Genomic DNA, 57,671 nt, shown 5'->3' with positions numbered 1-57,671 from the left:
TCCGAAGAAGTTTTCCTGCAGCCTCGAATTTTTTCTCGAATTCCACAAAGTCAGCTTCTACCAGATCAGGATGGAAGAATAATCTATCCTCAGCGAATACGACTGCTTCCGGGTTCCCTAATATTTTACGAAGACGGAAAAGTAATGCATGTAAGCTATTTAGAGCATTTTTCTCGGACATCCCTGGCCAGAGATTCTCTAATAATTCTTCTTTATGAACACCTTTCCCAAAACGAACTAATAATAGTTTAATGAGTTTAAGTAGTTTTTTCTTACTGGAATATTCGGCTGCAGGGATCTTCTTTCCGTCCAAATCCAATTCTAATGGACCTAAAGCCCTAACACTTAACTTTTTAGGATTACGACCCTTCTCTTTATTAACTGCAGATTCGGAACCTTCTACACTTCTGCCCTTTGTTTGTAGTCCAAAAGAAGAAGCTTCCGGCTTAGTGAGCCATTTGGAAACTGATTCCTTGAATTCCATTCTGACTTCCCTTTCTGACTTATTCACCGTTAGGAAGCTATCCACACAGAACATAAGGATCAAAAAGCTAAAATGAGAAGTATAAGGAATACCGATTATATCGCTCGCTACCAGGATATCCGCTATCAAACTCGCAAAGAATAATACCAATCCGTAAAATAGGAAATGATTCCTGAATCTATTCTTACGGACCTGACCCATTACTTTCATAACGGTCCATATAATCATCAGAATACTAGAAAGGAAGATAAACTGCATGATCGTAGGCTGGTCTGTTTCGTAGATGATAATGCCTAAAGAAGGAAAATGTTTAGGATGAGAAACGCTCATTGTATAAGCGTTTGGATCCTGCAATAGTATCCCTACCAGGATCAAGTTCATGAATACGTATAGAAGAATGAAATCTCTGCTAAAAAGTTTTTTATAATTATTCACGAACAATGCGATAAAGGTGGCAAATACTACCGCTGTCGCATTCTCCACTCTTTCCCAGATCAAGGCCCTTTCCGGATTTTCTGCATTGATTGTTTGGATAAAACAGAATAAATAAGCACCATACGCTACTTGCAATAATGCAAAATAAAGAAGGTATGATTGTTTCCGATTTCTAAAATATAAAACTAAATTATGAATCGTACGGTAGACTAGTACAGTCACCACCAAGTAACATGAAAGCTGGTAATACGTCATATCCACTTTTCGTTTCCTATCTTATCCGGATTCCTGCAACCCATTTATGAAAACGGGACAAAAATTGTGACTAAATGCTCACTATTTTTAAATGCAAGTATTTGAATGGGTTTCCTTTTCATTTTTATAAAATTATATAGCACGTTCTAACGATCGTTATGAAATAATGAATGCCGTTCGATAAAAATCGAACAAAAACTTTTGCGAAACTGTAGCAAAAGAAAATCAAAATTACACAATCTTAATTGAGTGAAGACTCACTCATAAGCTTTTTCTAATTTAGTAATCCGAGAAGCTCCTTAAAAAAAAACCGAAAGGGGAAAACCCTTTCGGTCATTTCGACATCTAGTTTTTCGAAATAGCTAGGAGTATTTAAGGGCAGACAATCAGAGATGCAGGATCTGTTACAGCCTGTCCTACAAATCTCATTCCTCCTAACAGATACGGATCCGCAACTTGAGGAGTATTCAAGGTGAAGAATTGTACCTTATCACTCTTCGCACTGATCGCACAGGATTGAGTTCCTGCAGGGTTGATCAATTTAGGGAATGTGATATCCGGAGGCATAGGTATCTCTTTCATAATACTGTTTACCATTGGAATTACCAGAGTGGTGACTAACGGAGCGATCACCGACTTAATACCTTCAGGATCCAAACCGAATGGATTGTAAGTTTGCCCTTCCAAAACTTCTACTGCATAATCCAAGTTATTCACCGGATCTAAGATCACCTGAAGTGCATTCAAGTTAGCAAACGCAGGGTTATTGGTCGGGTTAGAGAACATTTTGAAACGGAAGTCTGCATCTGCAGCAAAACTGATCCTAACTGTTCCAAGAGTTTGTTGGTAACCGTTCGCTCTTGTATCCGCTTGGCATTCGGTAAGTTCGGTATCCACAAGCCCTGTGCAAGAAGTCGGTTTTTTAGCAACGATCTGTAATTGCATTTCAGTGAAATACAATCTCATCTTAGGTACTCCAGCGGAAGTCATAGGTTTGAACTTCACGTTAGGAGCATGGATCGGAGACATCACCATATCGATATCATCATAAGATTTTACCGGAGGCGCAATTGCGTTAGAACCATTTAGACCTTGTAATTTGTTTCTTCCTGGCACGAGGATCGTAACCAAAGGAGAAGCTTTTAAGAAAGAAGTGGTTAACGCAAATAGTGGGTCCGCACCTGCAAAAGCGTTCATTCCATCGATGAATGCCTTATTCAAAACGATATCCAATCCCCTTCTCTGCCATAAATGGAATGCAGCCTGAGAAATTGTATCAGTGTGCATGGATATCAAGAATCCAGGGTTCGCAGCGGATTGGCTGAACTGATATGTAGAAGGAGGTGGATTCGCAGCAGTCCAAGTCCTGGTCGTAACCATTCCGGTTTTTCCGGACTGGGTCCTTAGTCCGGCTGGTGGGTTATAACCACTTGTAAACGCGAAGTCCAAAGAAGTCACAAGACCTTTATTAGTTCCATCATGTTTGATAGAAGCATCCGTATTCAGTTTAAACTTCACTGTTAACGGGAAGTTTCCAAGAGGTGGAGGAAGATAACTTGGTAAAGTAATCGTAACCCCAGTATCTCTTAAATCCGCAATTACAGAGTTCAGAACGTTTGGTGCAATCCTTTGTACGATATCCCTAAGCATATACTGAGTGATGATCTGTTTTACTTGGTCTACAGTTAGGTTCGCCATATTACTCAACTCTTCTCTACCTACGAGAGCTTCGATGATAGTGTTGAAACCTTCACTACCATGAATGTAAGTCATTGGAGCTGTATACATGAAGTCAGAAGTATCTTCTCCAGGATATAAACCTGCTAAAGACATATGCAAAGGGTTTGCCCATGGGCGAATGAAGAAGTTATTCGTATTCGAAAGTATCTGTGCAATACTAGGATTATCAGGGAAGAAATCGTCATTCACAGTGAATGGAGTCCTAACGGTCATATTGATCAAACCGTCCGAAGTCACTGTCATATTATTACGAGTACGAGCTAAAGCCAAACGGGGTTTAGAAAGTTTTACGTCGTTCCAATCATAACCTGCTGGGTTCAAAACTCCTTCTACTGCTGGATCCCAGTTCAACTTAGCAGTTGTTCTGAATACAAGCAATGCTCCTGGTCCGTTAAATGCTCCATACCAGTCCTCAAAACGAGACACGACTAAAAGATCCACTTCTGTATATCTGGATTTTAGATCCAAACCTAAGCCAGGATTTACTCCTCCAGAACCGGGGTTCACTTTTAAGTCTGCAACAACGTTTCCTAATTGGGTCCCAGTCCCTGCGGCACAACCATGAGTTGCGTTATTCGATCCACAACGAACCATCTTAGGAAGTCTCATGTCCGTTACGTATACGTCTAATGTGATCGCTGCACTTCCGTCCGCAATTCCACCGGATGCTACGTTTAAGATAGCGCTATATTTAGAGAATGGTCCCGGAGCTATTTTTTCGATATGATATGAATCGAAGAAACATGCAGGGAACGCACAATCTAATAAGTCTTCTCCGGCTGATGTAATATCTCCTTCCGGTCTACCGAATGTAGAGAATACTGTAGAAGTATATCCGCCGTTTTTATAGGTTTTTACGTCGGTAGGATAATGACAAAGACTCCAAGCAGCCTCACCCCAATGGAATAAATTCTTACAAGCTTGAGGGTAATTCGCGTTATTCTGGTTTTGGCCACAATTATTACTATTGTATATATTCCACCATTGGTCTCTATCGATCCCATTTCGTTTTTTAGGGTGATAAGGAGGTCCGTTATCCGTAACACAATCAGGGTGTCTTACCCAACAATATCCCCTTCCTGCACCGCCTGATTTAGCTCCGAATACAGGAATATATTCGAAATCTTTAAAGGCAGCTTCGTTCGCATTACCGGACATCTTACCGTCTTGTCTCATACAAGCTTCACCGATAGTCCAAGCATTGTTCTCGAAGAATTTTTTCTTAGGAAAATCGGGCATTCCTAATAAGAATTCCTGGAAGGTACGAGGTATTCCGGTTGAATCTTTTACTTTGAAAGCGCCTGTGGTATATTTCTGGATGGCTTTTCCTAAGAATGGGAGCATCTGAGCCTCATCCATCACACCGTTTGCTACGTAAGGAAGAACGCCGTTCGCATTCTCTAATTTACCGTAGTTAAAGCTGAAATACTTACGGAAAGTTTTTCCGTTGGCAGTAATGATCTCGTAGTAGTAGGTATTCCCACCGACAGTAGGAGGGACCTGAGAAGTATTTAAGTTCAAGGAAATTGTAGCACTCATTGAGCAAGGAGGAGTGGTACAAATATCCTGAGAATTAGTAGAACCAATCTTTTTTAAAGAAACTGATTGGATATAATTCTCACCTACTACCGGATTTACATAATTTGAAGCCAATTGTAATGCAGCAGACTGATCGAATGTCATATCATTCGATCCATTGAGAGTATATTGACTTCCTTGAGTAATTTTATTAGTCAAACTATAATCCGCAGTCGTTCTAAAACTAATATTATAATTTTCTAAAGAAACTCCAGCAATGGTAGCTGCATTCGGATTAATAGTAAGAGTATAGGTCTCTGTAGGTTTTAATTCACGATATGGGTTAAAAAATAGCCTTTGAGGACTTTTCCAGTAAAATTCTCCACCAGGATTAGGTCCGATCAGATTCCCTGAATTCCCAGTAATCGCAAAATTTTGCTCTACTGTGGTTTTATTCATTGGGTGAGAAAAGCGGATCTCTAATTCCTTGTATCTATCCACGTTCTCAACAGAATTAATGAATAAGGTAGCCTGAGGACTGCTAGAGCCGAAATCTACCGGAAGAACAGCGGTATCATTGTCCACACTGTTATACGGAGGTTGAAGATTAGGATTAGCATCAAATATCCTTCCCCCTGAAAAGAATCCCAAGTCGAAAACATCCGACATTGCAAATCCTTTCATTTTCTCCGGGCTACATCCTAAAACTACAGCCCACAAAATAGAAAGGATTACGAGTTTGATTCCCTTATCGACATTAGAAATTTTTATATTTTTCAGATTCATTTCCAGCCCTCGACTCATTTTTCCCAAAAAAATTCTCTTCATTATTCTCACCGGGTGAATACCGTAACGAACCTATCCCAATAGGTGTCAGAGTTTTCATCTTCGTTAAATCTGTCGTAGAATACGAACCCATCCGGGAATTGTTTTTTACCCGTTGAAGCAAGATCCGCAAAAATACCCATCAACACTCCTGCCGTATAGATCAGTGAGCTTTCGTCTTCTCTTTGTGTTTGTATCATGTCCGACACCAAAAGTCTTTTGGCATCTTTGAATATGGATTTGAGTGAATACGGACTTCTCATATCCGTTTCTAAGTAAGTATAGAATTCTCCAGTCTTAACGATTCCCATCAACACTCCCACGGTGCTTCTTCCGTAAGGTGCGGAAACTTGTGCCAAGTCGGCCGTATCTACGCTTAATAAATTCGTAATTAAATAATCCTGGGTGTTGGTATTATCACGAACAAGTCCTCCCAAAAGATCAACGACAGAGGTCAATTGAGCGTTTGTAGGAACATTGTCTATGATCATATCCATAGAAAAATCCAAGGTTGAGATAAGACTATAAACAGAATCCGGATCAAAATAATCTCGGATACGGACTGCCCATACCCCCAACCTATCCCATTCAGGATCATAAATATTGGTAACTCTCGAATCAGGGAAAGCAGCTACCATATCTCGGATCTCACCCAGATATCCTTGCAGATTAAATTGAATAGCAGTAGGACTTTCGTTCGAAAGTTTTATCTCACCCATCAAATCTGCGATCGCCTGGAAAGTAATTTGAGCTCCGCTTGCTCTTTCCGGTTTTCCCATTTCAGCCAGCATTTGTACGAAAGTGCTTAAAAGATCCGTTCTTGAAATTAGATTCAAAAGACCGTCTTGGTATCTTCTTTCATTTTCTGCGAGGATAGAAAGAGGAGAACGTACTGGTTTACTCGAGATTGGATCCAAATAACGGAAGAAATACTCTCCTTCAGTGGAGGAGTTACTTCTGATATCAGAATCAACATTGACTGTTTTTACAACATCGATCGTAGTACCCGGGGTACTTGATGAAGGATCTTGGATACGAGCAAGTAAAGGTCTAGTTAAAGCCGCACTCAATCCGGTTAAAATTTGGAACGGGTTTTTATTTAAGCTTGGACTTGCTTGATCATCTAGAGTCCATGCAAGGGAAAGTATCAAAGGTAGAAGTCTATTCCTTTGCTCCCAAGATTCATCTACCGATTTTCCATATAGAGCAACGTTTGGTCCGGAAGGTAAAATTTTGTCCGGAGTCAAAAAGGATAATCTTTCCATAACAGCAAAGTTTGCTGCAATTACCTGAGGTAGAACACCGTACCCGTCCGGATCCGGATAGAAGATACTATATACGGAAGCATCTCCTAAGCTATTGAATGTAAGAGGCCCAGTTCCGCTGGTGCCATAATCCCAAGCCTCTAAGTAGAATAGACTATCACCGGGAACATCTGAAAAATTTTCTTGAAGAATTGGCACCCCAGGAGTCTTAAAGTCAGGCTTACTTGCTGGAGTTGCACATCCAGGTTTTAAGAATGCATTTTTAATTTTCCAAATCGCATTCAGATTGTCTGAACAATTTGTTCCGCTAGCTAAAACCGGTCTTGCATTCATCAAACCAGTCAACCCGTTTGCAATCACAGTCACAAAAGCAGCCATTTTGTAAGGAACTCCATTGCCCAAGGAGGCACGAAGAGGGATCACAGCTACCATACGTTTTTCATGAAGTAGCCACTGGAAGTTCTTATAGATGGCTTCTTCGTCGGTATTTACAGCTCTTTCAGTAGCGTTATCTTTTGCAATTTCCCAAACTGGGATGCTCCATCCTTTCGCGCCGGAAGCATTTACTCCTGAGGCAACCGGAGTGAAAGAGTTATTTGCAACAACCGCATTTGTTTCTCTTCCTCCAGGACCTACCCATTTACAAATTGTTCCACCACTACAAGAACCGCTTGCAGTATTGGATACTTTGATCCTATATTCAGAAGAATTCCAAGATTCTTTATAAATCTGATCTATTCCGTTCGAATCTTTATAAAGTTTTCCATCGATGGTATATACGTTTCCATTCGAGTCTGTGCGGTTTTTATTATAATATGGCCCGCCTCCGGAAATCAAAATTGTCCGGATCAATTTCATGATAAATGGAATTGTTTTAGTATAAACTGCATCGTTCGCAGCAGGGATGATGTTTGGGTCCGGAGCCTCTAACAAAGTTAAAGTGGGGGTATTCAACCCGATCGTCAAAGCGGTAGGAGTACTTGCGTCCCCGTTTTTAAAAACGGCTCCGTCATTCGCACTTTGCTTCATGAATTCCTTAATCCCGATCGATCCGGTCATTGCAGAATTCATAGAATGAATACTATCACCTACAGTAAGCACTCCTCCGGTCATCGGGCCGCCATTCGAACCGTTCGTTTCTAATGCTTTCGTAGTGTTATCACTAAGATTTGCCCAACGATATCCGTAAACATCCGACAAAGTCAGAATGAACATCAAAGATTCAAGAGCGGTAATTGGACTGCTAGTGATGTTCGCTGGATTGGATCTGTCCAAACCGTTTGCGTCTAATCTGATTAATTCTCTTAAAGAGTGATCCACACCAGTAATGCTTGTTGCGAAATCAAACTTTGCGAAATTTTTCGCCATTTCTAAGGAGAGAAGAACATTCGGATCTGCAGTAAAGTTTCCACCCTTCCCAAGCATTGGTCTCAGATAGCGAAAAGACTCAGATAAAATGGAAGAAAGCTCCGCAGGATATGTAGCATCCCGATAATCAGCAAAACTAGGATCAGAATATAAAGTATAATCGTCATCGCTCGGGTCATTATCCCCAGGCAAAACGGGAGTAGCCGCAGTATAATAATTCTCTAAATTAACTACTAGATTTTTCAGAACTGTTTCGGATGATTTAGCATCACTAAAACCTGCTCTTTGGCGAAACGACTTTCCTACCGCAGATATCATCTGAATCAACTTTTCTTTCATTACTCTGTCAGCAATGAGAGAAGGATCCACCATCCCTTGGAGTAATCCTTTAATCGCCGCTTTCGCATTCGCGTTTTGATTGATTGCCTTGTCTAGTACATCTTCCAATTCCACAAAAAGGATCTTAATTTCAGGATCTTTTAATATTGTAGAAACCTCTTTAAATTTGGTTTCCATAGTTTCTTTGGAATAAGTAGTATACATGTATTTCAACGCAGTCTGGCTAAGCGGTGCCATATTACGAAGTACAGGTTTACGATAATTGCGTAATGCTTCCAACCAAGGTTGAAGTGTATCGAATGCGTTATTCGGCGCGTTCTCTATACGATCTAAAAGAGAATGAACTCTAATGAGAGACTGACGCACATGAGCTTCCGGCTTAAGAAGTAGATCTCCGGAAACCCTTAAGAATCCTACGATATCCTCTCTGTAAGGAATAGTCATAGAAGATTCTAATTTAAGATTAAAACTGATAGGTTCTAAACTTTGGAAACCTGATTTGATGGAAGGATAATCATCAAACAAATTGAAAAGGCGAATTCCCTTATAATCGATATTATCGTAAAAAGTATCCGCGCTTGTTTTCTCTCCACCTGCCTGACAGCCCATCCCCAGAGCCAAACAAAGCGAGAAAAGAATGTGTGCTTTCTTTATATTCATATCTATTAGCTTATCCTAACAGTTTCTTTCCAAGTGTGGACAGCATAGCGATCGCTACATAAAGCGGGCTTATATCAGGCTTATATTTCCGGCGCATTTGGAAAAAAATAAGCGAGGCTCTATAAAAAGTTTCCGGCTGATTTTGGGTTCTTTTTAAAATAACAATCGTTATTCAATATAGCATTTTTCGAATGAAGGTCTCAATCTATCTTTTGAGACTTCGATTTTGTCTATTCGAATTAAAACTATATTACGAAAAACGAAACTACCCTTCCATCCCTTGGGAGATGGGTTAAACAAAACGATCGTTTTATAAAATTTATTCTAGATTTTGTTCTAAATTGTAGAAGGTACTACAAAATTCATCTCAGCCTGAACGACTCCAAACCACGAAGGGAATCCTTGACAACTTGCTCAGATTTTTTCATTCTCCCTGCCATGCCTCCAGATGCAACGGGAAGTCTTAGTTACTACAATCCAGGGATTTGGTTCCAAATCCTTTGGGCGATCACCCAATTCGGAACTGCACTTGGAATTCTAATGTCTTTTGGGCAGCTTGTGATGGAGAATAAATCAGCTCTAAACAGGCTTTTGGCCCTGATTTTCCTGATATTAGGCTTAATACAAGGAAGCTTCCTTCTATTAGTTTCCGGTTTATATGTAGAATTTCCCAGGATTTCTCTTATCCAATTCCCGCTTATCGCATCCGTAGGCCCTATCCTATTCGGGATCCATAGTGTAAGCCAGGACAGAGACTCGGAAGGAGTCTCCTATTTAGGATTAGAAAAGAAACATCTAGTTCTGCCGGGTCTTGTTTGGGTTGTATATTTTCTGGCAGTGTTCCTTCTTCCTCAAGAATGGATCCTTGAAAAGATATCGGTTTTTTTGAAAGAAACCGGCTGGAATGAGGGGGAAATCCTACTTTCTTCTCCTATTCTAATCCTGGTCTTCTATATTTTGCTCATCCTAAAAGGGAGTTCCGACCTACTTAGGTGGGAGGTACTACAAGAGGAATGGACCGCCAGGATCTTGGCATTCATGGTAATTTCTACATTCGTGAATCTTGGGTTCGGTGCAGTCTATTTATCCAGTAAGTCGCCTATCTTCCTTCTGGCTTGCTCCTCAATGATGGGGATAAGTCTTTGTCTCGCCTACCTGATCGGACACAAGCGGCCAGCCTTCTTCCAAGTGCTCCAAGAAGTGAGCCAGGCCACCAGGCAAAAATACGCACGCTCCCTTCTCTCTGGAGTGAATAGACACGCACTCAGAGACAGCCTTACCCAACTTATGGAAAAAGAAAAATTATACAGGGATGAGAACTTGGGGCTCGCAGATCTTGCTGACGAACTTGCACTTTCTACTCATCAGGTTTCAGAACTGATCAACCAAGAACTCGGTAAAAATTTCTCCGCGTTTGTGAATGATTATAGGATCAAGGAAGCTTGTGAACTTCTACAAAAAGAACCGGACAGATCCATCTTGGACATAGCATTCGAAGTTGGATTCGCCACCAAATCCTCATTTCATAGAGCATTCCAAAAACATACAGGCAAAACTCCTTCCGAATTTAGAGGGAGTTAATTAGTTTGTTGCCAAACTAATCACGGGGAGTCGCGAAAGAACCAGTAAAAATTTATAGATTGGGACCAAATACCCAGTTGCATTCGATCAATTGAGACGACTGTTTTCAAAAATTTCCGTAAGATATGGACAACCGAAAACAAAAACGGAGGAAACCGATGATCGCCATTGCAGAAAGAAAGACGTATCAGGTTCCAACCAAACTTTATACTAGATTGTCCCAAAAAGAAAAAAGTAAGAAGATCATGAAATGGATCCGATTCAGGGACAGAAAGTTACGTGGTAAATTCGAATTCTTAAAACACCAAGACCAACTAGGCCTTGCTATCACTTTAGGTTCCGCAGCAGGTATGATCCTGTTCGCTGGATTATATATTGCAGGGATCATTCCTGCTTGGGCTTGTATTGTTGCGAACGGGGTTCTTGCCTCCATTCTTCATGAAGTTGAGCACGACTTAATTCACAATTTATATTATAAGGATAATCTAAAGATCCAAAACTTCATGTTCTGGACGGTTTGGATCTTTCGCGGAAACACCGTAAGTCCTTGGTATAGAAGAATGATCCATACTCTTCATCATAAAGTATCCGGTCATAAGGAAGACATAGAGGAACGTTTGATCGGGAATGGGATGAAATTCGGATTAAAACGTTTTATCACTATGATGGACGGGAATATGTCCTTCTTATTCCAATCTCATGTTCTTCGCAGAGAGGCTCCTAAGTTCAAAAGAAGTGAGATCACTCGATCCAGTTGGCCTTATCTTGTGATCTATTTTCATCTTTGGTATAATTTCCTATTCATTAATCTTTTCTATATTGGAAATGAATTATTAGGAAAACCTGTAGAAGTTCCTGCTTGGTTGGATACTATCCGTCATTTTTTGAATATTTCAGCAGTTGTTTATACAATCCCGAACTGGATTAGACAAACAAGCATTCAGATTGTTTCTTCTAATATGCATTATTACGGAGATGTAAAAGGACTTCATGATCAAACCCAGGTTTTGAATCGTTGGTTCTTATTCCCTCTTCATCTATTCTGTTTTAATTTTGGAAGCACTCATGGAATACATCACTTCGTAGTGAACCAGCCTTTTTATCTCAGACAAGCGGTGGCACCTTTTGTTCACCCTGCTATGAAACGTTACGGGATCAGATTTAATGATTTCGGAAGTATTTTCAGGGGAAATCGTTTGGGGAAAGAGGAAACCTTAGCGGCGGCTTAATGTAGAATCTTCTTTGGTATGGGATTCAGGTGGAAAGCCTGGATCCCCTTCTTCTTTTTAGATTATTACAAATTATAGAAATCATTTACAGAGCAAAAGTAATTCCTTTCCGTTCCAAATAGGCATCTGAAATTAGTCCTGCCAGATGCAGGAAAATAGACTTAGAACATATCTTGAATTTCAAGTTTCCCAAATTTTGATCAGTGGGAACGTATTATTCGCCCAGGTACTTTCCTATTCCCCTTCCCTAATCACTTGGGGAAGAACATTATTCGCAGCAAGTCTATTAGGCTCCATTCTTTGGTTTAGAAAAAGACCATTTTTCTTCCCCACCAAAAAAGAAAATTGGATCTCATTTTCTTTAGGTGTCTTACTCGCTTTTCATTGGGTTACTTTTTTTGCATCAGCACAAGAAACGACTATAGCAGTGGCAGTTCTTACTCTATTCACTCATCCAGTCTGGACAGTATTACTCGAACCCTTATTCTTTCCTTCTAAGATCAGAAGTTTGGATCTTGGACTCGCAGTTTTAGTTCTTTTTGGAATGTGGATACTCGTCCCAAGTTTCGATTTAGAGAACAAATATCTTTTGGGAGTAGGACTAGGACTTGCTTCTTCTTGGGCAATGGCATTTAGAAATATTCTCACTAAAAAATACCTCTCGGGACATGGATCCACACAAGTAATGTTCCACCAAACAGCGATTACTTGTTTTGTTTTAAGCCCTGTCCTATTCTTTGAAGATCTATTCACCACTCCTAAGGATTGGGGACTCATCATTCTTTTAGGAGTATTCTTTACTGCAGTAGGACATACATTCTATATCAAATCCGTATTTAAGATGAAGGTAAAAACCGCAGGACTATTATCCACTGTACAGCCTGTATATTCCGCAATCCTTGCCTGGGTAATCTTACAAGAAATTCCCAGAAAGGAAGAATTTATAGGAGGAGCGCTCATCCTATTTGCAGCTGCCTTAGAATCATTTAGATACAGAAAAAAAACGGAATAGAAGAATGTTTGCTCTTGTAGACGGATCTGCCCCTTTCTTTCTGGAATCCAAAGAAAAACATCAAAATTGGTCCAAGGCACCTTTAGCACATTTAGAGAAGTCTTCCCTTCCTTCCAAGAAAAAACATAAAAGAGTCAGAGAGTCCTTTTATAGATATACTAAAAGAATTTCTAAATTAGGATTTAATGCAATCAGTCTGGATGAGTTATGTTATCTTTCCGAAAGAGATTTTTATCCGGAAGATCTAAAACGTAAAATTTCTTCTTACCGCAAAAAGTATAAAAAACTATTTAAGATAGCTTCCTCCCAAGATCTGAATGTATTTATCACATCGGATTTTTTCTCCGTCAACGATTCAATTTTAGAACATACGGGCGGAAACTTAAACAAGATCATACAACTTTTTAAAGAATCTTTAGAAGATCTATTTTCTAGTTTTGCGGAAATTTCAGGAATAGTCCTTCGTATCGGTGAATCGGACGGCGTGGATGTTACCGGAGATTTTAGAAGTAAACTTCTTCTTAAAAACCCTAAACAGGCCAACTCATTCTTGAAAGAAATTCTACCTATTTTCGAAAAACATAATAAAACATTAATATTCAGGACATGGACATTGGGGGCCTACGAAATAGGAGATCTGATCTGGAATCCCAAAACATATCATAAGGTATTCCAAGATATACAAAGCAAATCTCTAATCATCTCGCTAAAATACGGAGAAGGTGATTTTTTCAGATATCTTCCCATCAATCCATTATTCTTCGCAGATGATAAACCTAAACTTTTAGAATTACAGGCCAGAAGAGAATATGAAGGTTTTGGAGAATATCCTAGCTTCGTAGGATGGATGTATGAAAAATATAGATCCGAACTTTTAGGAAAAGCGAATATTGCCGGGATCAGCGTTTGGACACAAACCGGAGGTTGGTCCTCTTTCAAAAATATCACATTTTTAAAACGTTCATCTTATTGGAATGAATTGAATACGTTCGTTTCTGTTCAGTTATTTACAAAACCGGAAAGAAGTTTAGAAGAAATACTTCTTAAATTTTACGGTAAAAAGAATGCCGATCTATTTTTAGAATTTTTAAAACTAAGCGAAGGATTGATCTTAAACCTATTGTATGATCCTGGATTTGCCAGACAAAGTTTTTATATGCATCGTGTTCGGATCCCTCCCATTCTTCATATCACCTGGGACAAGATCACGGTTTCGGATCCTTTCCGCACCTTATATTCTTTCCTAAATCCTTACCCGAAAGAATCTTTGCAATTAGGAGAAGAAGCATTCTCCCAACTTTCCAGAATGAAAAAAATTTCTGAAAAATTGGATCTTCCTTATGATTCCCAATTCCAAAAAAAGACATTCAGGCTCATCCTAAACGCAAGAAAACTACTCTACACGGAAAACTCAGGCCTATTAGCCGAATCCAAAAGACTCGCAAAAGAATATCATAAAAAATACCCTAAAACTTTCCGATTCCAGTTCCAGGCGTCCAAGTCCAAACCTTCCCCGTTTTTAGGATTTATACTAAAACTATTTTTGAGAAATAGAAGCCGCTATAGGATACGTGACAAAATCTTATTTCATCCGGTTTTGCGTAAAATCTACTACCTGCTATTTTTAGGGATCAAGAACAAACTCCCCGACTTTATCAACCGCCAGGGAATGCCTGTTAGAGAATTATTACAATGAAATCGGATTGACGAATCTAAGTTTAGGGTCAAAAATTTTACTATGGCTCGAATTTTCACAGGTTCCCTGATTTCCATTTTTGCATTTTTTATAATATTCAACTGTTCATCCGCGGAAACAAAGGATTCTTCCGAATCTTCCAGCAATACTAGTGCAAGCTCATCCAGATCAGAAGGTTCGAATTCAGCTTCTAATAGATCTTTCAGTCCTGACCAAAACACCGAAGATGGCCGTTGCGAATCAGGCGACTGTGAAAACGGCACAGGCACCTACGTATATTCTACAGGAGATATTTATACGGGTGGATTCAGCAGCGGGATGAGAGAAGGTAAAGGCAAATTCGTTTACAAAAACGGAGACAAGTTCGAAGGGATTTATGTAAACGATCTGAAAGAAGGAGATGGAATGTATTTCTACTCCAACGGAACTGTGATCCGAGGAAATTTCGCAAAAGGTATCATCAAAGGTTCCGGAAAGGTTACATTCACTGACGGGAGCGTTTTAGTGACTGAGTTTACTGACTCCAGCAATTCTAATCCTGGCCCTTATACCAAAAAAGATGGAACAGAAACTGAATGTTATCTGGAAAATAAGGTATTAGTCTGTATAAAATCGAACCCTGCTGCCGCTCCTAATACTCAACAATAGAATATTCTCATTCGTCGGAATGAGAATGTGTTCCTGAATTACTCCATTCTTTCGCCTGGCTTGGATCGACCCTCACCAAAGTATGAGTGATCTGAAATGGATCACTCGCCCAGTTTGGCATTGTGCGAATTTCTACAATTCTATACCAAACAGAGCCAGGTTCTACTTGGAATAAATGGTTCACACAAAGACATTTGAATTTAAAACCAAAACCGAACTCAGGTGGATTCACAGAATGTGGTGCCGCAAAGAAGTACAATTTCTCCTTTGTTTCATTCTTATATACTAAAGCAAACTTGCGGGTTTCTCCTGGACCCAAAACTAGTTTTGAATCTTCTATTAAACTAGAAATAGGAGCCAGATCTAAATTCGAAACGGTATTTGTATCCCAGAGTTGAACCGGCCTCTGAGAAGCCAGTTCATAAATTTTCATTTCTCCAGGGAAACCTTTATAGATCCAATCTATACGGACTGGAACTCCTCCCTTTTTCCCTGATAGATTCAAGGAAAAAGAAGGATCAGAACTTTTTTCCTTTTCGCAAGAGAACAAACTCAAAACGAAAAAAAGAAGGTAAACTTTTCTAAACAAATAATTATTCCTGGATCAATTCCAAAGTGGTAAACTGGAAAACTTTTCCAGGATTTTCATTCTTTATGAAAAGTTTATTTCCCGATTTGCGAAGAAGTAACTGTTCTTGGAAAATTTTTTCTCCGTTTTCTGAATCCTGGCTATTATTACAGTCTCTTCCACAACCATTACAGTCTCCGCCGTAATAATCTTCGTTATATTCTTTTTGGGTCATTTTACGAACAAGACCGAATATGCGAAGTTTCAAACCGTCAGGTTTGGCCTCTTTCACTTCATAATTTCCTAATGCAAAGAAACTTTTATTAATCTGCGTATCTCCATCTGCTTCGGTCGTATTTCCTTCAAAAAAAAGACTTCCGTCCGATCTCAATCGTAATGTCCAGTTAGAGGATATAAGACCGGATTCAGGTGCTTGTTCTTCTCCAGTGTTTCCTTCTGTGGCAGCTTCGGTAGTTCCAGCAGGTTGTTCCACATTTGTATTTGTTGAAGTAGGAGCATCTCCGGTATATTCCCCGCCCACATAACTCCAGTTCAGAACATTGTCTATATTAGCTGCAGAGAATTGGAAAAAGTTATTTTTTGCGATCTTCTTCACTTGTTCCATTGGATTCGGTAAGATCCAATCATCTCCGTCTGAAAAACGGATCTCGCTAATAACTAATCCTTTATAATCTTTTCCAGTATAAATAGAATCTACTTTAAGTTTTAATTTTTTACCTTCGAAAGTTTTGGAAAACTGAATGGTTTGAGGTCCCATGATATCCGCTACTTCTATCTTCTCTTCGAAACCGTTATCACCGGTGAGAGTTGCCACCTTTAGTCTTCCGTTTGTCTGGCAATGTCTGTCTGATCTTTGGTAGCCGTTCCAGATCTTGATAGATTTTATCTTTTGTGTTTCCTTAAAGTCGAAATCTAAAGTCACTCCCGGCCCTTTTTTGTCGGAAGCCCAGGCATATTCATATCTAGAATCGAATAAGTTCATAACGTCATAAGAAAGATTCGGTTTAGCTGTTTCGGATGCGGTCACAGAAGCTTCTACAACTTTTGGTCCCTTCCATTTCATTTTGGAACCTTTATCATCGTAAAAGTTCACCTTTTGGACACATAGATTCGCATTTTTATGAAAATTAAAAGTCACAGAACGAGTACTTTTAGGCGCATCGAAGGAAACTGCAGCGGTCGATCCTGTGGATAAATCCTGGCTATATTCATCAAAATTAATATAGGCCGTGATAGGATCCGAAAAATCCCCGTTACAGGATTCAACTTCTATCTTAGATAATAAGAAAGTCTCATCCGGATAAAAGTGAAGTTTAACGAATTTGGCACCTTCTTCCGGTTTCCATTTTTTTCCGTCCAGGATCTCAAATGGAAGCCCACTATCCATGGAAGTGGCAGTGATCATGGAAACCGGCAATTTTTTACCGCAGTGAAAAAAGAACAATGCCCCCAATAATAGAGTCGAATATTTAGCGAACATAAGATTGCCTCCGAGAAATTGCAGAAATCAGAAATATATTTCTTAAACCAGGGGAAAACGAAAAAATAGACTCAAATCTGTTTTTTATTCCCTGTCAGGAGGAGTTCCCGGTTATTTCAGTCGTCTGAAAATATGATTGGCGAATCCGATCATATCATCCAGGATCAACTAAGGGGGAAAGATGTCGATTCCGAGCAGATATTCCATTGCGATCCATATTCTTTCCTTGATTGACCGGGATGGAGAAGAAGCCAGTTCTTCTCAAATTATGGCGGATAGCATCGGGACCAATCCGGTTGTAGTCCGAAATCTATTGGGAAAATTAAAAAAGGCGGGCCTTGTGGTTTCCAAACAAGGTGTAGCGGGAGCAAAACTCGCTAAATCTCCGGAGGAGATCCAACTTTTACAGATCTACAAGGCTGTGGAAACGGAGGCTCCTCTATTCTCCATCCATGACAAACCAAACCCTAAATGCCCTGTGGGTAAAAAGATACAAACCACTTTGACTGGAATTTTCCAAGAGGCTCAATCCGCTCTCGAAGCCAAACTAGGTGAGTTCCATCTTTCAGATGTACTTTTTCAATTGGACTCTGAAAAGAAAAAAAGAGCATAAGCACCGTTTATTAAAGAAGAACTCGGTCTAAATCCTCATATTCCTTCCAACAAAAGTCCTTGCCTCAAAATAAAGGGTTCCTAATATCCTTTTCGTCGCTCATTTCAATCCGCAAAATAATTGGAGAGAAGGATGAAAAAAATATTCAAACGGGTTTCGATTGGCCTTGGTGCTGTGCTTATCGCCTATTTGGGGATCTATTACGCTACATTTCCCAAATATGAATTCCAACCAAAGGCGGACTTAACTCAAAGTTTCGATTCGTTTTATAAAACTAAATTAGAAGAGACCAAATCACTTCACGGTAGACCAGGCTCAGAAGAAAAACTGATTCGTTATTCTCCAGGTAAAACGGAATATGCCATTCTTTATATACATGGTTTCGGCGCTTCCCGCGCAGAAGGAGAAGAGACCGTAGACAAAATTTCTGCCTCTCTAAAGGCGAATACATACTACTTAAGGCTACCTGGTCATGGCACTAATAATGAAGATCATAGAGACACTCCCTTTACCGAATACCTACGTGTAGCGGAAGAAAGTCTATTAATGATGGATAAATTAGGAAATCAAACTATACTTATGGGAACAAGTATGGGCGGTTTGATCTCTGTTTATCTTGCGGGGAAATATCCCGATAAGATCAAGGATCTTGTATTATTTTCTCCATTCTTCGATTTTGCAGTGCCTTTGGCTAAAATTTTCTTTTATCCGGGTGGAATGACTTTCGGAGAAACAGTCCAAGGAAAGATTAGAAAATCCCCTCCTAAAACTTCAGAGGATGGAATCGGAGAACATTATTACGAGCATTGGTATAAGGATCAATATTTAGCCGCTATCCAACACGTAAGTAATGCTACTAAGTTTGTCCTCAGTCAACATAGTTTTGAGAAGATCAAGGTACCTACTCTATTAGTATATTATTATAAGGACAAGGACCATCAAGACAAAACGGCAAGTGTGGATGCAATGCTGAAAGGTTTTGATAAAATCGGTGGGGATACTCCTAATCCACTCAATACTAAGGCTCAAATCGAAAATGGAAGCCATGTTCTAACTTCTAAACATGTATTTTCCGACAAGGAAAAGGTTCAAAAAGAAGTTTTGGATTTTTTACATAAAACCGGAGTAAAATAAGATTATCACCTTCTTCCTATCAAACGGAAGAAGGTCCTCTCTCCGATTCCCAACGTTTCGCTGATCTCAAAATTTCCTCAGCAAGTAAAGCAAGTCCAGGTCCTGATTTTTTACGATAACAAAGATAGAATTTCCTTTCCGTATTCCATTCTTCGAATTTTATTTTTTTAAGTTTCGGACTAATAGAATATTCGGATAAAAATCCGATCCCGAGTCCTGCTTCTAATGATTTGATAACTGATTCCACACTTCTAAGCTCCATTGCGATCTTAGGACCGAATTCTTTAGAGAATGATTTTATCTTCTTCTCCACTGCTTTTCTGAGAGCGGAACCTGGATGGAATAATACAAAAGATTGTTTTTTCAGATCCTCTATTCGTATTTTCTTTTTTAGAAAAAGTAGATGATCCTTGGACGCTACCGGAAAGATCCGATCCGAAAGAAATTCCAGAACATTCAGACTAGGTTCCGAGATTGGACCCGTCAAAATCCCCAGGTCAACTTCTCCCTTTAATACTGCGTCCTTAGTTTCTTGTGCGTCTCCTTCTCTCACAGAAAGCGAAAGCCCTGGTCTTTTTTTCAGGATCTCCTTTAAGATCTGAGGTAGTATCCAAGCAGAAACAGTTCCTCCTGCTGAAATGGAATAATTTCCTTTTAGTTCATTATCCTTGGAGAAACCATCTTGTATCTCTTCCCATAATTCTTTCATCCGGATAGAATACTGGTAGAATCTTTCTCCTTCATGAGTGAGTCGGACAGACCTTCCTCCTCTTTCCAGAACACTAACACCTAATTCTTTTTCTAAAAGATAGATCTGTTTGGACAAAGCAGGTTGTGTTAATCCCAAACGAGAAGCTGCCTTTTGGAATGTGCCGGATTCCGAAATTTCCAGAAAATAAACGATCTGCCTGAATTCCATAAGTACATATAACTTTTAGTTATATATTTTATAAAACCAATTTATTTGCATTATATCAGTAAATTTGATACCTTCTTTAACAAGAGGGAAATATGGGACAAACTTTATACGACAAAATTTGGCAAAGCCATCGCATCTCAGAGAATTCTGACTCAGAATCCGTTTTATATGTGGACCGTCATATTCTTCATGAAGTGACTTCTGCCCAAGCATTTGAAGGTTTAAGGACTAAAAATAGAAATGTAAGAAGGACTGATCTTACCTTCGGAGTTGTGGATCATAATGTTTCCACAAGGGATCGTAAGAACAGAGACGCAGCGGGTCCGGTCTCCAGATTGCAGATAGACACAATGGAAAAAAATTGTAAGGACTTTGGAGTTCGTTTATTTGGACCGGAAGATCCTGAACAAGGGATTGTACATGTATTGGGACCGGAATTGGGATTTACCATTCCAGGTTCGGTTATCGTTTGCGGAGATTCTCATACAGCAACCCATGGAGCATTCGGTGCATTGGCTTTTGGTATTGGAACAAGCGAGGTGGAACATGTACTTGCCACTCAAACTTTAAAACAGGCTAAAACAAAATCAATGTTAGTACGCTTTATCGGTAAACCTGGCTTCGGGATCACTGCAAAAGATATAGTCTTAGAACTGATTGCAAAGATAGGTACCTCAGGAGGGAGAGGTTTCACCATGGAATATAAAGGAGAATGGATAAATTCTCTTTCTATGGAAGGAAGAATGACTATTTGCAATATGAGTATCGAGGCTGGGGCAAGAGCAAGCCTGATCGCTCCAGATCAAATCACTTTCGATTATTTGAAAGATAGAAAATTAATTCCCAAAGGTAAAAGTTTCGATCAGGCAGTCGAATATTGGAAAACGTTTTTCACGGATAAAGACGCTGTATATGATGAGATTATAGAATTAGATATTTCTAAAATAGAACCTCAGGTCACCTGGGGTACAAATCCTTCTCAATCTTTGTCTATCGGAGGAGTTGTACCTAATCCAGAAGAATTCCAGGATGTTCGAGCAAAAGAAACTGCCTGGAATGCATTGGAGTATATGGGTTTAAAACCTGGAACGCCAATCTCTGAGATCAAAATTGATAAGGTATTCATCGGTTCCTGTACAAACTCCAGGATAGAAGACCTAAGATCGGCTGCAGAAGTTGCTAAAGGGAAAAAAGTCCATCCAGGTGTTCAAGCATTGGTTGTTCCAGGTTCCGGCTCCGTAAAACGTCAGGCGGAATCGGAAGGTTTGGATAAAATTTTCAAGGAAGCGGGATTCGAATGGAGAGAACCGGGTTGTTCTCTTTGTCTCGCTATGAACGACGACGTACTAAAACCGGGAGAAAGATGTGCTTCTACTTCTAATCGTAATTTTGAAGGGAGACAAGGAAGAGGCGGAAGAACTCATTTAGTCAGTCCTTCTATGGCAGCGGCTGCGGCGGTAACCGGAAAATTTTCAGATGTGAGGAAATTAGCATGAGCTCAAAAATTTGGACAATACATACTGGAGTTCCGATCTCTATCCCAAGAGAGGATATTGATACGGACCAAATCCTTCCTAAACAATTTATGAAATTGATAGATAAGAAAGGTTTCGGGAAGCATCTATTTCATGATTGGAGGTATTCAGACTTAGAAGGGAATATTCCAAATCCTGAATTCATTTTGAACCAAGAAGGATTTAAAAATGCAAGTGTGCTTATAGCCGGAAAAAATTTCGGCTGTGGCTCCAGTAGGGAACATGCTCCTTGGGCGCTTTCGGATTTCGGATTCAGAGCCATTTTAGCACCTTCTTTCGCCGATATATTCTCCATCAATTCCGCAAAAAACGGGATCGCATTAATTCGTTTAAGAGAAGAAGAGATCTATTATCTAAATGAATGGGTCGCCAAAAACCCAGGATCTCAAATCGAGATCGATCTGGAAAATTTGGAAGTGCAAGCGGGAGATAAAACATTCTTCTTTCATTTGGATTCAGCTTCCGTAAATCGGATCAGAGAAGGCTTAGACGATATTGATATCACCCTTAAAAATGCAAAAGAGATCCTGGATTTCGAACAGGAACGTAGAGAAGAAAAGCCGTTTTTAGAAGTACAATGGTGACCTTCTCCCGAAAATTTTCTCGACGGTGCTCTGCACAATAGATCTTAAAAAACCTTTTATTAGCTGGAAAAGAATTCGGGGAAAATTAATATGTTCGTCATTCTTTCGCTTCTAAAAGGAACCTAGAGTGAGTTTAACAGAATCCATTCATGATAAGATCACAACGCCTATAGTTAAGATCCCTGATTCGGCCCTGAAAACAGGGATCTACGATTTAACCAAGGAAGAATTGGGACAAAGGATTGAACTAAGAGAAGGAGTGAGCCTGAGATATATCACTCCTCAAAATCGCAGAAGATGGCTTTTAGATAGAATCCTATTCGGCTCAGATCTTACATTTTTATATGGATACTTCCGACAGATCATAATCGCAAGGCAGAATGCTCTAAAAGGAAAGTTTTTTGATCCTCGTTGGATTGAATTATCCGGTGGGATCTTAGACTTGATCGAAGGCTGCCAAGGAAAATTCCAAATAGAAAATTTAGAGAACGTTGTATCTCCTAAAGGCCCTGTGGTTTTTGCGGGAAACCATATGAGCGTTTTGGAAACTTTCGTATTTTCCTACTTTTTAGTACCTCATAGAAGACTCACTTACGTAGTTAAAGAAAGTTTAATAAAAGGTTATTTCGGCCCAATTATGAGAAGTAGGGATCCGATCGCTGTAGGACGTGACAATCCAAGAGAAGATCTAGTCAAGGTATTGGAAGAAGGCGCAAATCTTCTGAAAAAAGGGGTTTCTATTGTAGTATTTCCTCAAAGTACAAGGACTAGAACTTTTAATCCTGCAGAATTCAATTCGATCGCCGTTAAACTTGCCTCCAGAGCGGGAGTTCCGGTAGTTCCATTTGCGATTAAGACTGATTTTTGGGAAAACGGTAGGATCTGGAAGGATCTAGGAAGCCTTTACAGGGACAGAAAGATCCATATGAAGTTCGGACCAGAGATAGATACTAAAGATTCCAAGAAGGCTCAGCAAACACTTTTGAATTATGTATTAACTAATTTAAAAGAATGGAATGTAGAAATTCTTTCCGAACAAAAATAGAATAAAAGCGCGGATCAAACAATCGCTGATCCGCTTTTTGAATATGGGGAGAAGATTTAGTAACCTCCCCCTCCTCCTCCGCTTCCCCCACCGTAACCACAAGCTGCAGCAGCTAATAAATATTGAGAAGAACATGCAGTGTTCGCATATCCTGGGTTTTCATTAGAGCAGGCTAAGTACAATGCGGCAGCGGCATTACAATTTTTTTTATCACTCTTATCATTTCCCCCGGTCCCGTATAAATCGTTATACGCATCGCAATTTATAAAACCAAGCGAAGATAGAACCAATAGTAAGATCAAAATCCGTTTTTTAGTTCGCATAAACATTCTCCATATTATGGCGGATAATTTTTTCAAACAATACCCGATCGATAAGGAACCGCAATGGTTTTAGGATTAGATCACTATTTTCCGGAATCAACAATACAATTTCCGAAATAAATGGGAACCTAGTCAGGGTCATACGGTTTTATTAGGATCGTTAAGTTATGATTTCAAAGAATAAAAACTTACTCTTACTAAAACTCGTCTTTGGAATTTGTTTTTGCACTTTTACCAATTGTATGGGGCCTCAATACCAAACGAGAGAATACGAACTCGTTTGTTATGATTCTTATTACGAATGTAATCGGATCAATTCAACCAGTGGAACCGGAAATTATTACAGATCCTCAAGAGGTTATTATCCTTATCGAAATTATCAGAATAATTATTATACGCCGGCAGGATCCGGAAGGACCGGGCGTAACCCTTTTCACATCCCTGCAGGAAGATTCCATAATGTAGGAAGGCCTTCCAAATGGAAATTATAGGATTATAATATAGATCCTATCTAAACCAGAATCTATCCCCATCCAAAAATCTTTGCACCCCTTGTTTGGTGCTCTCACTTTCCATCACCGGAAATGTGTTCTTCGCTTCCAAAACTAATGCGTCTGAAACTGATAAATTCCAACCTTCTATAACGGAATCCAAGTCTGCAAACATTGCATCTTTAGGTTGCCTACAAAGTTGAGTCGCATAAGAAAATGCTCTCTCTAAACCTTTTCCTTTTTTTACAAGTTCCCATACTAAACCTAACTGATAGGCTCTTTCCGCTCGTATCCTTTGTCCTGTTAAAATCAATGGCAATGCGGATCCCCATCCAAGCAATCTGGGAAGATACACAGTTCCTCCATCTATTAAAGGAACTCCCCATCTTCTACAAGCAACCGAGAAGATGGCCTGAGGTTCCGCAATACGGATATGTCCATGACAAAATAATTCAAAACCGCCTGCATACGTATAACCATGAGACACGGTAATTACAGGTTTTTTTTGAACGATCCTTGATCCACCTAAGGGGCCAGGATCTTTCTTAGCATATTCTTCTCTTTCTTCCTGATTTAAATACATGTTGGCCATTTTATCTAAACCGGAAAGATCTGCTCCGGAACAAAATGCCTTATCCCCTGCTCCATGTAATACTGCTACAGTAAGTTCCGGATCCTTTTGGAAAGTTTTCCAAGCTTCTACAAATAGATCCGCCATCTCCTTATTCACTGCATTGTGAACATCAGGGCGATTCATTGTGATCTGGAAAATTTTACCTCCCGCAACTTCATGAACATTCGCAATTAATGGAAGATCTGGCATGCCAAAATAAAGAACCAGATCTATATTTCTGAAAGAACTTTTTTGATAATACGAAAACTTACGTTTTTGCAGGAATTCCAACCTTATAGTAAGTTCTTAATTCCATTTAAGGATTAAATATTCTTTTTCATTCAATTTCATTAAATTCAGTCGTATTTCAATTTTCGGACATTTTATTTATTTTTAAAAGTAGCCGAATCAGGTTGCTCCTTTGTTCAAAAAGATCTACACTTAAGGAATGGATAACAGAAGCGAGAAGTCGGACCAAAAGTACCGAATGAGAACCCAACCGGGCGGCGCCGTGATTCATTCAAGAGCCCAGCCCCAGAAACCAATCAAGTACAGAACAGGAAAACCGGAAGAGGAAGAAATAGCCTCCTTTTGGGTATTTTATCTTTTCCTATTTATAGGATCGTTAATCCCTATCGTAGGAGTATTCCCTGCGTTCATCCTGTTCTCGTTCTCGAAAAATAAGTTTTTTAAATTTCTACCACTTGTTTTGAGTATATTAACTAGCAGTTACGCACTTTATATAAGAGCACACTCTGGTTCCGTATTCCAACAGCTTAGAAATCTCGTCTACTAAGTCGAAAAAAGGACAAGGACTTAAATTCTTCTTTAGAAAGGATCGATAAGTCCTAAAAAACTTTATCCTTCTTTTAAAAGCCGGTAAAAACCGGCTCCTATCGGCTTATCATATCAATCGAAAGTTTTTACTGCTCCGATGCTGAAGGATGGAATCGCTGCTCTTGCGTTATAAGAATAACCTGTCAAGTTCGCGTTACCCACACTTCCCACAGCATGGGAAAGATCCCAATCCGTGCCTTTTCCACCTTCTATCGTTTTTCTAGGAATATTATAACTTACCGCCAAATCCAAACTCCAGCTGTCGAATAAATAACTAAAACCTGCGGAAACAATATCCGTAAGAGAGAAAAATCCTCCGGTAGTCCCTCCAAGAGCATTACTTTTTACTAATGGAGAATTATAAGAATATCCCCCTCTCAGTATCCAGGAAGGAGAAGCCTTATACTCCACTCCTAAAATGACCGCCCATTGGTCCCTGAAATTCAAATGTGCATCCGCAGATCCCGTCTTTCCCAGAGGAGTAGGAAGCCATGGATCCTCCAAAGTCTGGTTGGCTTTTCTTAAATAAGAACCATAATTCGTATATACGAAATCCAATGCGAATTTTAGATTTTCAGGTCCAAATGCGAGACCCAAAACATGTTTTTCCGGGAGATCAAAAGTATAAGAAACTCCGGTCTTACGATAATAATTCGGATCGTTTGTTCCAATCGAATACCCACCATTCAGTGGAATTCCTACATGGGATTGGTATGCATAAGCGATCCGGAAAGAATCCGAAAAAGAATAATTGGCTCCTAAAATCCCACCAACAGCGAAAGCGTTTTTGGAACTTTCGTAATAATAACCTTGGCCAGGGATCTCAATATTACCTGTGATATCATAATATTTTTGATTTAATTTCTGGGTTCCGTAAGCGAGCTCGACACTACCTCCTAAAGATAAATTCCCAAACTTAACAGAGAGACCGTTCACTAATTTAAAAACTGCAAATGTATTCGAATTAGATTCTTTGATCTGTTTTGAATTTCCGAGAGGCCCAGGCAAATTTACGTTCGCCCATTGGTTTACCGATTCTCCAGTCGGAGTATTTCTTGTGATCTTATCCACTCCGCCCGAGGCTCCTCCCGGAACATAGAATGTTACTCCATAATTGATACTTTCAGTAACTGGAAGTTTAAAAGCTATATAAGGACCAGGACCTACCACATTAGTAGACTTATCATTCTCGTAGACAAGCTCTGGGTTCGGATCTTGGAAACGGTCCCTGTATCTATTTTGAATGAGAGAAGCACCCAAGCCGAATTCCAATTTTTTACCTTTAACCAAGGAGAGGTTAGCAGGATTTAACGCAACGTCCACAGGCGATCCACCGAGTGCATAACCGGCACCGGCAAGACCTAAATATCTGGAATTGATCGCATTAAAATATAATCCATCGACCGCCAAAACTTCTCCGCTTCCAAAAACGAATAGTAAGAATATTATAAAAACCGAATACTTATTTCGGACAAAACCTCTCTGCATTTCTGTTTCCTCCCAGGACCCTGAATAAACAAAAGTCTTAGGAGCATTTCTGCCATAGCACTCAAAAATTCTAATAAAACGAATTCAAATGGTGGAAAGAGCCGAATATATTAGGCAACTATCATAGTTTATTAAATAGAACTGGGACAATCTTACAATTAAAACGGAATTATATTTAATATATTAAAATAATTCTGGATTTTATAGAAATAAGGCCCAATTGTATCTATTATAACAGATTTTATTCTATAAATGAATCTATTGGGAGAATCTTATGGGAATCCAAGAAACTAATGGAACATCCAAAATTGATCCAAACTTGGAAGATACTTATCGCAATTTTCTGGATTCTATATTCAAAAAACAGAATGAAGATCCTCATCGTTATGGAGGAAGGCAGGTCGCAGGACAATTCATCCAAGAATTGTTTGATATTCTTTTTGCAGGCTTTTTCTCAGATCTAAATTTCAGGGACCAAACTCAGGTAGAAGATAGTATCTCCCGTTTTCTTTTGGACGCAAAGAAGAAATTACAACCTTATTTAGTAGGAACTAACGGTCCCGAGATCAATTGGGTATTATCAGAATTCAAAAAAGAATTACCCTTACTGTATGATCTAATCTGGAAAGATGCAATCGCTGCTTATGAAGGTGATCCCGCTGCAGAAAGCGTAAAAGAAGTTATACTCGCCTACTCAGGTTTTTATGCAATAGCGGTTCATAGGGTTGCCCATGTATTACATCGTTTGAGAATTCCTATCTTTCCTAGAATGTTGAGTGAATATGCTCACGAAAAAACAGGGATTGATATTCACCCCGGAGCGAAGATAGGAAAATCATTCTTTATGGATCATGGGACCGGGATTGTGATCGGAGGGACTTCTGAGATAGCGGATAATGTCAAAATTTACCAAGGTGTAACCTTAGGAGCGCTATCCGTTAGTAAGGATCTAGCAAGTGTCAAAAGACATCCTACGATAGAGGAAAATACGATTATCTATGCGGGAGCCACAATACTAGGAGGAGATACTGTGATCGGAAGAAATAGTATCATAGGGGGAAACACCTGGGTTACCCAAAGTGTTCCTCCTTATTCAGTAGTGTATCAGAAAAATGAGATCCGGGTCAGGAATTCCAAAGAACTGGACAATGTGATCGATTTTTCTATCTGAAGAATATTGATCGGAAACTATCCCAGGATCCAACCCTCAAAGAGGGCCGGAAGTCCTTCCCCCAATTAGATCATACAAAGCTCGGATCAAAGCGTCGATATCTTCGCAAGTATTATAAAATGCTAAAGAAGGTCTAACAGTACTTTCTAATCCGAATCTTCTCAATATAGGTTGAGCACAATGGTGCCCCGATCTGACAGCAATTCCTTCCTGCGCTAAATATCTTCCTACGTCTTCCGTTTTAAAACCTTCCAACACAAAGGATAATACTCCTGCCTTATCTGGTGCAGTTCCGATCAGCTTTAGGCCAGGAATTTTTTTCAGTTCCTTGGTCCCATATTCCAAAAGAGAATGTTCATATTCTGCAATACGTATCATTCCGAATTTGTTTAGATAATCGATAGCCGCACCTAAACCTACTGCATCTGCGATATTACCAGTCCCCGCCTCGAAACGGAAAGGAGCAGGTTGATACACAGTTCTTTCGAAAGTAACATCTTGGATCATGTTACCTCCGCCTTGCCAAGGAGTCATTTGGTCCAAAACTTCTTTCTTACCGAATAAAACCCCTATTCCAGTTGGAGCGAAAACCTTATGGCCGGAGAACACATAAAAATCACAATCCAAAGCCTGCACATCTACAGGCATATGTGACACTGCTTGGGCTCCGTCCAATAATACTTTGGCTCCTTGCTTATGTGCCAGTTCGATCATTGTTCCAGCAGGTGTAACAGTTCCTAATGCATTAGAAACTTGAGTGAATGCAACGATACGAGTCTTAGGTGTAAGCAATCTTTGGTATTCGCTTAGGATGATTTGTCCTGTTTCGTCTACCGGAATTACTTTTAATTTAGCACCTTTCTCTGAACATAACATCTGCCAAGGAACAATATTAGCGTGATGTTCCAACCAAGAGATGAGTATTTCGTCGTCTTTTCCGACATTCTGTCTTCCCCAGGTTTGAGCGACTAGGTTAATCGCTTCCGTAGCACCTCTAACGAATACAATCTCCTCGGTAGAAGAAGAATTTAGGAAACCCTTTACCTTCTCCCTTGCAGCCTCGTATGCATCAGTTGCCCTTGCTGCTAAAGTATGAGCCCCCCTATGAATATTGGAATTCTCATGTTTGTAAAAATGAGAGAGTCTATCGATTACGGCCTGAGGTTTATGAGTAGTGGCTGCATTATCCAACCAAACTAAATTTTTTCCGTTCACCTTCTCTTCTAAGATAGGGAAATCTTTTCTGGCGTAACTTAGATCAAAATTTCCGGAAGAAATTTCTGCAAAAGGAACTAGACTTGGACTGAAACTGAATGGGTCTCCAATCTGAATATTCTGGGCTTTTGAATCGAAAGATCTGAATTCATCTAAAAAAGAAAATGGAGAATTCTGACCAGGCAAACCCTGCCCGGAGCCAGGAATATTCAATCCTCCCGGATACGTAGGAACTCCGACACCTGATAATCCCAAATCCGGAACTCTTGTATATCCGGTTCCAGAATTAGAAGTCCAAGAATTTCCTCCAGAAGCAGATTCTGCCTGAGCGATAACTCCCTGGCTATTCGCCGGGATCTCGTTCGGGATTTTCGAAGAGGAAATTACCAATTCATCCACGTTAGATCCGCTTGAAAGAGGTCCAAAAAATTTCTTGGACCATTCTGCGATCAAGTTGGGATCTACAGGAGGAGAAACAATATCCTTTCTGGAAAATTCTCCGGGCAATTCCGGAGAAAAATCACTTGTACTCATAATAATTGCCTACATCCACGTTTTCTAAAACGCCGATTGCATCGTCCGTAAGAACAGCTGCAGAGCAATAAAGAGAAATCAAATAGGAACCGATTGCGGAACGATTGATCCCCATAAAACGAACGGAAAGTCCAGGAGTTTGTTCTCCAGGCAAACCAGGTTGGTATAATCCGATCACGCCCTGTTTCTTTTCCCCAACTCTTAAAAGTAGAATATTTGTCGTCCCACCAGGAGCTTTAGGGGAAGTTTCTCCTCCTACTAAAAGTTTATCCGTAGGAATGATAGGAAGTCCTCTCCAGGTTAAGAACTGTGCTCCAAAAAGGGATACTGTTGCCGGTGGAACTCCTCTGCGTGTACATTCTCTACCGAAAGCGGCAACCGCTAATGGGTGAGCTAAGAAAAAAGAAGGTTCTTTCCAAACTTTAGAAATGAGTTCGTCCAGATCATCCGGTGTAGGAGCTCCTTTTCTAGTTTGGATCCTTTGTTTTTTAGGAACATTCTTGAGAAGACCGTAATCTTCGTTATTGATGAGCTCGTTCTCTTGGCGTTCCTTTACACTTTCGATTGTAAGTCTAAGTTGTTCCTGGATCTGATCGTGAGGATTGCTGAATAGATCGGACACTCTAGTATGGACATCTAACACAGTAGATATCGCGCTTAATGTATATTCTCTCGGTTTTTCTTCGTAGTCTACGAAGGTTTCAGGAAGAGGTTGCTCATCCTTCTGCCCACATAGAACTTCTACCGATGTGTTATCCTTTACTCGGTTCACTCTTAAGGTTCCGGACTCTAAAGGTTTCCAATCCAATAAACGAACTAACCAACGGGGAGTGATTAAATCATACTGTGCATTTGTTTTAGTTGTATTTGCAAGCTTACGAGCTGCGTTATCTCCCAAAGAATGTTGCGGAATGCTGTTTTCAGCCATATTAAAACTCCTGATTCGCGGAATGTCCAATCCCTTGTATTTATTTATCGTTTAGAAACGAATAAAAGGATCCAGATATCGAAATAGCCTTGTTTAATATAATTTAATCAATTATAAGTATATTAAACAAATCAAATATACTAAAGATAGATCGAAACATTCGTTCCTGTTGGTATTCGAGAAGTTACGAAATTGGGAAATACTTTTTTATTCTTTCGGGAAATTAATAAAAACAGAAGAAGTGTGATGAATTCAACAAGGGCAAAGTACAATAAAACGAAAAGAAATTTCCATACGATAAATTGAATCCATTTAGATGGATATTTCTGACAGTTTATTCTATAAAATGTGTCTTATTTCCGCGAAAGAAATCGTGAAAATAAAAGTTTTCCATATGTTTTTTAGTTCCCATCTAATATTACTTACTTATAACTCCTAACTACCCTATGAAACGTTCTATCATATCTAGAGAGGGGGTCGGACTCTCGGCCACAGTGATCCAAAGAAGGGAATTATACCTTTCCAGAGTGGTCTCCGATCTACCCACACTTGTATTCGTGAAAAAAGGGATCAAAAGCTTAAAACAGAATGATCTGGAATTGGATATCAAATCAGGAGAGGCAGTAGCGATTGCCGGAGGCCAAGCATTCGACGTGATCAATCGACCCGATAATGGAGAATTTGAGGCGGCATGGATCGCATTCCATCCGAACGTGATCAGAAATTATAAACCCAATCTCCAGAACTTAAAAGATATTGAACCAGCATTCATTTTTTCTAATATAACTTCCGGATTTTCGGATGCATTTCGACTCGCAAGAGAATCTATTATCACGGACAAATTGATCTCTGACCAGGTTGCGATCCATAGAGCGACTGAAATATTGATCTGGTTAGGGGAATATGGTAGAAAATTTAAACTACCTTCTACTGATAATATCTCCCAAAAGGTCCGATCCTTCTTAAGCGCAAATCCTGCAAAGGATTGGTCTGCTATTGAAATTGCGGAACGCCTGGAAATGAGCGAAGCCACTTTAAGAAGAAGATTATCTTCTGAACTTTCTTCATTTTCGGAAATACTGATCGATGTCAGAATGTCATTTGCACTTTCCCTATTACAGGCAACGGACCGAAGTATTGGAGAGATCGCAAGGGAAGCTGGATATGATTCTGCTTCCAGATTTGCAGTCCGATTCCGGGACAGATTCGGTTATTCTCCCACAATGTTAAGAAGAGAAACAAGCCGTGATCGGAACGGCACAATCCTTGATCGGGTCCGGACATAAGACCTAATTTTTCATAAATTAGGAATGCATACTTAAACTTCCGGTGTTATTCTGCAACGCGTAGAACTCGGAGGTTTTATGAAGAGATTCCTATCGTTTCAAAACGGTATATTACTTTGTGCTTTATTCTTTGCCGGATCCGCGTTTGCCGGGGACCTAAAAGTCACTAGCTCCGCCCTCAAAGAAGGAGGAACAATTACGAACACTCATGTGTTTTCGGGATTCGGATGTTCCGGTGAAAATAACTCTCCAGACTTACAATGGTCAGGCGCTCCTAAAGAAACTAAGTTTTTTGCTGTAACTGCCTACGATCCGGATGCTCCAACTGGAAGCGGATGGTGGCATTGGACTGTGATCAATATTCCTGCTACCGTTACAAGCCTTCCTGCAAAGGCAGGAAATGATAAAGGACCTCTTCCTGCAGGTGCGGTCCAAGGTAGAACCGATTTCGGTAAACCAGGATACGGTGGACCTTGCCCTCCTAAAGGAGACAAACCTCATCGTTATATTTTCAAAGTATTTGCGTTAAAGGATAAGATAGACTTAGATGGCGAGGCTTCCGGCGCGTTAGTCGGGTTTTACATCAATTCCTTAAAACTTGCAGAAGGGAAATTGACTGCGAAATACGGAAGATAATTTTTTCTCCGAAGTCGGGTAAACCCGGCTTCGGTTCTTATATACTATTCGCAATTATTACAAAAACAAAAAGTGAACTAAAACAAATTATTCCGCATTCAATAAAGTAAGCGCGATCTCTTTAGAACAATCGTATGCTTCTATATCCAATACGAAATCATCTCCTGAAGTAATATTGGTAAGGATCTCAGTCCCGCTACTTCTCAATTCACCGGTGATTAAATTATCTAATTGCATGTATTCTACATTACCAATCCCGAATGTATAACCATGTTCGGTAAGTATGATCATTTTGTTCGACTTCTCATTGATGCCGGCAATCCTTCCTTTCATTATTCCTCCCCAATGAAACTAGATAAAAGTGATTACAAATATAGACGTATCTTATAAAAAATCCCTACACTATGTCTTACGATTTCAAAAAAAATTGCAAAAAATATTAAGTTAAATGTTGAGAAGCCGACCTAAGCCCATGAAGTCCTTAAGTGATGGATCCGTTTTTTATCCTAAGATAGAATATCATAACGCGACCCAAAAATGAAACGTTATGCGTGCTTAACATAGATACATTAGCCCTAATTCCTTTCGACTATAATTGCTTACTTTCCCTCCTTCTTCTTTATTCGTTGGTTGAATAAAAAAAGTTTGACTCATTCCTTCCTTTGAACACCTTCTGTTATATTATAATATAATTTAATATGTTAGATATATTGCTAAATATATTAGCCGACCCTTCTGATAAGGGAAATTTGCTCTGGAACCAGGAAAAACGAGTAGCACATAATCCTCGTTTGGGCTTGGACTACCCTTTCCAGAATGGTTTCCTCCATTTGACCAGACAAGACGCCGTCCAGAGCGACGATATCGGATCAGAAGCGCGTTATGAAGGTTTGGCGGAATGGTATGATTCTATTATGCAAGACCAAAACAATCGAGGGGACCTGGCAAATTCTGCGTATTCAATTTTGAAATCTTTGTTAGGTAACGGAGAAGGGATCGTTTTGGATATAGGATGTGGCACGGGACTTGCCGCGGAAATTACCAAAGAGTTGGGATATACTCCGATCGGGGTGGATCTTTCTCAAGACCAATTGAGGATCGCAGCAAAAAGACTTCCTGTATTTTTAGGCGATTCCGCAGAGCTTCCTGTCTCGAATCAGTCCATTCATCTCGCATATAGCACCTTTACTACTACCGATTGGGAAAATCTGGAAAGATCCGCGAAGGAAATTTTCAGAGTTTTGACCCCAGGAGGAAGATACATCGACATTGGAGTTCATCCTTGCTTTTACGGAGCTTACTCAGAACCTCTTTCTCAAGGTGAAATTTTGCAAAAACCTGGATATAATAAATCTCAGTTCATTGAACCGAATCTTTTGAAAGGGACAGTAAGAAGTAAGGTAGGTGCTTGGCATAGACCTGTTTCAGATGTGATCAATACTTTCTTAGCTGCAGGTTTTAAATTAGTAAAAGTGGTAGAAGGTGGACAAGGAGATCTTCCCCAACTTCTCGCATTAAGCCTATTAAAAGAATAGTTCGAAATAATTTTAAGTTTTTATTATATTAGGAGAATAAAATATGACAACCGCTTCTTTGACCCAAAAAACATGGCCCTCTCCCGACGTGGTCTCCGACCTGGCGGAAGTCCGTAAACATGCGCCACTTACTCATGTGCTCACCAATATCGTGGTCACGAATTGGACCGCGAACGTTCTTCTGGCTGCCGGGGCTTCCCCCGCAATGGTCATCGCGGAGGAGGAAGTTTCCGATTTCGCAACAATTGCAGGTGGAGTATTGATTAACGTAGGTACAATCAATAGTTTTGATGCAAAGGCCATTAAGGCCGCCGCGATTGCGGCCCAAAAAGCGGGAACTCCATGGGTTTTAGATCCTGTTGCAGTTGGCGCCCTTCGATACAGAACTGAAATTGCAAAAGATCTTTTACAACATAAACCGACTGTCATACGTGGAAACGCTTCAGAGATCTTAGCACTTGCAGGTGCTGTGGGCGGAGGGAAAGGTGTGGATTCTACTGCTGCTTCTTCAGATGCGCTTCCTCTTGCTAAAGAATTAGCGATTAACACGGGGGCCGTTGTTGCGATTAGCGGAGAAGTAGATTATATCACAGACGGAAAGGAGACAATCGCAGTTCCTGGAGGTCATATTCTGATGACTAAGGTTACAGGAGTTGGATGTTCCTTAGGAGCGTTGATCGCTTCCTTCTTAGGTATCCAAAAAGATCCGTTACGCGCTGCTGTTTCCGCATCCGCTGTATTTGCAATTGCAGGTTCCAGAGCTGCAGAAAGATCCTCCGGCACTGGAAGTTTTGCCGTGGCATTTTTAGACGAATTAAGCACACTTTCTGTATGAGTATTACTGTCGCAGTTCCTACAGGAAATATTGCTAAATTCCTTCTGCCAAAACTTTTAGAAGAAGGAAAAGATATTACCGTCCTAACAAGAAGCCCCCAGAAATTGGACACAACGATTAGAGAAAGAGTGATAATCCGACAAGGTGCCTTGGAAGACGAAAATTTTATCTTAGAAGCCACCAAAGGAACGGAAGCCCTCTACTGGTTGAACCCAGGCAACAAAAAGGCGGAAGATGTCCATGCTTGGTATCGTCTTTACGGAAAGAGCGTGTCTAATGCAGTTAAAAAGAACGGGATAGAATATGTGGTAAATATCTCCACAATCATTCCGGAAGTGGTAGAAGCCGGGGTAGCAGATGGGATCGTCCATGTGGAAGAATATCTTAATGAAACGGATGCAAATGTGGTACATCTTCGTCCAGGTTTCTTTTTGGAAAATCTTCTTCCTCAAATTTCGGAACTCAAATCCAGAGGAACGATCACATTCCCTATTCCCCCGAATAGAGAAGTTGCATTCATCGCCACTTCGGATATCGCGGATGTGGCTGCAGATTATCTTTTAAATAGGAATTGGAAAGGAAAGAAGATCCATGTTTTGCACGGAGGAGAGGATTTAACCTTTGAGGTTGCGGCAAAGGTCCTTAGTGAGGCAATCGGAACCACATTAAAATATAATTATATAAGTTTAGAAAATTTTTACGAAGACCTGGTGGCAAAAGGTGTGACAAACGCTGCAGCAGAGGGTTATACTGATATCTACCGTTCCATGCATCTTCCTAGAGAAGTGGAAGGAATACGCAGTTCTGAGACGACTACCCCTACTACTGTAGGACTCTGGGGGAAACGGGTCTTAAAACCTAAATTGGATTCTTTATGATCGTTGCTTCGGATTGGCTTTTTGAGCATTTAGATAATCCTAATATCAGAATTGTAGATATACGCGGAAGAGTGGAACATACTGAGCCAAGATATCATTCTGAGCCGGAACTTTATGCAAAAAGCCATATCCCGGGTGCAGTTTTTATAGATTGGACCAAAGATATAGTAGATCTGGAAGATACTATTCCTGTCAATATTGCTTCTCCCGAAAAATTCTCAGAACTAATGAGTAAATTAGGGATTTCTAATGATACGATCGTGGTTGCATACGACGACCATAATCGAATGTTTTCCAGCCGTTTGGCTTGGGCCCTTAGATATTACGGCCATACTGGAGGAAAAATTCTGGATGGAGGTTTTGCAGGTTGGGTAAAAGAAGGAAAACCTATTGATTCGGTGATTCCTGAATACCAAAGAAAGGAATTTATCGCCATCCCCCACCCTGACTTAAAACGAAATGCAGATGAAGTAGAATTCAGATCTACGGATACTCTTTTATTGGACGGAAGGCGTCCCGAAGTATATGCAAAAGGTTTTATTCCGGGTGCAATCAATGTATCTCATACAAGTTTAACAGATCCAGAAACAGGAAAATTTCTTTCTAAAGAGCACTTAAAAGAATCATTCAAAAACGCAGGAGTGGATATAGATTCTCTTCCTGAAAAAATTATCTGTTATTGTAATGGAGGGGTTTCTGCAACAGTTGTAGTAACAGCTCTTGGGATTTTAGGTATAGAAAATATTCCGGTCTATGATGGTTCTTGGAATGAATGGGGAAAGGACGAAAAACGTCCTAAGTCCCAACTCATCTGATCATCCCTTACGGTAATAATCCTATATCACTCGCCTTTCTCACCAGTTCGGCTCTATTATGTACATTCAGTTTTTTGTATATATTCTTCACATGGTGCTGGACCGTATACTTACTGACTTTTAGGAATTCTGCCACTCTTCCAATGGTTTTTCCTTTTACCATTTCATCCAGTATCTGTTTTTCTTTAGGGGTAAGTTTAAATTCCCCCGAATAATCCTTTTGTTTAAAACTGTTTAATACACGAAAAGCAATTGTAGGAGTGATGATTGCTCCCCCCTTTAGGACAGTGTCTACTACGTCTGCAATATCCTTCAATTCCGATTTTAGAATATAACCGATAGCACCGTTCTTTAAGGATTCATAAATTAACTCGTCCGAATTCATATTAGAGAGCATAATTTTGGAGATTTCCGGATCTCTTGCAGAAATTTTTCCTGCAAGTTCCACTCCATTCATTTCAGCTAACATTATATCTAAAAAAATAATATCCAAGGATCTTCCTTTTTCATCTTCCCAAAAGGATTCGGCAGATTCCCAATGGAAAACTCCACCTATCTCGGGAATAGATTCCAAGGTTTTTAGGATCTGATCCTTAAAACTTTCGTCGTTTTCTACAATTCCTACTTTGATATCTGAATTTTTCATGATCGTATTCACACCTTATTTATTTTACGGAAAAATTTCCGATCGGGATATTTATTTTTATTTTATACATATTTTCGACTAAGGACATTTCCACTTTTCCGCCCAGGCCGGAGATCCTATAGATCAGATTTTCCGTCCCTCTTCCTGTTTTATGTTTTTTTAGATGATATGAAGATTCCACATTCATTTCCGTGATCAAATCCGCGTTTTCCAAATAGAAATTCCATTTGGCAACTCCCTGCCCGTATTTTAGATCATTATTCGTAATCTCATTTACAATACTATAAAGTTCAATGATAGAAGTTTCATTTCTGCCTTCTTCAAAAAATTGAAGCACTTCGTCCTGGCATTCGAATTCTAAGTCTCTTTCCACATCGGAATATCTTCTGAGTAAGACTAAATTGATACCTGTGATAAAATTCTCGGATAATAAACCAAGGTCCTCAATCTTCAACATTTGTTCCCTAAGTATATGGATAGATTGATTCACTGCTTCATTGATCTTTTTGAAGATTGGTCTATCTTCTTGGTTTTGAGAGAGCAATTCCTCCGACAAAAACTTTAGGTCTGTAAGTTTTCCGCCCAGGTGATCATGTAAGTCGATATTGATCCTTTGCCTTACATTATTTACAGCTTCTCTTTTCTCATTCTCCTGGTTTAAACGGCTTTTATGACCATCCGCCAAAGCGAGCAAATTATTGATCCTTAAGATCAATTCTTCAAAATCGAAAGGTTTGAGTAGATAATCATTCGCGCCATTATTCAATGCAGCCATCAGGTCCTTGTCCTGATTTTTTGCAGTCAACATCAATATAGGAAGTTCCAGAGTGCTAAGCGTTTTACGGATCTCTCTGGCAGTATCCAAACCGGACATTTTAGGCATCATCACATCTAAAATAACAACATCGAAAACCTTATCTTTTTGTAATATTTCCAAAGCCTCTATTCCACTTTTTGCAGTCACAGAGGAAATATTTCGTAAAGAGAGATAGTTCTGTATTACCTGTAAGTTCACAGGCTCATCATCTACGACCAGAATCCTTGCATTCTTTTCCGAATCTGAGGGCTTACTCTGAAGATCTACAGTTGAATTTGGATGATTTCCTTCTTTATAATTTTTTAATTCTTTTCCATCCGATCTTGGGATTTTTCCGGATACCAATGGGATCGTAAAATAAAAACGAGAACCTGATCCGAGGTTGGATTCTACTCCAATTTCTCCACCGTGTAATGCGACCAATGCCCTACTGATAGAAAGTCCAAGCCCTGCACCTGAACTATTTTTGGAATCTCCCCTTTCTACTTGTTCAAAAAATTCGAATATCTTTTGGTGTTCAGTAGGATCTATCCCGATCCCTGTATCTTTTACGCTGATCTCTGCGATTCCAAGCGCTTTGATCCGAGCACTGACTACTATCTCTCCGTTCTCAGTGAATTTGATCGCATTACTCACTAAGTTTTGCAAGATCTGCTGTAGTCTATTCTCGTCTGCAAGCAAGTCAGGAAATTCAGGTAAGATCGCATTTACCAATTTTATCTTAGTTTGGTCCGTGGAGATCCTATTTAATTCTAGAGTGAAATTCACCGCTTGGTATAAGTCCACGGACCTTAAATTCAGATTTAAATCTTTATGTTTTAATTTAGAAAAATCTATAATATCATTTACTAAACTAGAAAGTCTTTGTCCGCTCGTGACGATCATCCCTAATTGTCTTTCCACGGATTGGGATAATGGACCGCCTACTCCTCTTTTCAAAGAATCCGCAATACCGATGATCCCTTGCAAAGGAGTTCTTAACTCATGAGAAGTATTTGCTAAAAATTCATCCTTCAGTTTATCCAAAGATATTAATCTTTGATTAGATTCTTTTAAATCATGCGCTAATGTTTCTGAAAGTTGATAGGCACTTGTAAATCTTTGAGAGACCATAAATGCCTGAGCCACGAAGAAAGAAGCTATTCCATAAGAAGAGAAGTATGCAGTATTTATAATCATATTCGCATACAATATATCGTTTGTCACTACTGCAAAAAATAAAAGGAAGAAGAATAAGCCTACATCAGCTCCTAACTTCTTGTTCCGCATTGCTTTCCAAAAAACATATACTAAATAAAAACAAGCACCAGTTACTAAAATCCCAAAAATAGAAATAGTCTTAGAATATATGACTAAAGGAGTGAATAGCACGATGAACGAAAGTCCAACAACGATACTAATTAAAAACCGAATAACTTTTTTGTTTATCTCATCCGGATATAAGGTTTGGATAAATAATGGAAAGAATATGGCGATAAAAAAGCTGGATATTAATTCCAATCTATATCCCCATTCGAAATCAAAATTAGGAAAAATAGAATATAATATCCTTTCTCCGGTGATCAAAATTCGAATTGTGGAACAGATTGTTAAAATTCCATAATATAGTGTGGAAGTCTCTCTTCTTAAAAATGCAAATAAGCTTAGGTGGTATAGACCTAAAACAAAAAGTCCTCCGCCCACAAAAAGATCCAATCTAACATTACTTTGGCGTATAGTGACCAAATCTTTTCTTTTTCCGATAAAGATCTTTGCCCAAGGTCCTCCTTTAAAATGGGAAAAATTGGAGATCTCTATCGCAATTTCATTCTCAATCCCAAGGTCAAAAATTTCACTTACTCCCGGTCTATATAAAGGTTTGCTTGTCTCAGGGGTTTTTCCAACTTCTCCGCTGGAAATTACCTTCTTTCCATTTACATAAAGTGTATAAGATGTGGAGGCTTCCAACATCTTGATCGCCATATCGGTTTCCGGTTTTTCTAAACGAACGAGTATCTTATAAGTTGCATATCCGAAACCGGGATACTTTTGGTCCTTATATTCATTCCAAACGTTCGGAACATCTCCGAATTTGATCTGCCATTCCGATTTTCGAGAAGGATCCAGATCGACCCTTAAAGGACTTTTGATCTCTGAAAATAATTGGGACCAATAAAATGCCCAGTCACCTTCTATACTTAGCGGTTCTTCCTTTCCAAAGTCCCAATCTTTGCTTAGGTCTAATATTCCATTTTCTACTCTCGGTTTTTTCTTAGAAGAAGATTCTGACTTACATCCCAAACTGAAAACTAGTAATAAGATCAGTAAAACTCCTCGGAATTTTTGAGAGAAAATGGAAACCATCTACACTGATTCTTCAGACCATTCCGGATTTATAAACCTTTTTAATATTCCAAAAGACTATTCGGGCAAGAAATAGAAGGAGCAAAATTCTCCCTTATTCTAGGGATCTTTTTTGGATCCAGCGAACCTTCTTCTTATATTCTTTTTAAAGGCAAAAACTAAGAAATATCAATACATTCTCCCGAATTTTGTCCCTTGACTTCTACTCGGTAAAAATTGAAAAATTATTCCGATATGGATTTACATTTTGTTTCCCCTAAAGAAGCAGTTTCAGAGATCAAAAACGACCAAAGAGTCTTCATACATAGCGTATACGCAGCTCCAAAACTTTTAATAGAAGCATTGAGTGCGAGAGCCTCCGAATTACAAAATATTGAGATCGTCCATATTCATACGGAAGGAGAAGTTCCATATGCACAAAATGGAATGGAGACTTCTTTTCATACTAACGCACTGTTTGTAGGTGCAAACATGAGAGAAGCAGTAAAAGAAGGTAGAGCGGATTATCTTCCTATTTTCTTAAGTGAATGCCCTTCCTTATTCAGAAAAAAAATACTCCCATTAGATGTGGCTCTAATCACTGTTTCTCCTCCTGATAAACATGGGTTTTGTTCTTTAGGAGTTTCCGTAGATACGAGCAAAGCCGCAGTAGATTCCGCAAACATTGTAATCGCCCAGGTGAATCGTTTCATGCCCAGAACTCACGGAGACGGGATCATTCATATAAACAAAATCCATAAATTAGTAGAAGGTAATATTCCATTATTAGAAGCAAAACATACTGAACCCGATCAAATAGAAACTAAGATTGGAGAATATATTGCAGGTCTCGTAGAAGATTCCGCAACTCTCCAAATGGGGATCGGTGCTATTCCCGATGCGGTTCTATCTTGTTTAAAAAATCATAAAGATCTTGGAATTCATACGGAAATGTTTTCTGACGGCGTAATTCCTTTGGTAGAAAAAGGAATTATCACCGGTAAAAATAAAAAGATCCACCCGGGAAAGATCGTAACTGGATTCGTGATGGGGACCAGAAAACTTTATGATTTCGTGGATGATAATCCGGAAGTTGTATTTTTAGATATCGGTTATATAAATGACACTGCAAATATTCGCAAAAACCCGAAAGTAACTGCAATCAATTCAGCAATCGAAGTGGATCTAACGGGCCAAGTATGCGCGGATTCTATCGGAACCAGGCAATACTCCGGCGTGGGAGGACAAATGGATTTTATCCGAGGAGCTTCTCTTTCAGAAGGAGGAAAACCGATTATTGCGCTTCCTTCCGTCACTTCTCACGGAAAATCTCGAATTGTTCCAATATTACAACCTGGGGCAAGCGTAACCACTACGAGAGCCCATGTTCATTATGTGATCACAGAATACGGCATTGCAGATCTTTACGGCAAAAACCTGAAACAAAGAGCCAAACTTCTTACGGAAATTGCCCACCCGAATCACAGAGAATCCTTGGAAAGAGAAGCATTCGAAAGGTTTAAAGGATTTTAATTCTCAAAATCGAAAGCTTAAACACATTCTGAAATACATTAAGATTTTATTAAGCACTAATTTATTGACAATCGAGTTTATCTCTCCATTCCCCAATTGACAATTATCAAGACCGTTTTGAGGGAAGAAGAAGTCGGATTCCTTGCGTTTCGACATTCCAATCTAAATGTGGAATTATCCTTCACGGAAAATACCGGAGAGATCAAGAATGAGTTCTTCAGAACAAAAATATAACGATACGATCGTCAAAGGATTTTTGATATCGGGATTGGTTTGGGGTGTGGCTTCCATGCTTGTAGGAGTATGGATCGCTTTCCAAATGGTATATCCTGAATTGAATTTCGGACCTTACTTCACTTTCGGCAGGCTAAGACCCTTACATACGAATGCGGCAATTTTCGGTTTCGCATTGAGTATCATATTCGCAACAGCTTATCACACGGTTCAAAGACTTTGTAGAGTAAGGATTTGGAGCGACAAGCTTTCGAACTTACACTTATTTCTATACAACCTTACGATCCTAGCAGCGGCCATCACCTTACCTTTAGGCTTAAACCAATCCAAGGAATACGCCGAATTGGAATGGCCTTTGGATCTTATGGTCGTGATCTGGTTTGTGATATTCCTAATCAATTATTTCGCAACGATCTTTACTCGTGAAGAAAAACAATTATACGCCGCGATCTGGTTCTATATCGCGTCTTGGGTCACCATCCCTATCCTATTCATAGTGAATAACCTTTCTATTCCGGTAAGTTGGATCAAATCATATTCAGTCTACTCGGGTGTATATGATGCGAACATCCAATGGTGGTATGGACACAACGCCGTTGCTTTCGTTCTCACTACTCCTTTTTTGGGACTAATGTACTACTATCTTCCCAAACATATCAAACAACCTATCTACAGTCATAGGCTCTCCATCATTCACTTTTGGAGTTTAATCTTTCTGTATATTTGGGCAGGTCCTCACCACCTACTTTATTCACCTCTTCCTGATTGGTTACAAACAACAGGTATGGTATTCAGTATCATGTTATGGATGCCTTCTTGGGGTGGAATGCTGAATGGCTTTTTGACTCTCACACAGGCAAAGGAAAAGATCAAAACGGATGCTACCTTGAAGATGTTACTCGTAGGACTTACATTCTACGGTATGTCCACATTCGAAGGTCCACTTCTGTCCATTAGAGCTGTCAGCGGTTTAGGTCATAATACCGACTGGATCATAGGACACGTTCATGGTGGAACCTTAGGTTGGGTGGGAATGATGTCGTTTGCAGTCATCTATTACCTGGTACCTAGGTTATGGAATACGAACCTATTCTCCGAGAGACTTGCTAACACTCACTTCTGGGTAGCGACACTAGGAATCTTACTATATATCGTATCCATGTGGGTATCGGGTATCAGTGAAGGTTCGATGTGGAGAGCGATAGACGAAACAGGTGCCTTAAAATTCCCGAACTGGGTACAGATCACCGAAACTCTGAAACCTTATAGATTATTCCGTGGTATCGGAGGTGGACTATATCTGATCGGATTACTCATCATGATCTATAATGTTGTTCGCACTATCCTGAACGCCGGCTCCGGATTCAAAGAAATCGATCTAAGGATCGGATCAAAAGAGGAGAAAGTTGTATGAATTGGTTCGACAAATTATTGGATTGGTTCTCCGGTTTTACCGATCAGTGGGAAAAACACGGAGTTAAATTCACCTTATACACCACAATCGCTATCTTGATCGGAGGATTATTCGAACTGGTTCCTCCATTCTTCCTGACAAAAACGGCGGAACCTATCCAGAACGTAAAACCGTATAACGCATTAGAATTAGCGGGAAGAGACGTTTACCAGAAAGAAGGATGTAATAACTGTCATACTCAGATGATACGTCCTTTCAAATGGGAAGTTGATCGTTTCGACCCACAACATTCTTACGGAAAAGACGGATATTCCAAAGCAGGAGAATATGTTTATGATCACCCTTTCTTATGGGGATCCAAACGAACAGGACCGGATCTAGCTCACGAATCACAGATCCAACCTTCTGCGGAATGGCATAAGACCCATTTGATCAATCCAAGAGATACTGCTAAAGGTTCTATCATGCCTGCGTATCCTTGGTTATTCGAAGAATCTTCCATCGTAGACGCTTCTAAGATCGCAGACCATATGAGAGGACTCCAAAAAGTAGGAGTTCCTTATACAGAGGAAGATATCTCTTCTGCTTCTACCCTTTTGGCAGGTAAAACAGCTGGAGATGCACTAATCGCTTATCTTCTGAAGTTGGGAAGAGATACTGCCGAATTGTCCAAAAGTTTACAGTGAGGTGCAAGATGGATCTAGATACATTACAAATTTATAAATCGTTAAGGCTTCCTATCCTGGTGCTTTCCATATTTACGATTATCTTATACGTATATAGAAGTTCCAGAAAGGAAAGAATGGAAAAACCTAAATTCAGAATGCTGGAGGAGGATTAAGATGAGTGACCCAAACAAGGAATTCGACGGGATCAGACAGGCAGATAATCCTCTTCCTGAATGGTGGAAATGGGTATTCTTAGGATGTGTTATTTTCGCTGGAATTTACGCGGTATACTTCCACGGATTTTCGAACTGGGGAACAAGCGAATATTACGCTGCTCAGATCCAAGATTATGAGAAAGAATTTCCGAATCGTAACGTTGCAGTCAAGTCCACTGATGGATCCAATCCATTCAGAGGGAACCAAGATGCAATCAACGCAGGACAGAAAACATTCCAGACCTATTGTGTAGCCTGCCACGGTCCAACAGGAGAAGGTTTAGTAGGCCCGAATCTAATGGATAAAGAATGGATACATGGAAATACGGATCTAGAACTTTATACAACCGTAATGAAGGGAATCTCCGTAGAAAGAACCAAGTTAGGCAGAGGACCGATGCCTGCACATGAGAACTCATTAGGTTCCGAAAAAGTTTACCAAGTGCTTGCCTGGTTAGCTTCCCGGAATCCGGAGCTAAAATCTTCCAAATAAGTTAACTGTCCCAGAGAATCATAGGAGGAGCAATGATCATTTCGAGGCCAATGCAAGGAAAGATAAGGACTGCCAGAAATTACGTCCAGGTATTCTTAGTTCTTCTCTTTTTTATAACCCCTTGGATTCGCTGGGATGGATTTCAAGTTATCCGATTGGATATACCGGATAGAAAGTTTTTTCTATTCGGTCATATTTTTATTCCTCAGGAAGGATATTTCCTTCATCTATTCCTGATCGCAGCAGGACTTTGCCTCTTCTTATTTACAACTCTGATAGGTAGAGTATGGTGCGGATGGGCTTGCCCTCAAACCATCTACTCTGACATTTTCGATTGGATAGGAAGAAGGATCCAAGATTCGAAATATGGAAAACAAGACGCAAACCAAGCGTTGGTGGCCTTAACTCATATAGTCTGGATCTTAGTCAGCTTTGCTGCATCTTTTGCTTGGATCTCATATTTCACGGATCCATACCAAATGATCTCTTATTTCAAAAATCCTAATGTAGATTTCCCTACATGGTTTTTATTCTTAGGATTTTTTACACTCGCAATGTATACAGATATAGCATTCGTACGGGAACAATTCTGCAAATACGGATGCCCTTATGCACGTTTCCAAACAGTGATGATGGACAATCATTCTGTAAATATCACTTATGATTACACAAGAGGAGAACCCAGAAGAAAAGGAAAAACAAAAATCGGGGACTGCACTGCATGTAATATGTGCTTAGTAGTATGTCCGACAGGAATAGATATCAGAGAAGGGGCCAATCCTTGGTGTATCGCATGCGGAAAATGTTCGGATGCATGCACAAAACAAATGGCTAAAGAAAATAAAAAATCACTGATCGGTTATTGGTCTGAAAACCAAATCTCCGAAAAAGGATCTTCTATCCGTTGGGTCCGCTCAAGAACAATCGTCTACGCACTTTCATTAATGCTTACAATCTCCGCTATAGGGATCTTATTATCCAACAGGGTCCCACTCTATCTATCAGTTCTCCCCGACAGAAACATTCAACCTATGTTAGTGCAAGATGGAGTTGTTCGTAACTTCTATGAAGTACAAATGCAAAACCTGACTCCTAAAGACAGAACCCTAAAATTTGAAATAGAAACTTCCGATCTTCAGGGAGAAAGAAGAATACTCGTCGGTGGAACAGAAGAAGCAACAGTAGAACTAAAAGGTAATTCCGAAGAAAGATACAGACTATTCATAGAACTTAAAATAGCAGAACAAGATGCCAAAAAAAGAAGTCATGATATTAAGCTAAAAGTGATGGATATTCAGGATTTTGAATATTCTAAATCCGAAACAGTTCCATTCTTACTTCCGGTTTCTATAGCCGGATGGAAATTACCAAATGATGAGAGGATAGTCCATGGACGTTAGTTTAAAAAGAGCATTTTGGGTAATCAAGATCGCATTTCTGGCATTATTTGCAGCTACATTTTACACCGTAAAACTTGCATTAGCAGGACATACACCGGCTATCGACTCGAATTATTATGAAAAAGGGCTTAAATACGAACAATCTATTCTATCTCAGAGAAAACTGATAGAGGCTGGTTATGGATTCCAAGCGGATTGGATCCAAAAACCGAATATACTCCAATCAGGAAAACAAGAACTACAGTTGGAATTCAAACATGGACAAGAAAAGATCCAAGGTGCAAAGATCCAAGTCCAGTTAGACAAAACAGCTACTGAAAAATTTAATGCAACTGTTACTTTAAAGGAAGTATCTCCAGGAAAATACCGAGGAACACTCTCTATTCCATTTCCAGGAGAATGGAGAGTTTCAGTTTCTGCCAAAATCCCGGAAGGAACTTTGGAAAAAACCGTATCGGCTAAGGTAATCCATTGAAAGTATTAGAAAACAAAACATTATGTTTTCATTGTAATACTGAAATTGACGGGATATCTATAATCAGAACGGAACATGGGGTCGAAAGAGAATATTGCTGTAACGGGTGTGCAGAGATCTCTCATTTATTACTCGAAAACGGACTAGATCAATTTTACCAAATCAGAGGAACCCAATCTTTAGAACCAATCGACAGAGAAGTCCAAAAAGTCTCTTCCGAAGAATTGGACAACGAATCCGTATATTCGGAATATTTAGAAAAGAAGAATGGTCCGGATTCAAATGTATATATAACCGTTACCAACCTACATTGTTCCGCTTGTGTATGGTTGATCGAAACCGTTCTCACAAAAACGGAAGGTGTCAAAGAAGCGAGGATCAATTTTGGAACGGGAAGACTCAAAGTAGGATTCGACCTTTCCAAAATCACGCTCGGAAAAATAATCAAAACAATCGAAAGTTTAGGTTATAAAGCCAAACTATACTCTCCGCTGAAAGCTGAATCAAAAGTGGAGAAACCATTCCAAGAACTGAGCATTCGAATGATAGTCGCAGGCTTCTGTTGGGGGAATATCATGTTATTCTCCGCAAGTTTATACGCCGGCTATTTTGAAGGAATGGAATTCAATATTAAAAATTTATTCCATTATATCTCATGGATATTTGCCACTCCAGTTTATTTTTATTCAGGTTACCCTTTCTGGAAAGGAGCCTATGAATCCTGGAAAAGAAAACTCCTCGGAATGGACACATTATTATTCGCAGGAGTCAGTCTTGCCTACTTCTATAGTATTTATGTAACCATCTCCGGCAATGGAGAAGTTTATTTCGACTCGGTTTGCACCATTTACTTCTTCATTTTACTTGGAAAATATTTCGAGGCAATGATCCGCTACAAAGCAGGAGCCAAAATAGGAGAATTACTCTCTCTTCTACCTGAAGAATATGAAGTTTCCAAAAAGGGAGTCTGGTCCAAACATTCTGCTTCTTCCATCGAAAGAGGAGATTTAGTCAGATTGTCTTTGGGAAGTAAGGCTCCTGTAGACGGTATCTTAGAATCTGAAACTGCATTTTTTGACGAATCCGTTTTGACTGGAGAAAGTAAACCGATCCGAAAATCTAGAGGAGCAGAGATTAAAGCAGGCTCAGTTTCGCTTTCCACCGATGTAAAATTCCAGGCTAAAGGAAATGCAAATGAAAGCTCGCTTGCACAAATCGGAAGAATATTAGAAGATTCTTTATTAACAAAACCAAAAATACAAAGAAGTACCGACAAACTGGCTGCGGTATTCATTAAAGTTGTCCTATTTGTTGCGGTAGGAACATTTATCTATTGGTTTCAATTCCATTCTACGGAAGATGCCATCTTAAATACAATCAGCGTATTGATCGTAGCCTGCCCTTGCGCGTTAGGTTTAAGTGTCCCCGCGGCACTCGTGATCAGCCATCTACTCCAATCCAAAGAAGGAGTACTTGTCAAAAATCCGGAATCAGTCGAAATTTTAGCGAAAGCAAATCGTATTTTCTTTGATAAAACTGGGACATTGACTACAGGCAAATTAGAATTAAACGCCGAGAAATACTTTGCATTAGAAGAAAATCCTGCTAAATTCAGGGAAATCGCAATCAGATTAGAATCCAATTCTTCTCACCCTATCGCAAAATCGATTATAGAAACATTTGCAAACGAAACACCTGAGTTCTTAGAGGAAATATCTAAGGACACTATCACTGATAATTCGTCGGCCAATCTCACGGGTTGGAATTCCTACAAAGAAATTCCAGGAGAAGGAATGGAGGCAAAATTCGCCGGCAAAACTTATCGGATAGGTAAAAAGAACTTTGTTTGGGAAAATAAACCTGAGAACGACGGATGGGTTCACTTATCTGAAAATGGTATTCCTTTAGTTGCCTGGGAATTTAGAGATAAGGCCAGACCGGAAGCAAAAGGCTCCATTCAAGAATTAAGATCATTTTTTTCTAATATGGAAATTCTATCCGGAGACATTCCAGCCAAGGTGGAAACTCTTTCCAAAGAACTCGGAATCCAAAACTTCAAAGCAAATCTAACTCCTATCCAAAAAAAAGAAAGGATCATAGAAGCACAATCTTCCAGCGAAGTGGTTCTAATGTTGGGAGATGGGATTAACGATTCCGCGTGTATAGCTCAGGCAGATTTGGGAATTTCCATGGGGATGGGTTCCGATCTTTCTTTGGATAAATCGGATATAATTCTAGTGAAAGATAGATTGGATTCACTTCCGAGATCGGTATTGATTGCCAGAAAAACAAGAAGGGTCATTTTACAGAATATATGCCTTTCTTTAGTTTATAATTCCATAATGATCCCTCTCGCTGCAGGAGGATTGATGCTTCCAGTGATCTGCGCAGGCTTTATGACATTGAGCTCATTGACAGTAGTATTAAATTCAATTTCTTTAAAACATAGGGTATTTACATGAACGCTTTGTATCTAACAATTCCGATCGCACTCATGATCTCTTTCGGAGCATTTTACGTATTCCTACTTAATCTCAAGTCGGGACAGTACGAAGATATCGAAGGTCCCAAATACAGAATATTATTCGAAGAAGATAAACAGGACAAATCGAATTAGGAGTTAATTATGGAACTGATATCTGCGATATTATTCGGATCCTTTTTAAACGGCCTGACAGGTTCTTTTCATTGTTTAGGAATGTGTGGTCCCTTGGCAGGAAGTTTAAATCTTTCAATCTCCGCTTCTGATAAAAAAACAAGCCCGGTTCTATTACAAACTTTATATAATCTAGGAAGATTGGTCTCCTATACTTCCATAGGTTTAGGTTTTGGATTTTTGGGAAAGGTTACAAACCAAAGCCTTTCCTTATTACTTCCTGCTCAAGAATTTGCGGCATGGTTCGGTGCAGCCTTTATTCTACTCTTTGGGCTTTCTATTTTATTCCAAAAAGATTGGACCCAAAATAGATTTTTCTCCAAAGTATTTGCGAAGGTAGGATCTAAACTTTTAAGATCCAGAGAAAATAAGGGTCCAAGGTCTCATTTAGCGATCGGATTCATGTTCGGGATGATCACCGGATTTTTACCTTGTGGGATATTGTATCCGGCATTCGTGATGGCATTTGCAACAGGATCCCCTGCGTTCGGAGCCCTAAGTATGTTCTTCTTCTTTTTAGGGACTTTCCCTTTACTTTTCGGCTTTGGATTAGGATTTAGGATGATCTTAACAAAATTCGGAAAAGATAAACTAAAACTCGCAGGTTTTGCGATCATTCTTCTTTCAATTTCCTTAATGTTATTCAGAATGAATCATACTCATAACCATTCTGAGCCTGGAGTGAAAATGGAAGAAGGTGGCCATCATCACCACCATCATTAAATCTTAAAATTCGGAGAATTCCAAAGATCTTTTTTCAGGGAATAGATACCATCTTTGGATTGCTTCTGATACCATAAACCATTTGGTATTATCTTCAAAATGGCTGGGAGAGCCAGGCACGAAATAGACTTTTTTAACCGTACTTTCTATCTTAGAAAGAATCGAGCGATTCACTATTCTTCCCGTAAAATCAAGCTCTCCTAAAATGTTCAACACGGAAACGTTTAAAAACTTGCCATTATATTCCTGGAGGCCATTTCCTATGAGTATCAGGCTTTCGACCGGAGAATCCGAACTTCCAGCTGCCCGGAACATTCTACCTGCAATTGCAGAAGAACCTATATAAGAAATTTTTAAAGAATCTGCACCTTCTATATTTTTGATTTGTTTAGTGATCTCCAAAAGACGATCGGATAGTAGATTTGTATCGGAACGATTTGCGTGGATCTCTCTTTCTTCATGGGTCAATAGACCTTTTAGAAAAAGAGTGGCCACTCCCCTTTCATTCAGAAAATTTCTCATCTTAGAAAATCGATCCGCGAATTTGTCGTCCTTCTCATCCAAAACCAAGACCGCTAAAAAAGCGGCCCGGCTTGGAATAAAAAGTTCTCCCTTTAGTTGGACGCGATTTACTTGAAAGTTGAGAGTGGTTTGAAAATCATACCGGACCATTTTATAAAACTGTAATTTTCAATTTAGAAATGGTTCGGATGTTTAATCCAGCAAACGAAGAAGAGCCTCTTCATTTTTAATCACTATTTTTCTTTTGTCTATTTCCACCCAACCTCTGCTTTTAAAATCAGCCAAGGCACGAACCAAGGTCTCAGTAGTCACACCGATCATTGATGCCATGATCTCACGAGTGAATGGAAGATCTTCTTCCGAGTCTTGGGATTCTGATAATTGTAATAAAAATTCTGAAAGTTTTGCGTGGACCTGACGAGTTCCCAAAGAATAGATCTTATTCTCTGATTCCACGGCTTCGATAGTAACTTGTCTGAATACTGAGTTTTGGAATTCCGAATCAGAGTTTAGAAGTCTGCGAAGTTCTTCTTCCTCGACAAATAGAACTGTTGATTCAACAAGTGCAACTGCATGGTGTAGATAATTTCCACCGATAGCCGCATCTCTGATCCCTACCCAGTTACCCGGATGATAAATTTTGAATGTATGCTGTTTTTCCCCGGAACCTGAAGTTCTATAAGATCGGATGGAGCCGGTCTCGACTATATAAAATCCGTTGGCCTGCTCTCCTTGGGAGAATAATACCTCACCTTTGGAAATTTTCCTGCGGGTGAAATTAAGTTCATGGTGGTGGAGAAGGTTTTCTTTCGGAAAAATTTCTCTTGGTAAAACTCGGTTTGTTTCAGTTTCGATTTTTACTGCGCTGGTCATGTTTAAGTCCCTTATATATCTCGATGTTCTTACCATACTTGAGAATAAATCAAAGGTCAAGGGCCGGTGGGAGATCCTACCGATTGGGATGGTTTCCTGCGGATTTCCAGGGTGAAAATTTCTGGCCCCCAAATAACAGATTACACCTCGAATTCGAAAACTTCTCCCCTGTCAGGGATCCTTGTTTCCCAGCCGTATTCTTTGCGAATCCGATTTCCTAAGATCCTACTCGCATCTTCTTCTCCATGCACAATGAATACTTGTTTGGGTGAAGTTTTGATCTTGGATAACCATTGAATGAGTTCTGTTTGGTCCGCGTGAGCAGATAAGCCGTCGATATTCTGAACATCGCATCTTACTTCATGATATTTGCCACGGATCTTGATCTCGGTATCTCCTCTGAGTAGCTTATTACCTCTGGTTTCTCTTGCTTGGTAACCTACGAATAATACTAAAGAGTTAGAATCCCCTAAAGAATGTTCCAAATAGGAAAGCACTCTGCCTCCTGTTGCCATTCCACTCCCTGCGATCACAATTTTAGGACCTTTTTTGTTTGCGATTTTTTTAGTCTCAGAAGATTCAGTAATGCAGAATATATCCTCTTTAAGTTCGGCCAATTCATCTTCTTTTAATTTATGCCATTCACTTCCATAAATATTAAATAAATCTAAAACTTTTGAACCCATAGGAGAATCCATATAAACCGGAATATTCGGTATTTCTCCCTCTTTCATCAATTTCCAGATCAAATACATGACTGCTTGTATTCTCTCTACTGCAAAACATGGAATGACTATAGTACCTTTAGAAGTAGAGAATTCATGGATTAACTGAGCCAAACGTTTGATCGGATTTCCTCTATGTATTCGATTTCCGTAAGTGGACTCTATTAGAATAATATCACCTTCTTCCGGCCTTTCCGGAGGAAATAAAAGAGGATCTTCATCCCTTCCAATGTCCCCGGAAAAAATTAGGGTTTTATCTCCGATCTTCAATTCTATAAAGCTAGCTCCTAAAATATGACCGTTATATCTGAAACGAAACTTTATATTTGGTTCCAAATCGAACCATTCTCCAATCTCTACTGCATGAAATAGTTTGATCGTCTTTTCTGCATCATCACTATCGTATAAAGGAAGAGCGGGTTTATGTTTTGAATATCCGCCCGAATTTGCAAGTTCTGCGTCTTCTTCTTGCAATTTTGCGCTGTCTTTGAGAACTATATTAGATACATCTAATGTTGGCTTAGTACCGAATATTTTGCCCCTAAATCCTTTTTTAACGACCCTCGGTAAATACCCGCAATGGTCCAAATGACCATGGGTAAGAAGAATATGATCTATTTCGGCAGGGAAAAATTGGTCGGAGTCCCAATTCAGAAGTCTTAACTTTTTCTCTCCTTGAAAAAGTCCGCAGTCTATCAAGATCGTTTTGCCGAAAACTTTTACTAGATATTTTGAACCTGTAACAGTCCCTACTCCACCTAAAAATTGTAAACTAGCGAGACGATCCTCTTTCTCGTTTTCCACTTTATACTTCCTCTTTTGGCCCGATTCTTCCTGGTTAGCCGGAAAGAGAGAAGATATATGGATTTCTTTCTTAAGTCAATGGTTGGAATGGAATACGGGGAAATCCGTTCTTAAACGGCAAAATTACAGGGAGAAAATTAGAGAAGTTCTTTGATCTTAGAGATATATTTTCTTCCGACAGGAAGTTGTGTTTCGTCTTCATCCTTTAAATGAACGGAGTAATTTCCCATATTATCACTTTGTAAATGAGATAACTTTTCCAAGTTAATTATGTATTGTTTATATATTCTTAAAAACTTGCCAGGAGGAAGTTTTTGCTCCAGACTTTTTAAGGATTTATAAGTTACATACTGTCTTTTTTCCGTATGGACCACACTAAAATTATCTCTGGAAGAAATATAGATGATCTCTCCATACGGGATAAGAAAATGATTTTCCTTTTCTAGGATAAAAAGCCCATGCTCGTTAAAAACGTTCTTGGAAGGTTTGTCCGCCTCATTACCCAAAATTTCCAAGGCGCGATCTACAGCCTTAAAAAATCTTTCTTTAGAAAATGGTTTGAGCAAATAATCTATTACGCCAAATTCAAATGCTTCGATAGCCTTGTCTCTTAAGGCAGTAATAAAAATGATATAAGGAGGATTCTCTAATCTTTCTAAAATATCCAAACCGGAAAGAATAGGAAGATTGATGTCTAAAAATGCAAGATGGAACTCTTCGTTCTGCAGATATTCGAGGGCCTCTTCGCCGTCTTTTGCGACTTTTACTAATTTTAATTCAGGTCTTGCTAAACAATAATTTACGAGTAGTTCCCTGGTAGGCGCCTCATCCTCTACAATTAGTGTTTTCCATTCTGCCATACTTTATTAATTTTTCGCGGATTTAAAACCGATCGTTACGATCGCGCCACCCTCAGGATGATTTTCAATTTTTACTTCCGAATCGTAAAGATAAAATTTCAGACGTTCAGAGATGTTCGCAATACTTCTGGAATGAATATTTGCATCACTTAGGCCCTTTCCATTATCTCGGATGGTCACCAAAGTTTTTCCATCTTGGATAGAAGCCTTTACGCTGATTTTTCCTTTTCCTTTTCTATCTCTTAATCCATGAATATAAGAATTTTCAACCAGAGGTTGCAGGGTCAAAGGAGGGATCTGACATTGTTTAAAGTTTCCCAACTTTTCGGATTCCACTTCCAAGAAGTCCGAAAATCTGAGTTTTAGAAGTTGTAAATAATTTTCCATAAATTCCCATTCTATATCGAAAGGAACAAGTTGTTGGTTTGCTTGGTCCATTAGAAATCTATAATTATCGGCAAGCATCAAAATAGCGGAATCCGCGAGTCCGGGATTTGTCTGTAGATAGGAATGGATAATACTCAATGTATTAAAAAGGAAGTGAGGGCTCATCCTATCTTGCAGGATTTTCAGATTATTCTCTGCATGTCTTGCCTTCTCTTCGGTCTCCTTTCTTTCCGTGATATCATTACGAATAGCAAGATATTGGTATGGTTTTCCATTATCGTCTAAGATAGGAGAAATGGTTGTATCCACCCAATAATATCTTCCGTCTTTTGCCTTATTCTTAATCTCACCCTTCCAAATTTTTCCTTTTGCGATCGTTTTCCAAAGATCTACAAAAAATTCCTTAGGGTGATAGCCCGAGTTGATAATGCGATGGTTATGGCCTAAAAGTTCGTCTCTTGAATAACCGCTTATATCGCAAAAGTTCTGATTCACATAAATGATCGTCCCGGCTCGATCCGTGATCGCTACAATGGAAACCGCATTAAGCGCTGTTTGAAAATCAGAAAGTTCTTTTAATGAACTTGTTAATTCCCTTTCGATCTCCTTGGTCCTGGTAATGTCCACGCCTACGAACCAATTCGTGGAACCAAACAACGGGAATTCTGATGAGATATTGGAGAGGGAGACTAACTTTGATTTCCCTTCCTTAGAAATTAGGTCCAACTCCCAATTTTTAAATTCAGAGTTTAAAAGTTCAGGATTAAAACCAGAAGATTCCCCTTCTCCTTTTACTTGGATCAGATTTTTAAAGGAGAAGTTTTTATCATTTAGAATTTCTTCCAAAGAAAATCCTAAAACTCTTTCGCATTCGTAATTCCAGGATAGAGGCTTAAAGTTCTCATCCAAGGAAAAGAAGAGGATAGGCATATTATCCAAAACTTTTTTCATTCGTGCTTCACTTTCCATAAATCCAGAAACCTAAGGTATATTAGATCGAGTCTTCATTAAATCTAAATGCCCGATTCTTACTCAATCAAAATTATACGAGGATATGTTCTGAAAAAGATCCGAAAATATATCCCTATTTACTGTATTTATTTTAAACCTTGGATAATTCCAAAATATCTTCCACTTCTACAGTATTCTTATTAAAACCATTTTCACTCGCACGTATCATCGCAACCGCAAGTTGTTTCAAAGTAGAAACTCGTTTTGGGAAAATTGTTCTTAAGATCGGAAAACTCCAACCAATATATTTATAAGCAGACAAAGTATTCTTTGCACCAGGAGTTGGGTGCATATAACCTGGCCGGAAATTATACACCTTTGCAAAAGGAAGTTTTATTAGATCATTTTCGGTCTTTCCTTTTACTCTCGCCCACATTGTTTTTCCTTTTTCAGTGCTATCAGTTCCGGCTCCTGAAATATAAGAAAAACTCATATTAGGATTTAGAGAAGCCAAGGTGCTTGCTACATGCAGTGTCAATGTATGAGTCAGTTTAAAAAATTCTTCTTCATTCAATCCTATGGAAGAAACTCCCGAGCAGAAAAAGCAGGCATTATATCCTTTCAATTTGTCTTTAATTGCGGAAATATCCGAAAAATCGGAATGTAGGACTTCCTCCACTTTAGGATGAGAAATTCCATACGGCTTCCTATTCAGCAGAAGTATTTTTTCCACATTCGGATCTTCCAAACATTCTAACAAAACACCTTCTCCCACCATTCCTGTGGAGCCTGTGATAATTACTCTTAATTTCATTTGATTACCTCGCACTCGCAGTATTTTCTTCCAATTGACTGGATAAGATTGGATCTTCTTTGGCGGAATTATAAGGAAGTTTAGGCCACCAAGCAATATAATCTTTTTTTAAACCAGGCTCGGCACTTTCTCCAGGTTTAGGAGTGATCACCGTAACCCCAAGTTCTTTAGATTTTTCTAAAACTCTTTCTATAGGCTCTGTCCATCCATGAGAAGCAAGTGCAAACAATCCCCAGTGAATAGGAAGAAGGACTTTTCCTTTCAGTTGAGTATGAGCGATCACTGCTTGTTCCGGCCCAATATGCCAATCTGGCCAAGCTTGGTTATATTGCCCTGTTTCTATCATCGTTAGATCGAAAGGTCCATATTTTTCTCCGATCTCTTTCATCTTAGGGAATAAACCTGTATCTCCCGAAAAATAAACCTTATGTTTAGTTCCAAGAAGTGCATAACTGGACCAAAGTTTTTTATCATTATCTAAAAGATATCTTCCGGATGCATGTCTTGCAGGAGTGCTTACTATTTCAAGATTTTTGATCTTCTTAGTTTCCCACCAATCTAACTCCACTATCTTTTCGGTAGGAACTCCCCAGTAAGAAAGGTTCGCCCCCAAACCGAGTGGAACTACGAATAATAGGTTTCTATTTTTGAGTTTAGAAATAGTTCCGAGATCCATATGATCATAATGATCATGAGAAATTAATACTACGTCTATTTCAGGAAGATCTTCCAAAGAAACTAAAGGTGGATACCATCTTTTAGGACCGATCCAGGGAGAAGGAGAAGTTCTATCAGACCAAACAGGATCAGTCAAAACCCTAACTCCATCCAACTCTATCAAAGAAGAAGAATGTCCAAACCAAGTAACTCTTAAGCCCGAGTCAGGTAATTTAGAAAATCTTGATTTTTCTACAAAAACTACCGGGACAGGATCTTTGGGATTTACATCCTCACTTTGTCGGAACATACTACCTAATGCCATCCAGAAATCATTGATCAGAGGTTGAGGATTTACGAATTGTCCATCCTTCCATTGTGGAGATTCTTGCATCTTGATCAGTCTTTCTCCTTCTGCCTTTTTACCCATTGCCTGGCAGGTATAAAAAAATGACGTTCCAAGAACTAAGACCAGGACTGGGAAGAGCCATTTTCGAGAACTGTGTACCTTCTTCATTTTTTACTATTTCCTTACTCAGAATAGATCTCCCGGAGACCGGAAGAATATAATCCTTACATTTTGACAATTTAAGTCTAACTTGTCAATTTTTCAGACCTGGGAATCCGGATAAAGTTGACATTTTTTTATAAATTTGTCAAATAATCTTATGACCCGAAAGATATCTATAGTAGACGAGGAAAGAAAAAAGGAAATTTTAGACGCCGCCTTATATTGTTTTCTTCAATTCGGGTATTCTAAAACTTCCATGGATGATATTGCCAAACAGGCCAATTTGTCCCGTCCACTTCTCTATCTAAAATTTAAGAACAAAGAAGATCTGTACGAAGGAATTTTCGATTATACTTTGGAAGGTAAAAGGCATGATGAGCGCTGAATTGATAAGCCTGTTTGTCACGGCATAATCGTGTAAACCGCCCAGAG

The 57,671-nt window shown here is 39.4% G+C and carries 50 protein-coding genes (1 of these 50 running past the window's edge); 29 read left to right on the top strand and 21 right to left on the bottom strand.

Annotated features, from left to right (window positions below):
• From CH377_RS07915 to CH377_RS07905, 3 genes are all read right to left on the bottom strand, one after another.
• Positions 1–1,174 carry the 5' portion of a BTAD domain-containing putative transcriptional regulator gene (locus CH377_RS07915; RefSeq protein WP_100723294.1) on the bottom strand. It extends 404 nt beyond the left edge of the window, so the window shows 1,174 of its 1,578 coding nt (coding positions 1–1,174); its start codon is at positions 1,172–1,174; its stop codon lies beyond the left edge, outside the window.
• A 372-nt stretch (positions 1,175–1,546) separates the two neighbouring features.
• Positions 1,547–5,260, bottom strand: a complete 3,714-nt coding sequence (locus CH377_RS07910) for an Ig-like domain-containing domain (RefSeq protein WP_100723293.1) — start codon at positions 5,258–5,260, stop codon at positions 1,547–1,549.
• 5 nt (positions 5,261–5,265) lie between these two features.
• Entirely contained in the window at positions 5,266–8,889 is a 3,624-nt protein-coding gene (locus tag CH377_RS07905) for a tryptophan 2,3-dioxygenase (RefSeq protein ID WP_100723292.1), read from the bottom strand.
• Positions 8,890–9,327: 438 nt separating this feature from the next.
• Here CH377_RS07905 and CH377_RS07900 point away from each other — a divergent pair, with 438 nt between their 5' ends.
• The 5 genes from CH377_RS07900 to CH377_RS07880 all read left to right on the top strand — a co-directional run bounded on the left by CH377_RS07900 (position 9,328) and on the right by CH377_RS07880 (position 15,055).
• On the top strand, positions 9,328–10,470 hold the full coding sequence (locus tag CH377_RS07900; protein ID WP_100723468.1) for an AraC family transcriptional regulator: 1,143 nt from the start codon (positions 9,328–9,330) through the stop codon (positions 10,468–10,470).
• Between the two features lie 158 nt (positions 10,471–10,628).
• Complete coding sequence (locus CH377_RS07895) at positions 10,629–11,699, top strand: fatty acid desaturase (RefSeq protein WP_100723291.1); 1,071 nt, start codon at positions 10,629–10,631, stop codon at positions 11,697–11,699.
• Between the two features lie 145 nt (positions 11,700–11,844).
• A complete protein-coding gene (locus CH377_RS07890; protein WP_100723290.1) occupies positions 11,845–12,711 on the top strand; it encodes a DMT family transporter in 867 nt (288 codons plus the stop codon).
• Between the two features lie 4 nt (positions 12,712–12,715).
• Positions 12,716–14,407: a glycosyl hydrolase family 67 gene (locus CH377_RS07885; protein ID WP_100723289.1), complete on the top strand. Its 1,692-nt coding sequence runs from the start codon at positions 12,716–12,718 to the stop codon at positions 14,405–14,407.
• Between the two features lie 42 nt (positions 14,408–14,449).
• On the top strand, positions 14,450–15,055 hold the full coding sequence (locus tag CH377_RS07880; RefSeq protein WP_100723288.1) for an MORN repeat-containing protein: 606 nt from the start codon (positions 14,450–14,452) through the stop codon (positions 15,053–15,055).
• Positions 15,056–15,062: 7 nt separating this feature from the next.
• On the opposite strand, the gene lsa20 is transcribed toward CH377_RS07880, so the two are convergent.
• Together lsa20 and CH377_RS07870 are read right to left on the bottom strand one after the other, a co-directional pair.
• Entirely contained in the window at positions 15,063–15,644 is a 582-nt protein-coding gene (lsa20, locus tag CH377_RS07875) for an LIC11469 family lipoprotein adhesin Lsa20 (protein ID WP_100723287.1), read from the bottom strand.
• Positions 15,645–15,648: 4 nt separating this feature from the next.
• A complete protein-coding gene (locus CH377_RS07870) occupies positions 15,649–17,124 on the bottom strand; it encodes a discoidin domain-containing protein (RefSeq protein WP_100723286.1) in 1,476 nt (491 codons plus the stop codon).
• A 181-nt stretch (positions 17,125–17,305) separates the two neighbouring features.
• Here CH377_RS07870 and CH377_RS07865 point away from each other — a divergent pair, with 181 nt between their 5' ends.
• Together CH377_RS07865 and CH377_RS07860 are read left to right on the top strand one after the other, a co-directional pair.
• Complete coding sequence (locus CH377_RS07865; protein ID WP_100723285.1) at positions 17,306–17,737, top strand: Rrf2 family transcriptional regulator; 432 nt, start codon at positions 17,306–17,308, stop codon at positions 17,735–17,737.
• Between the two features lie 132 nt (positions 17,738–17,869).
• Positions 17,870–18,871: an alpha/beta hydrolase gene (locus CH377_RS07860; RefSeq protein WP_100723284.1), complete on the top strand. Its 1,002-nt coding sequence runs from the start codon at positions 17,870–17,872 to the stop codon at positions 18,869–18,871.
• 19 nt (positions 18,872–18,890) lie between these two features.
• Here CH377_RS07860 and CH377_RS07855 read toward each other — a convergent pair whose 3' ends face one another.
• Positions 18,891–19,790, bottom strand: coding sequence for a LysR family transcriptional regulator (locus CH377_RS07855; RefSeq protein ID WP_100723283.1), 900 nt, complete (start codon positions 19,788–19,790; stop codon positions 18,891–18,893).
• Between the two features lie 92 nt (positions 19,791–19,882).
• Between CH377_RS07855 and leuC the strand changes: the two genes are divergently transcribed.
• From leuC to CH377_RS07840, 3 genes are all read left to right on the top strand, one after another.
• Positions 19,883–21,286 carry a 3-isopropylmalate dehydratase large subunit gene (leuC, locus tag CH377_RS07850; protein WP_100723282.1) on the top strand — a complete coding sequence of 468 codons (1,404 nt, stop codon included), beginning with the start codon at positions 19,883–19,885 and terminating at the stop codon, positions 21,284–21,286.
• The gene (leuD, locus tag CH377_RS07845) at positions 21,283–21,909 is read left to right on the top strand and encodes a 3-isopropylmalate dehydratase small subunit (RefSeq protein ID WP_100723281.1); all 627 of its coding nucleotides are present in this window, start codon (positions 21,283–21,285) and stop codon (positions 21,907–21,909) included. The genes leuC and leuD overlap by 4 nt, the downstream gene beginning before the upstream one ends.
• 127 nt (positions 21,910–22,036) lie before the next feature.
• Positions 22,037–22,954, top strand: coding sequence for a lysophospholipid acyltransferase family protein (locus CH377_RS07840; RefSeq protein ID WP_100723280.1), 918 nt, complete (start codon positions 22,037–22,039; stop codon positions 22,952–22,954).
• A gap of 56 nt (positions 22,955–23,010) precedes the next feature.
• Here the strand turns inward: CH377_RS07840 and CH377_RS07835 are convergent, their stop codons facing one another.
• Positions 23,011–23,277 (bottom strand): hypothetical protein, encoded by a 267-nt coding sequence (locus CH377_RS07835; RefSeq protein WP_100723279.1) that lies wholly within the window; start codon positions 23,275–23,277, stop codon positions 23,011–23,013.
• A 167-nt stretch (positions 23,278–23,444) separates the two neighbouring features.
• On the opposite strand from CH377_RS07835, the gene CH377_RS07830 reads away from it, so the two are divergent.
• The gene (locus CH377_RS07830) at positions 23,445–23,768 is read left to right on the top strand and encodes a hypothetical protein (RefSeq protein WP_125172148.1); all 324 of its coding nucleotides are present in this window, start codon (positions 23,445–23,447) and stop codon (positions 23,766–23,768) included.
• Positions 23,769–23,784: 16 nt separating this feature from the next.
• On the opposite strand, the gene CH377_RS07825 is transcribed toward CH377_RS07830, so the two are convergent.
• A complete protein-coding gene (locus tag CH377_RS07825) occupies positions 23,785–24,591 on the bottom strand; it encodes an enoyl-CoA hydratase-related protein (protein ID WP_207797655.1) in 807 nt (268 codons plus the stop codon).
• 699 nt (positions 24,592–25,290) lie between these two features.
• Positions 25,291–26,706 carry an OmpP1/FadL family transporter gene (locus CH377_RS07815; RefSeq protein ID WP_100723276.1) on the bottom strand — a complete coding sequence of 472 codons (1,416 nt, stop codon included), beginning with the start codon at positions 26,704–26,706 and terminating at the stop codon, positions 25,291–25,293.
• Positions 26,707–26,980: 274 nt separating this feature from the next.
• Between CH377_RS07815 and epsC the strand changes: the two genes are divergently transcribed.
• Positions 26,981–27,877, top strand: a complete 897-nt coding sequence (epsC, locus tag CH377_RS07810; protein ID WP_100723275.1) for a serine O-acetyltransferase EpsC — start codon at positions 26,981–26,983, stop codon at positions 27,875–27,877.
• 36 nt (positions 27,878–27,913) lie between these two features.
• Here the strand turns inward: epsC and CH377_RS07805 are convergent, their stop codons facing one another.
• Together CH377_RS07805 and CH377_RS07800 are read right to left on the bottom strand one after the other, a co-directional pair.
• The gene (locus tag CH377_RS07805; protein ID WP_100723274.1) at positions 27,914–29,626 is read right to left on the bottom strand and encodes a family 2A encapsulin nanocompartment cargo protein cysteine desulfurase; all 1,713 of its coding nucleotides are present in this window, start codon (positions 29,624–29,626) and stop codon (positions 27,914–27,916) included.
• Entirely contained in the window at positions 29,613–30,554 is a 942-nt protein-coding gene (locus CH377_RS07800) for a family 2A encapsulin nanocompartment shell protein (RefSeq protein ID WP_100723273.1), read from the bottom strand. Before CH377_RS07800 ends, CH377_RS07805 begins: the two co-directional genes overlap by 14 nt.
• A gap of 446 nt (positions 30,555–31,000) precedes the next feature.
• Here CH377_RS07800 and CH377_RS07795 point away from each other — a divergent pair, with 446 nt between their 5' ends.
• Together CH377_RS07795 and CH377_RS07790 are read left to right on the top strand one after the other, a co-directional pair.
• On the top strand, positions 31,001–31,840 hold the full coding sequence (locus tag CH377_RS07795) for a helix-turn-helix transcriptional regulator (protein WP_100723272.1): 840 nt from the start codon (positions 31,001–31,003) through the stop codon (positions 31,838–31,840).
• A 78-nt stretch (positions 31,841–31,918) separates the two neighbouring features.
• A complete protein-coding gene (locus CH377_RS07790; protein WP_100723271.1) occupies positions 31,919–32,476 on the top strand; it encodes a YbhB/YbcL family Raf kinase inhibitor-like protein in 558 nt (185 codons plus the stop codon).
• Positions 32,477–32,563: 87 nt separating this feature from the next.
• Here the strand turns inward: CH377_RS07790 and CH377_RS07785 are convergent, their stop codons facing one another.
• A complete protein-coding gene (locus tag CH377_RS07785; protein WP_100723270.1) occupies positions 32,564–32,809 on the bottom strand; it encodes a hypothetical protein in 246 nt (81 codons plus the stop codon).
• Positions 32,810–33,174: 365 nt separating this feature from the next.
• On the opposite strand from CH377_RS07785, the gene CH377_RS07780 reads away from it, so the two are divergent.
• Genes CH377_RS07780 through CH377_RS07765 form a run of 4 tightly spaced genes read left to right on the top strand, consistent with a single transcriptional unit; the run spans position 33,175 to position 36,539 of the window.
• Positions 33,175–34,011 carry a class I SAM-dependent methyltransferase gene (locus tag CH377_RS07780; protein ID WP_100723269.1) on the top strand — a complete coding sequence of 279 codons (837 nt, stop codon included), beginning with the start codon at positions 33,175–33,177 and terminating at the stop codon, positions 34,009–34,011.
• A 43-nt stretch (positions 34,012–34,054) separates the two neighbouring features.
• Positions 34,055–34,846, top strand: coding sequence for a hydroxyethylthiazole kinase (gene thiM / locus CH377_RS07775; protein WP_100723268.1), 792 nt, complete (start codon positions 34,055–34,057; stop codon positions 34,844–34,846).
• Complete coding sequence (locus CH377_RS07770) at positions 34,843–35,724, top strand: NmrA family NAD(P)-binding protein (RefSeq protein WP_100723267.1); 882 nt, start codon at positions 34,843–34,845, stop codon at positions 35,722–35,724. Before thiM ends, CH377_RS07770 begins: the two co-directional genes overlap by 4 nt.
• Entirely contained in the window at positions 35,721–36,539 is an 819-nt protein-coding gene (locus CH377_RS07765) for a sulfurtransferase (protein WP_100723266.1), read from the top strand. The genes CH377_RS07770 and CH377_RS07765 overlap by 4 nt, the downstream gene beginning before the upstream one ends.
• A gap of 7 nt (positions 36,540–36,546) precedes the next feature.
• On the opposite strand, the gene CH377_RS07760 is transcribed toward CH377_RS07765, so the two are convergent.
• Positions 36,547–37,185, bottom strand: a complete 639-nt coding sequence (locus CH377_RS07760) for a LuxR C-terminal-related transcriptional regulator (RefSeq protein WP_086449354.1) — start codon at positions 37,183–37,185, stop codon at positions 36,547–36,549.
• A 19-nt stretch (positions 37,186–37,204) separates the two neighbouring features.
• Positions 37,205–40,345, bottom strand: coding sequence for an ATP-binding protein (locus CH377_RS07755; protein WP_100723265.1), 3,141 nt, complete (start codon positions 40,343–40,345; stop codon positions 37,205–37,207).
• A gap of 234 nt (positions 40,346–40,579) precedes the next feature.
• On the opposite strand from CH377_RS07755, the gene CH377_RS07750 reads away from it, so the two are divergent.
• The 10 genes from CH377_RS07750 (at position 40,580) to CH377_RS07705 (ending at position 50,135) form a co-directional block, all read left to right on the top strand.
• Positions 40,580–41,857 (top strand): acetyl-CoA hydrolase/transferase family protein, encoded by a 1,278-nt coding sequence (locus CH377_RS07750; RefSeq protein WP_100723466.1) that lies wholly within the window; start codon positions 40,580–40,582, stop codon positions 41,855–41,857.
• A gap of 208 nt (positions 41,858–42,065) precedes the next feature.
• Entirely contained in the window at positions 42,066–43,505 is a 1,440-nt protein-coding gene (gene ccoN / locus CH377_RS07745; protein ID WP_100723264.1) for a cytochrome-c oxidase, cbb3-type subunit I, read from the top strand.
• On the top strand, positions 43,502–44,191 hold the full coding sequence (gene ccoO, locus CH377_RS07740) for a cytochrome-c oxidase, cbb3-type subunit II (protein WP_100723263.1): 690 nt from the start codon (positions 43,502–43,504) through the stop codon (positions 44,189–44,191). Before ccoN ends, ccoO begins: the two co-directional genes overlap by 4 nt.
• An 8-nt stretch (positions 44,192–44,199) precedes the next feature.
• On the top strand, positions 44,200–44,346 hold the full coding sequence (locus tag CH377_RS07735; protein ID WP_020768294.1) for a cbb3-type cytochrome c oxidase subunit 3: 147 nt from the start codon (positions 44,200–44,202) through the stop codon (positions 44,344–44,346).
• A gap of 1 nt (position 44,347) precedes the next feature.
• The gene (locus tag CH377_RS07730; protein ID WP_100723262.1) at positions 44,348–44,881 is read left to right on the top strand and encodes a cbb3-type cytochrome c oxidase N-terminal domain-containing protein; all 534 of its coding nucleotides are present in this window, start codon (positions 44,348–44,350) and stop codon (positions 44,879–44,881) included.
• 32 nt (positions 44,882–44,913) lie between these two features.
• On the top strand, positions 44,914–46,281 hold the full coding sequence (gene ccoG, locus CH377_RS07725) for a cytochrome c oxidase accessory protein CcoG (protein WP_100723261.1): 1,368 nt from the start codon (positions 44,914–44,916) through the stop codon (positions 46,279–46,281).
• A complete protein-coding gene (locus CH377_RS07720) occupies positions 46,271–46,756 on the top strand; it encodes a FixH family protein (RefSeq protein ID WP_100723260.1) in 486 nt (161 codons plus the stop codon). Before ccoG ends, CH377_RS07720 begins: the two co-directional genes overlap by 11 nt.
• Positions 46,753–49,218, top strand: a complete 2,466-nt coding sequence (locus CH377_RS07715; protein WP_100723259.1) for a heavy metal translocating P-type ATPase — start codon at positions 46,753–46,755, stop codon at positions 49,216–49,218. Before CH377_RS07720 ends, CH377_RS07715 begins: the two co-directional genes overlap by 4 nt.
• The gene (gene ccoS / locus CH377_RS07710; protein WP_100723258.1) at positions 49,215–49,373 is read left to right on the top strand and encodes a cbb3-type cytochrome oxidase assembly protein CcoS; all 159 of its coding nucleotides are present in this window, start codon (positions 49,215–49,217) and stop codon (positions 49,371–49,373) included. Before CH377_RS07715 ends, ccoS begins: the two co-directional genes overlap by 4 nt.
• 9 nt (positions 49,374–49,382) lie before the next feature.
• Positions 49,383–50,135 (top strand): sulfite exporter TauE/SafE family protein, encoded by a 753-nt coding sequence (locus tag CH377_RS07705; RefSeq protein WP_100723257.1) that lies wholly within the window; start codon positions 49,383–49,385, stop codon positions 50,133–50,135.
• Positions 50,136–50,138: 3 nt separating this feature from the next.
• Here the strand turns inward: CH377_RS07705 and CH377_RS07700 are convergent, their stop codons facing one another.
• From CH377_RS07700 to CH377_RS07670, 7 genes are all read right to left on the bottom strand, one after another.
• Entirely contained in the window at positions 50,139–50,807 is a 669-nt protein-coding gene (locus CH377_RS07700; RefSeq protein ID WP_100723256.1) for a dienelactone hydrolase, read from the bottom strand.
• Positions 50,808–50,849: 42 nt separating this feature from the next.
• Positions 50,850–51,530, bottom strand: coding sequence for a Crp/Fnr family transcriptional regulator (locus CH377_RS07695; RefSeq protein WP_100723255.1), 681 nt, complete (start codon positions 51,528–51,530; stop codon positions 50,850–50,852).
• 140 nt (positions 51,531–51,670) lie between these two features.
• Positions 51,671–53,059, bottom strand: a complete 1,389-nt coding sequence (locus CH377_RS07690) for an MBL fold metallo-hydrolase RNA specificity domain-containing protein (protein WP_100723254.1) — start codon at positions 53,057–53,059, stop codon at positions 51,671–51,673.
• A gap of 137 nt (positions 53,060–53,196) precedes the next feature.
• The gene (locus tag CH377_RS07685) at positions 53,197–53,919 is read right to left on the bottom strand and encodes a LytR/AlgR family response regulator transcription factor (protein ID WP_100723253.1); all 723 of its coding nucleotides are present in this window, start codon (positions 53,917–53,919) and stop codon (positions 53,197–53,199) included.
• Between the two features lie 6 nt (positions 53,920–53,925).
• Positions 53,926–55,257: a PAS domain S-box protein gene (locus CH377_RS07680; RefSeq protein WP_243402099.1), complete on the bottom strand. Its 1,332-nt coding sequence runs from the start codon at positions 55,255–55,257 to the stop codon at positions 53,926–53,928.
• 151 nt (positions 55,258–55,408) lie between these two features.
• Positions 55,409–56,071 carry an NAD-dependent epimerase/dehydratase family protein gene (locus tag CH377_RS07675; protein WP_100723251.1) on the bottom strand — a complete coding sequence of 221 codons (663 nt, stop codon included), beginning with the start codon at positions 56,069–56,071 and terminating at the stop codon, positions 55,409–55,411.
• Between the two features lie 4 nt (positions 56,072–56,075).
• Entirely contained in the window at positions 56,076–57,245 is a 1,170-nt protein-coding gene (locus CH377_RS07670) for an MBL fold metallo-hydrolase (RefSeq protein WP_100723250.1), read from the bottom strand.
• 151 nt (positions 57,246–57,396) lie between these two features.
• Between CH377_RS07670 and CH377_RS07665 the strand changes: the two genes are divergently transcribed.
• Positions 57,397–57,624, top strand: a complete 228-nt coding sequence (locus CH377_RS07665) for a TetR/AcrR family transcriptional regulator (protein WP_244283707.1) — start codon at positions 57,397–57,399, stop codon at positions 57,622–57,624.
• Positions 57,625–57,671: the final 47 nt, after the last annotated feature.

This window comes from Leptospira haakeii, assembly GCF_002812045.1.
Lineage (GTDB): Bacteria > Spirochaetota > Leptospiria > Leptospirales > Leptospiraceae > Leptospira_B > Leptospira_B haakeii.
This window is presented reverse-complemented; position numbering and strand designations above follow the sequence as displayed.

What these genes read in the sequence shown, in the direction of transcription:
- leuC (WP_100723282.1), top strand. Translation starts at nt 19,883, where the DNA reads ATGGGACAAACTTTATACGACAAAATTTGGCAAAGCCATCGCATCTCA.
- CH377_RS07890 (WP_100723290.1), top strand. Translation starts at nt 11,845, where the DNA reads ATGCAGGAAAATAGACTTAGAACATATCTTGAATTTCAAGTTTCCCAA.
- CH377_RS07665 (WP_244283707.1), top strand. Translation starts at nt 57,397, where the DNA reads ATGACCCGAAAGATATCTATAGTAGACGAGGAAAGAAAAAAGGAAATT.
- CH377_RS07825 (WP_207797655.1), bottom strand. Translation starts at nt 24,591, where the DNA reads ATGCCAGATCTTCCATTAATTGCGAATGTTCATGAAGTTGCGGGAGGT.
- CH377_RS07800 (WP_100723273.1), bottom strand. Translation starts at nt 30,554, where the DNA reads ATGGCTGAAAACAGCATTCCGCAACATTCTTTGGGAGATAACGCAGCT.
- ccoS (WP_100723258.1), top strand. Translation starts at nt 49,215, where the DNA reads ATGAACGCTTTGTATCTAACAATTCCGATCGCACTCATGATCTCTTTC.
- CH377_RS07870 (WP_100723286.1), bottom strand. Translation starts at nt 17,124, where the DNA reads ATGTTCGCTAAATATTCGACTCTATTATTGGGGGCATTGTTCTTTTTT.
- CH377_RS07885 (WP_100723289.1), top strand. Translation starts at nt 12,716, where the DNA reads ATGTTTGCTCTTGTAGACGGATCTGCCCCTTTCTTTCTGGAATCCAAA.
- CH377_RS07680 (WP_243402099.1), bottom strand. Translation starts at nt 55,257, where the DNA reads ATGAAAAAAGTTTTGGATAATATGCCTATCCTCTTCTTTTCCTTGGAT.
- CH377_RS07895 (WP_100723291.1), top strand. Translation starts at nt 10,629, where the DNA reads ATGATCGCCATTGCAGAAAGAAAGACGTATCAGGTTCCAACCAAACTT.
- CH377_RS07720 (WP_100723260.1), top strand. Translation starts at nt 46,271, where the DNA reads ATGGACGTTAGTTTAAAAAGAGCATTTTGGGTAATCAAGATCGCATTT.
- CH377_RS07790 (WP_100723271.1), top strand. Translation starts at nt 31,919, where the DNA reads ATGAAGAGATTCCTATCGTTTCAAAACGGTATATTACTTTGTGCTTTA.
- CH377_RS07880 (WP_100723288.1), top strand. Translation starts at nt 14,450, where the DNA reads ATGGCTCGAATTTTCACAGGTTCCCTGATTTCCATTTTTGCATTTTTT.
- CH377_RS07695 (WP_100723255.1), bottom strand. Translation starts at nt 51,530, where the DNA reads ATGACCAGCGCAGTAAAAATCGAAACTGAAACAAACCGAGTTTTACCA.
- CH377_RS07685 (WP_100723253.1), bottom strand. Translation starts at nt 53,919, where the DNA reads ATGGCAGAATGGAAAACACTAATTGTAGAGGATGAGGCGCCTACCAGG.
- CH377_RS07765 (WP_100723266.1), top strand. Translation starts at nt 35,721, where the DNA reads ATGATCGTTGCTTCGGATTGGCTTTTTGAGCATTTAGATAATCCTAAT.
- CH377_RS07735 (WP_020768294.1), top strand. Translation starts at nt 44,200, where the DNA reads ATGGATCTAGATACATTACAAATTTATAAATCGTTAAGGCTTCCTATC.
- ccoG (WP_100723261.1), top strand. Translation starts at nt 44,914, where the DNA reads ATGATCATTTCGAGGCCAATGCAAGGAAAGATAAGGACTGCCAGAAAT.
- CH377_RS07805 (WP_100723274.1), bottom strand. Translation starts at nt 29,626, where the DNA reads ATGAGTACAAGTGATTTTTCTCCGGAATTGCCCGGAGAATTTTCCAGA.
- CH377_RS07705 (WP_100723257.1), top strand. Translation starts at nt 49,383, where the DNA reads ATGGAACTGATATCTGCGATATTATTCGGATCCTTTTTAAACGGCCTG.
- CH377_RS07860 (WP_100723284.1), top strand. Translation starts at nt 17,870, where the DNA reads ATGAAAAAAATATTCAAACGGGTTTCGATTGGCCTTGGTGCTGTGCTT.
- CH377_RS07905 (WP_100723292.1), bottom strand. Translation starts at nt 8,889, where the DNA reads ATGAATATAAAGAAAGCACACATTCTTTTCTCGCTTTGTTTGGCTCTG.
- CH377_RS07815 (WP_100723276.1), bottom strand. Translation starts at nt 26,706, where the DNA reads ATGCAGAGAGGTTTTGTCCGAAATAAGTATTCGGTTTTTATAATATTC.
- CH377_RS07750 (WP_100723466.1), top strand. Translation starts at nt 40,580, where the DNA reads ATGGATTTACATTTTGTTTCCCCTAAAGAAGCAGTTTCAGAGATCAAA.
- CH377_RS07670 (WP_100723250.1), bottom strand. Translation starts at nt 57,245, where the DNA reads ATGAAGAAGGTACACAGTTCTCGAAAATGGCTCTTCCCAGTCCTGGTC.
- CH377_RS07770 (WP_100723267.1), top strand. Translation starts at nt 34,843, where the DNA reads ATGAGTATTACTGTCGCAGTTCCTACAGGAAATATTGCTAAATTCCTT.
- CH377_RS07865 (WP_100723285.1), top strand. Translation starts at nt 17,306, where the DNA reads ATGTCGATTCCGAGCAGATATTCCATTGCGATCCATATTCTTTCCTTG.
- CH377_RS07900 (WP_100723468.1), top strand. Translation starts at nt 9,328, where the DNA reads ATGCCTCCAGATGCAACGGGAAGTCTTAGTTACTACAATCCAGGGATT.
- CH377_RS07910 (WP_100723293.1), bottom strand. Translation starts at nt 5,260, where the DNA reads ATGAAGAGAATTTTTTTGGGAAAAATGAGTCGAGGGCTGGAAATGAAT.
- CH377_RS07780 (WP_100723269.1), top strand. Translation starts at nt 33,175, where the DNA reads ATGTTAGATATATTGCTAAATATATTAGCCGACCCTTCTGATAAGGGA.
- CH377_RS07700 (WP_100723256.1), bottom strand. Translation starts at nt 50,807, where the DNA reads ATGGTCCGGTATGATTTTCAAACCACTCTCAACTTTCAAGTAAATCGC.
- CH377_RS07835 (WP_100723279.1), bottom strand. Translation starts at nt 23,277, where the DNA reads ATGCGAACTAAAAAACGGATTTTGATCTTACTATTGGTTCTATCTTCG.
- CH377_RS07795 (WP_100723272.1), top strand. Translation starts at nt 31,001, where the DNA reads ATGAAACGTTCTATCATATCTAGAGAGGGGGTCGGACTCTCGGCCACA.
- CH377_RS07675 (WP_100723251.1), bottom strand. Translation starts at nt 56,071, where the DNA reads ATGAAATTAAGAGTAATTATCACAGGCTCCACAGGAATGGTGGGAGAA.
- ccoN (WP_100723264.1), top strand. Translation starts at nt 42,066, where the DNA reads ATGAGTTCTTCAGAACAAAAATATAACGATACGATCGTCAAAGGATTT.
- CH377_RS07855 (WP_100723283.1), bottom strand. Translation starts at nt 19,790, where the DNA reads ATGGAATTCAGGCAGATCGTTTATTTTCTGGAAATTTCGGAATCCGGC.
- CH377_RS07785 (WP_100723270.1), bottom strand. Translation starts at nt 32,809, where the DNA reads ATGAAAGGAAGGATTGCCGGCATCAATGAGAAGTCGAACAAAATGATC.
- CH377_RS07830 (WP_125172148.1), top strand. Translation starts at nt 23,445, where the DNA reads ATGATTTCAAAGAATAAAAACTTACTCTTACTAAAACTCGTCTTTGGA.
- CH377_RS07730 (WP_100723262.1), top strand. Translation starts at nt 44,348, where the DNA reads ATGAGTGACCCAAACAAGGAATTCGACGGGATCAGACAGGCAGATAAT.
- thiM (WP_100723268.1), top strand. Translation starts at nt 34,055, where the DNA reads ATGACAACCGCTTCTTTGACCCAAAAAACATGGCCCTCTCCCGACGTG.
- epsC (WP_100723275.1), top strand. Translation starts at nt 26,981, where the DNA reads ATGGGAATCCAAGAAACTAATGGAACATCCAAAATTGATCCAAACTTG.
- leuD (WP_100723281.1), top strand. Translation starts at nt 21,283, where the DNA reads ATGAGCTCAAAAATTTGGACAATACATACTGGAGTTCCGATCTCTATC.
- CH377_RS07755 (WP_100723265.1), bottom strand. Translation starts at nt 40,345, where the DNA reads ATGGTTTCCATTTTCTCTCAAAAATTCCGAGGAGTTTTACTGATCTTA.
- ccoO (WP_100723263.1), top strand. Translation starts at nt 43,502, where the DNA reads ATGAATTGGTTCGACAAATTATTGGATTGGTTCTCCGGTTTTACCGAT.
- CH377_RS07760 (WP_086449354.1), bottom strand. Translation starts at nt 37,185, where the DNA reads ATGAAAAATTCAGATATCAAAGTAGGAATTGTAGAAAACGACGAAAGT.